Source organism: Kribbella sp. NPDC023855 (assembly GCF_040639475.1).
In the GTDB taxonomy this organism is placed as follows: Bacteria; Actinomycetota; Actinomycetes; order Propionibacteriales; family Kribbellaceae; genus Kribbella.
On the sequence record NZ_JBFAAA010000022.1, the window covers coordinates 1 to 57,671 of the forward strand.

The window sequence follows — 57,671 nt, forward strand, 5'->3', positions numbered from 1 at the left end:
CTCGGTCAGCTCCACTCCGGGCATCGGGACGACGAACGCCTTCGGTACTTCGTTGCCCTCGATCTGGACCCCGATCACGGCGGCATCCGCGATCCTGGTCGGCCAGCAGCACAGGGTTACCATCGGCATCGGTACGAGCAGCGCGCCGCGAGTCCTGGAGTATGAGCAGTGCCAGCAGGCCGAGGGCGGTCGGTTCGTCCGGCATGAGCTCAACCAGCGTCCGCGCCAACCGGATCGCCTCGGCTGTTAGGGAGGACCGAATCAGGTCGGCACCAGCCCCAGCCATGTAGCCCTCGTTGAAGATGAGGTAGACGGTGGCCGCCACCCCGGCCAGCCGGTCGGGGAGCTCCTCAGCGGACGGCACCCGGTACGGAATGCCCGCCTGGCTGATCTTCTGCTTCGCCCGGCTGATCCGCTTCCCCGCCGTGGCCTCCGAAACCAGCAGCGCGCGAGCCACCTCGGCAGTCGAGAACCCCGCGAGTGTCTTCAGCGCCAACGCCACCTGGGCGTCAGCAGACAGGTACGGGTGGCAGCAGGTGAACACCAGCCGGAGCAGGTCATCCTGGACGGCCCAGGACGGCTCCGGGTCCGTCGGCTCGAAGTACGTCACCGCCTCTGCCTCCTTTCCGCTCCGGCGAGCTTCGCGCCGGATCACGTCGATCGCCTTGCGTTTGGCAGTGACCAGCAGCCAGCCGCGCGGGTTGTCCGGGACCCCGTCACGTGCCCAGGTCTCCAGCGCCCGCACGGCCGCTTCCTGTACCGCGTCCTCGGCCAGCTCGAGGTTTCCGGTCACCCGGACCAGGGTGGCCAGCACCCGCGACCGCTCCCGTCGTACGAGCAGCGCCAGCGCCTCCTCGGCGTCGGTCGCCCATGGATCAGAACGCAATGGCCGGGCGAACCTCAACCACACCGTGCCAAGCGGACGGAATCTGAGCGGCGACCGCGACCGCCTCATCCAGATCGGCACACTCCAGGATGTAGAACCCGGTCAACGCCTCCTTCGTCTCCGCATACGGCCCGTCCCCCGCGACGATGTCCCCACCCTTCCCGCCAGGCACCTTGACGGTGGTAGCCGTCGCCGTCGGATAGAGCGCATGCCCGCCACGAATCACCGCCGCGTGCTCACGATCAAACGCGTCGTACTCCCGAATCTCCTCGGCATACTCCGGCCGAGACCAGTCGACATCAGCGGTATAGGTCAAAGCCACATAGATAGGCATCGGTTCTCTCCTCAAAAGTTGCACGGGCTGTGCCGGCGAACCGGCCCTTCGCGACACTCAAATCGGGATGCCGGCACGGCCCGGTGCCAGCGACACCGGCTTTGGGCGGCGCACAGACCGCGTGCCGGCACGGCCAGTGCCGGTGACACCGGCTTAGGGGCGGCGCACAGACCGGGTGCCGGCACGGCCCGGTGCCGGTGACACCGGCTTTGGGTGGCGCTCAGACCGGCGTGCCAGCACGGGCCGGCGCCCGGTGGTACCGGCCCTGGACGGCTCAGACCTGAGCACCACGGATCGGATAGGTATCAAAGACCAACCGATTGCCGGTGATCTTGCCGTCAGCAACAACAAAATGATCAGCCGCCGCCAGCACCCCGTACGGCGTGGTGGTCATCTCATACATCACCAGCGCCCGCCGCTCGTCCCCCACCGCCCCGATGATCTCGACCCCGGTAACCCCTCGGGCGAACTGCCCAACCGCCTCGAGATAGCCCGCCGCGCCCCTGATCCGAGTCATCGGACTCTCAAACTCGATCTCATCAGCAACGTACTGAGCCGCCGCCACCATGTCCCCCCGCCCAAACGCCTCAATATAGGCAACAGCAACCTCAACAGGCGTGTGATCCTCGCTCACAATCTCCTCCTAATCTCCACCAGCGCCTCCCGCCAGCTCCCCAAATGGACGAACACCCCACCCCCATTCGGACAACTCACACCCCCCACCCCGAGCGAACCAAAGCCCGCAACCACCACCACAAACCCGCCGATGCGGACACAGCAGACAAGCCTGGCCCCAACCGTTCATCGCTACGTCGACGCCGATCCCCCAATCTCGACACCCACCCGAACCGGAACCACCCCGCACACCCGTCGCCGCCGGCCCGACGCACCGCTGTGCCGAGGGTGAGGAGACCAACCACCGGCATTGGGTGCTCCGATACGACCGGGCCGAGCAGCGCGCGGCAATCAGCCGGACCCAGTGACCAGACGGACGCAAGTGACCAGGCGGCGGCAAGTGACCAGGCGGCGGCAAGTGACCAGGCGGCGGCAAGTGATCAGGCAGTTGCAGTGACGAGGCGGGGGCCAGCGACCAGGCAGACCGAACACACCCCATCGGCCTCAGGCCAACCCAGGCACGAACCACGCCGTGCAGGATCGAACGCACGCCAGCCGGGCACAAGCCGACTCAGATGCGAGCCGCGCTGCAGGGTCAATTGCAGGTCGGTCGGCGACAAGGTGGTTCGGGAGCGAGCGATGCTGAGTGGGACGGGTGATCAGGTCGTCTATCTGCGGGTGCACTCATCCCGCGGGTGATCTCAGGGCGCCCGTGGGATGAGCAACCTGTGCGATCCAGGCCGGGTGGCGGCCGCGCTGCCGGGGGGACCCTAGGGGCAGCGAGACGGCCAGTACGCGGCGGGCGCAGGCGGCAGGCGGCGGGCAGCACGCGGCGGGCGGCAGGTGGCAGGTGGGGCTTATCTGGTGAGGGTGGTTACGTGGTCGGTTAGGAGGGCTCGAAAGGTTGAATTTGCGGGGAGGTCGGGGCCGAAGACGGAATCGACGTTCAGCAGTGCGTTGACGATGGCGGCTGGTTCGGTGCCTGCGCCGTCGAGTGCCGCGCGGAGCTTGCCGGCCTGTGGGTCGTCTAGTGAGAGAGGCTTGCCGTTGGCGTCTGCTCCCCTGGCGACATAGACCATCCACGCGGCGACCGCGAGTGCTGCGAGCCGGGGCTCGGCGTTCGCGGCCAATCGATCGCGGACAGTCCCGAGCAGGCGAACGGGCAGCTTCACCGAGCCGTCCATCGCGACCTGCGCCGTACGGTGCTTCAGGGCAGGGTTCGCAAAGCGTTCCAACACACTCTCCCCGTACGCCGTCAGGTCCAGCCCGATCGGCGGCGTGAGAGTGGGGATCACGTCGGAGGTCATCAGCTCAGTCGCGAGGTCGGCCAGTTTCTCGTCGCGGACCGCTTCGGCGATCGTCTCGTAGCCTCGCAAGGCACCGAGGTACGCGAGCATGGAGTGCGTCGCGTTGAGCATCCGCAGCTTCGCCTGTTCCCAGGGCGCGACGTCGTCGGTGACGATCGCGCCCGCCTTCTCCCAGTCCGGACGCGGACCGGCAAAGTCGTCCTCGATCACCCACTGCAGGAACGGCTCAGCGACAACCACGGCCTCATCCCGTACGCCGAGCAGCGCCGCGGTCTCGTCGCGATCGGCATCGGTGGTCGCCGGCACGATCCGATCAACCATGCTGGCTGGGAAGCGGGCGACCTCCAACTGCTCATTCAGCGCCTTGGCATCGGACGAAGCCGCGGCGTAATCCTCAACCAGACGACGGAGATAGTGGCCGTTGGCCACCAAGTTGTCACACGAGAGCACGGTGAGAGGCCCAGCGCCGGTAGCGGCGCGCTTCTCGAGCCCTGCCGCCAACTGGCCCACCACAGTCCTGGGTGGGCGTCCGGCGAGGTCCGCCTGGATCTCCGGATCGGTGAGGTCGAGACCACCTTCCGCCGCGGCGCGATAGCCCTTCTCAGTCACGGTTAGGGTCACGACCGAGACTACTGGGTCGCCGATCCGGTCGACCACGGCCTGCGGGTCCTCGGGTGCCGTCAGGACGTCACGAATGCTGCCGATCACCCGCACACTCGGGTCCCCTTGGCCACGCGTCAGTACGGAGTACAGGCCGTCCTGGGGAGCGAGCTGGTCACGGACGGTTGACGAGCGCTGGCTGATACCGCAGATCCCCCAGCGCGTGTCGCTGGTGAGGATCGCAGCCTGCTCGGTGAAAACCGCTTGGTGCGCACGGTGGAAGGCGCCCAGGCCGAGATGGACGATCCCGACGGTCAGCTCTCGCGGATCGACCCCGGGCCGATGGCTGGCGGCAATGTTCGCCAGGCTCAGTCGTTCGGTCATGCCGACACCTCCGCTGCTCCATTGGCCACGCGGGCCCTGATCTCTTCAAGTGGTGCGACCGGACGTGGTCGGTGTGCTCGACCCAGCTGGACAGCGCGATGCAGGCCACAACCGGGCACCCTGACGTCGCCGAGTTCCAGGACGTCTGGGATCACCATGCGTTCACCGCTCCAGCCTTTAGACGCTTTGCCGGCCGATGCCCTAGGCAGTACGGAACGGCGGCTGCGGTGGTCATCTGGTCCGGGGCGCATCGGTTCTCCTCTGGATCAGGGCTGGGCCGGGTCGGAGGCCACGCCGGTGGAGTCCCGGACCATCAGCTCGCCCTGCAGCGTGCCGCGGGTGCCGATGATGGTTTCCGGATCGGGGTCGTCGATCATGGCGAGCAGCAACTCGACCGCGATCTCACCCGACTTCTGTTTGGGGAGCCGCACCGTGGTCAACGCGGGGCGGGACATCGCGGCCATGGCGATGTCGTCGATTCCGACCACGCTCACGTCGTCGGGCACCGAGATTCCCCTTGCGTGCAAGCGGGCCAGCAGCCCGATCGCGACAAGGTCGTTGTAGGCCACCACGGCGGTCGCGCCAGTGGCGATCGCTTGATCGGCGGCCGCCATCCCGCCCTCGTAGGTGGGAGCGAAGTGGCCGACCTCGACCAGTTCGACGTCGTGGTCGCGGGCGGCGGCGTACAGGCCGATGATGCGATGGGCACCGGACCAGGAGGTCATCGGTCCGCCGACCCAGGCGATCTTGCGGTGGCCGAGCGCGACGAGGTGAGCGATCGCCTGCCGCATCCCACCCTCATTGTCGAAGGTGACTGCAGGGACGCCCTCGACCAGACGGTTCACCAGGACGACGTTCGACTCCGCCGCGATCTCGGCCAGCTCCTCATCGCTGGCTCGCGGTGAGCAGAGGATCAGGCCGTCGACTTGCTTGGCCAATGCGTTCACCAGGCTGACCTCGGAGGCGACGTCCTCGTCGGTGTCGGCGAGGAAGACGGCCACGTCATGCATCCTCGCCCGGGCCTGGACGCCCTTCACGACGCTGGGAAAGAACGGGTTGGCCAGATCTGGCACGACTAGGCCGATGTTGCCCGTCCGGCCCGTGATCAGACCGCGGGCGGCCCTGTTGGGGGCGTACCCCAGCTGGTCCGCCGCCGCCTGGACTCGGGCCCTGGTCGCGGCGTTCACGACATCGGGCAACGAGAGTGCGCGAGACACGGTCGACGGTGACACGCCGGCCAAGCGGGCGACATCGCGGATCGTCGCTGGCATCTCCCACCTCCGTGTCGTCGAATCGGGTCGATGATCGATTCTGCAATCGGTTGCGGTGCTGTGTCAAATCGACATGGCAGACGATTGACAGAGCCGCAGATGCCCTTTGTTTGCTGGACTTGCACGACACTGAGATGACTGCAATCCTTTTCAGTAGCCGTTGCAGCCGCATCTCATGGAGGAATCATGCCGAAGGCCCTGCAGCCCCATCCGGACCGCGCTCTGCCTGCCGGCGAGGCTCGTGACGTGGCGCGCCGGATCCACGCGTCCACCCGGGATCTGCCGTTGCTCTGTTTCCACGGGCACGTCGACGCAGGGCTGTTCGCGACCGATGAGGCCTTCGGTAACCCTGCTGACCTACTGGTGGTGCCAGACCACTACGTCACCCGCATGCTGGTCTCCCAGGGCGTCTCTCCTGACCGACTGGGACTCCCCCGTCGCGACGGCGTTCGGACTGCCGAGCCACGTGACATCTGGCGGGAGTTCTGCTCGCGCTGGCACCTGTTCCTGGGAACCCCGAGCCGGTACTGGCTGGAGCACGAGTTCGCGGAGGTGCTCGGCATCGAGGTCGCCCCCTCCGAGGAGACCGCCGACCAGCTGTACGACGAGATCTCGGCGCGGCTGGCCGAGCCGGAGTTCCGGCCGCGCGCGCTCCTCGACCGGTTCCGCATCGAGGTCATCTCCACCACCGACGCGGCCACCGACGACCTGGCGCAGCACGCGAAACTGGCGACCGACCTGCCTGGGCGGGTCATCCCTACCTTCCGCCCGGACGCCGTCGTCCATCTCGACCGACCGGACTGGCGCGAGCTGGTCCGGGAGCTTGGCGCACGGGCTGACGTAGACACCTCGTCGTACGCGGGTTATCTGGAGGCGTTGCGGCAACGACGGCAGGCTTTCATCGCGGCCGGCGCACTGGCGACGGATCACGGGCACTTGACCGCTGCGGCGATTCCGCTCGACGATGCCGCCGCTACGCAGATCTTTGAGGCGGCGTTGCGGGGTGAGGTGACGGCTGACGACGCGGCTGCGTTCGCGGGGCACATGCTGTTCCAGATGGCGGCGATGTCGGCCGAGGACGGACTGGTGATGCAGCTGCACCCCGGCGTACTGCGGGATCACCACCCGGAGATCCACGCGACCTATGGGCCCGACCAGGGGCATGACATTCCGGTGGCGACAGAGTTCACTCGGTCGCTCCGGCCGGTGCTGGAGAGATTCGGCCACGTCGACGGTTTCCGGATGGTGCTCTTCACCGTCGACGAGACCACGTACTCGCGCGAGCTCGCGCCGATCGCCGGTGTCTACCCAGGAGTGCGGCTGGGCGCGCCCTGGTGGTTCCTGGACAGCCCGGACGGGATGTGGAGGTTCCGCGAACTGGTGACCGAGACAGCCGGGTTCTACAACACCTCCGGTTTCGTCGACGACACCCGCGCGTTCCTGTCGATCCCAGCCCGCCACGACCTCGCCCGCCGAATCGACGCCGGCTACCTCGCCAAGCTCGTCGTCGAACACCGCCTGGAGGAAGACGACGCATTCCAGGTAGCAACGGACCTCGCCTACAACCTCGCCCACGACACCTACATCCGCTGAACCTGCGCCGGCGGGGGCGACAGGGACGCGCGACGCGGGCGCGGCGGGATGCGGGGACGGTGGGGAACGGTGAACGCGAGGATGGGGACGGCGAGACGGCGGCGGCGGACCTCCACGCCGTCAAAGACGCGGGTCCGGCGATAAGCCTCGATCCGCGATGAGCAGGTTGCGATTCCTGGGTTTCGTTGACGGCCCGTTGCGGACGGGGCTGGGTGGGTGTGGCCGGCGGATGGGGTTCCGCGCCCGCCCGCGGGCCAGCCGCCGCCCGTCCCCGTCGGCACGAAACCCCCACAGTCCGCCCGCCCGTTCATGACCGATTGGGCGCCGAGACCCATGCCGCCCACAGCCAGGTGCCGCCGACGACCAGCACGCAAAGAGCAGCGACTCGCCATTGGCGCCGAACTGCCCGGGTCCTCGCTTCGTCGGAGGGCCAACTCGCGCAATCCCGGGGCCAAGGCAATCTCGGGCCCGGGCGGCTGATTGATGGACACAGTCACCTGGGGATGGCGGTGGGACGACTCGCCTCGGGGCGGCGGGCGAGCTCGGGCACGTCGCCAGCACTACGTCCTGTTGACCGACTGTGCGCTGGTTCGGGTCGGCGGTGACGTTAATTCGTGCGGGGCTGGGCGTTCAGCTGGTGGCGGGCGCGGGCTTCTACTGCGTTCAGGATGGCTATGTAGGTCGCGCTCTGGGGTACGCCGATGCGTAGTACGAGGGTGTTGTGGGTGGCGGGGTGGAAGTTGAAGGTGAAGAAGTTGCAGCAGCTCGCCTCGCGGGTCGTCAGGTCTCGAGCGGTGGCTTCGGCGGTGGAGGTGAGGGTTAGGTCGAGGGTGGTTGGGGTTGGTCGCTCGATGATGGTTACGGCTTCGGCGAAGAGGGTGTCGAATTCGGCTTCGCGGAGCGGTTGCTCGACGGTCGGCAGCGTGCAGGATGTGGGCGCCCAGGTGGGCTCGGGTGGAGTGATAGGTCGGGGCGCGAGTGAGGTGACAGGTCGGGGTGCCAGTGGGATGGCAGGCGGGGTTGCAGGGTGGGGCGCAGGCTTGGTGGGCGGTGGGGTGTCTTCGGTGGCAGGTGGGGTGGGCATGGTTTGACGGTAAGGCTGTACTTGGGTACCGGATGCAAGGGTTTAGAGACTCGAGGCTGATGCGTTTCGGAGGGTGGCACCGCGGTCTGGGGTATCTCAGCGTGGGGTGTTCGGAGCCCAGACACCGTCGAGAGGATGCCGAGGTCCGCAGTGGTGTCGGGTCCGGGGGTTCGGGGGTTGCATGAGTTTCGGCGGGTGTGCCCAGACCCGGGATGCATGAGTTTCGGCGGGTGGTGCCGGGACCGGCATGCGTGGGTTCGGAGGGTGGTGCGGGCGGGCGCGTGGGAGCCTGCGTCGAGGAGCGCGGGGGCGGCGTGCGGGGGTGGGTTGGGGGGCGGGGTGCTGACCTATAGTTGGGCAACTTTTGCGGTCGGCTTGTGTGGGGGAATTGATGGGACGCGGGTTTACGTCGGCTAGTGGTGTTGTGCTGGCTGTCTTTTTGTTGGCTGGTTGTACCGATGACGAGGGTGGGTCGCCGCAAACGTTGCCGTCATCGTCTTCTGGGCAGGCGACGGTTGGTGTGCCTACGGGTGTTCCGGCGGCGGCGAAGGTGAAGCTTGGGGCTACCGGGCCGGCTACGGCTGCCAAGTGCGTGGGGGTGGCGATAGCGGTTGGGGTTGATCCGCAGGGGGTGATTGATGCTAATCCGGGGGCCAAGACGTTCTGTTTTGGCGAGGGGGTGCATCGGATTGGGCGGGCGATTCGGCCGGTGGATGGGGCGACATTGGCTAGTAGTGAAGGGGCGGTGCTGAGTGGGTCGGTGCGGCTCACTGGGTGGCGGGCTGTGGGTGGGCATTGGGTGGTGCGCGGGGTGTTGCCCGCGGCGTACAAGTTGAAGGGGAAGTGCGAGGACGAGAAGACGAACCCGTGTCAGCCCAGCGAGCAGTTGTTTGTCGATGGCAAGCACCTCATGCGGGTGATGAGTCTTGAGCAGTTGAAGCCCGGGACCTTCTTCGGGGACTACCAGGCCAACGCCGTTTACGTTGCTGACGATCCGATGGGCAAGGCGGTCGAGATGTCGCGGACGCGGACGGCGATCGAGGTTTCCGCTCGGGACGTCACGATCAGCGGGCTGACGATCGAGCACTTCGCGAGCATTCCGCAAGGAGGCGCGCTCGAGGTCGGTACCGGGTGGAAGGTGGTCGCCAACGAGGTGCGGTGGAACCACGCGGTTGGTGTGATGGTGATCGAGGGCGATGGGGCGACGGTGAGCGGCAATACGGTCGTCGACAACGGGCAGCTCGGGATCGGGCAGTATCACTCGGCTGACGTGAGGATCACCGGGAATCTGGTGACCCGCAACAACACCGATGGCTTCTGGATCGCTGACTGGGAGTCGGGCGGGATCAAGTCGACGCGCTCGTCCGGGGAGGTGTCAGGCAACGACATCGTGGCGAACCGCGGGATCGGGATGTGGAGCGACATCGCGGAGTACGACCGGAGGATCGTCGGTAATCGGATCCGGGACAACGCGGCTGATGGGATCCGGTACGAGATCAGTTACCAGGCGGTGATCGAAGGGAATGTTGTCGAGGGCAACGGGTTTGGTACTGGGCGGGGGTCGGGGCCGAGTTTGTGGGACGGGGGCGGGATCAATGTGAACACGTCGTCGGGGGTGCGGGTGGTGGGGAATCTGATCCGGGGGAACCGGAACGGGATCGCGCTGCAGTCGCGGACTCGGGGGGACGGGCCGCGTGGGGTGTATGTGTTGAGCGATGTGGTGATTGAGGGGAACCAGGTCGTGATGGATGGGCAGACGGCTAGTACTGGGGTGGTGGAGAACAAGGAGTCGCCGGCGCGGGATGGGGCGGTTCGGTTCAGCCGGAACAGTTATCGGATTGGTGATCGGGGGGCGGAGCGGTTTGCGTATCGGGGGAAGACGATGACGTGGAGCCAGTGGCAGGCTGCTGGGTTTGACCAGGATGGGGTTAGTAGCTGAGGGTCCGGCTGTTTGCTGATCGTTGGATGGGGGCTGGGGTAGCTTCCATCCGCTTAGATAGTTCGTCGCTGGGCGTCTGCTGGTAGGCGGATGGAAGCGGGTTGTGGGTGAAGGTCCGCGGGCGGGCGCGGCGAGTGGGCGCGGGCGGCGAGGCGGGTGGGCATAGTTCACCACGGCGGATGTCCAGCGCGAGGCGGGTGGGCATGGTTCACCACGGCGGATATCGAGCGCGAGCCGGTGAGCCGGTTGCGGTGGATGGCGGCGCGGCTTTCGCGTGGCTGGGTTGGCGCGGGCGAGCGGTTGGTAGCAGGTGGTCGTGCGGACGAGGCTGCCGTCTGCGCATGACTGGAGCCCGCGTAGGAGTTGCTGCTCGCGTGTGCCTTGGAGTCCGCGCAGGTGCTGGAACCCACGCTGGTGCTGGAGACCGCCCATGGCCGGAGCCCGCATAGGTGCTGGAACCCACGCTGGTGTTGGAGCCCACGTTGGTGCTGCCGCCCCGCGGATGTGCTGCTGCGCAGGTGCTGCCGGCTCTGCGCGAGTGATGCCGCCTCTGGCGCAGGTGCTGAAACTCCGCGCTGGTGCCGGAGCCCGCAGGTGCTGGAGTTCGCGCGGGTGCTGCCGCCCGCTCGGGTGCTGACGTGCGCGTATGTACAGGGGCCGAGGGGTTAGATGTATTGGGTGGGGCGGGGTTTGGGTGGGGGTGGGTTGGCTTGGGCTCTTACTCGGTCGGCGTCGCAGACTGCGGCGGCTACTAGGAGGTGGAGGGTCATGGAGCTTAGGTCGGAGAGGCCGCTTTCGTTGAGGGAGGCTACTGAGACGTAGCCGAGGAGGAGGGCGCCGCCGGCTTTGATGTACGGGGTGGGGGCTCGGAGGACTGAGATCCAGGCGACTATGAAGGCGATGCCTACGATGGCGACCGCCAGTAGGCCGGTTTCCCAGTACAGGCTGAGCCAGCTGTTGTCGATGGCCATCACGTCGATGTCGCCCTCGCCGCGTCGCAGCAGGACGCGTTTGTTGCCGAGGCCGTGGCCGATGATTGCGGTCTGCAGTGAGACCTCTTCGTCCAGGACGTACTGCCAGCTGGTCGTCCGGCCGCTCAACGAGCTGATCTGCTTTGTGCCCTGGCCGCGCAGCAGCCAGGTGTGCAGGGACGGTACGACGAGGAAGGCCAGCCCCATCAGCGCCGGTGCCGAGATCGACGCGATCCGGCCGAGCCAGGTCTTGCGGGTCAGGAACAGTGCCAGCACGAGCCCCACGGCGACCGCGGCGGCCGCGGTGCGGGTGCGACTCAACGCCACCAGCACGAGCCCGATGCCGATCATCGCGCTCGCGGGCACGAAGGCGACCTTGCGGTAGACGAACCCAATGAGCGCCAGCCCCAGCAGGATCGCGCCGACCTCGCCGACGCGGGGCGGCAGCATCGGGATGAGGACGCCCTGCAAGCGATAACCGGTACCGAACGTGCTGAGCGGCCGCCACGCCACCTCGGGACGCCAGATGACGCTCAGGACGACCGTCAGCGCGAGCGCGAGGTGCGCAAACATATGGGCCCGAAGCAACCGTTCGGGCACCCGGATCAACGGCCGCCAGAGCATCAGCAGGAGCAGCAGCCCGATCAGCAACCGGGCCAGCCGCAGCAGCGGGCCGCCCGGTTCCGAGAGCAGGAATGCCGTGGCGGTCGCGGCCATCGCGTAGACGACGTACAGGGTGGTGGAAGGGCTTGCGCGGGTCCGGAAGCCCGGCTTTGTCGCTGCCAGTGTGACCAGGAAGATCGCCCCGAGCAGGACACCCTTCATCAGGCTGTTGTTCGAGCCCGTCTCCCCCTGCGGCGCGGCGGCTCGCGCGGACCACGGCTGCACGCCGAGCACCAGCAGGCACCACATCGCCGTCCAGAGCCAGGTGGCCTTGCCCCTGTCCGGTTCGCTGGTGGTTCCCGGCACCGGCGGCGCCGTCAGCGTCATCCCGCCCCCATCAACAGCACCGTCAACACAGCCCCGTCACCACAAGTCAGCGCAACGGCGGTGCGACGGTCTCGGCGGGAACAAAGTTCAGCGGAATACCCAGCGTCTCGTCGTGCTTCGAAGCGCCGATCAGTACGACGCCCAGCACCGGCGCACCCGCGAACCTCAGCGCGGCCGTGAGCCGGGTGACGTCCGTCTCCTTGTCCTGACCGACCTGGACCACCAGCACCGAAGCGTCGACGGCCGAAGCCAGCGGCGTGATTCCATGCCCGCCGACCGCGGCCGGACCGTGGATGACCACCGAGTACCCCGGAGGCAGGTCAGCCACAACGCCAGGCACCAGCGAAGGCGCGACGGCCTGTGCACCTTCATCGTTGCTCAACCCAGGCGGCAGGACATAAAGGTCAGCCACCGTGCCAGGACGGAACAACTTGCGAGCCCGTACTGCGCGGGTCGCGGCCGGCTCGTTGACGAGATCGGTGAGGCCCTCGTGGTCGGTCACGTGCGACAGCACCGGAGTACCGCGAAGATCTGCGAGCACCAGCAACGTTTCGCGACCGTCGCGGGCACTCGCCTCGGCCATCGCCAGTGCGATGCCCGCAGAGTTTCGAGTGGGTGAGGCAGAAACAACAAGCAGGGCGCCGGCGCCACTGGCACCGATCCCCTTCGGGTTCAGCTCGCGACGGGCAAGCGCGCCGCTCGCCTCGGTCCCCAGCCCGGTGATCTCGGACGGCGGCAACTGGGGCGAGGCGCGAAGCCAGAAGCGCCAGCGGAAGCCGAGCCGGAAACGCCGGTTCCCGATCGAGGCCGCGATCACCGGCGAAGCAGCGGCACGGGCGGCCTGGTCGCGAGTCAGGACGAACGGGCTCAGATGCGTGCTGATCAGTGCCAGGCCGAACCCGAGCACCAAGCCGAGGATCCCGCCGACCGTGATGTCGCGCGACACCAGCGGCGACGACGATGCCGTGTCCTTCGTGGCCGGGGTGACGAGCGTGCTGCTCGCGCCGACGCCCGAAAGGGCCTTGTTCATAGCGGCTGCCTGGTCGGTGGCCTGCCGGGCCTCCGTGGCCAGGCCGACCCGCTGATCGCGCAGCGAGCTCGCGCCCTGGGTGTCTCCACCCTTCTGGACCTCGTTGATCTGGGTGGCCAGCGCCTTCGACTGCTGGTTCGCGGTCTTGGCCCGGTCGCTGGCCTGGCTGGCGAGCGTGGTCAGCAGAGCCTTGGCCTCACGGCTGCGCTGGGCCAGGTAGATCTGGGCGATCGCGTTGGCCCGGCGTACCGCTTCGTCGGCGGTGGGGCCGTCGATGGTGATCAGGTAGGCGTTGTCGGTGACCGCCTTGACCCGGGTCACCCCGGCCAGCGCCTGGACCGAGTCGTCCGTGGTCGGCATCTGCAGGAACTTGGCGACCTCACGCAGGATCGCCGGGCTCGCCATCACGCGGGCCTGCGTCTCGGCCGGGAGGTCGAGTCCCAGTGGGCCGGTCTTGTCGGTACCGGTGGGCAGATCGCCGACCAGAGCCGGCGGCACGGCCGGGCCGATCACCACCTGGCTGGACGCGGTCCAGCGCTCGGTCTGCGACAGCGAGAACACCGCGGCGCCGCCGATTCCCAGCAGGATGCAGCCGATGATCAGCCACTTGTGCCGCAGCAGTGACTGGGCGGTGTCCCGCCAGACGACAGTGCCCGGTTCCATCCATCCCCCAAAAGGTTCTCATCCGGCGCGTTCCGTGGACCCCGATTGCGCCGCCCTCCGGGTGACCGGATCCTTGCCGGGCCCAGGATATAGGCATCGGGAGGGCTCCGAAACCGAACTCAGGTCACGGTCCGTACTGCGCCCCGCGCCGCCCCGCGCGCCCGGGGAGCCGGAAGTTGAAGCTGCAATCGGCTGTAACGTTCACGTACCGTCACCACAGCCGACCGGTCGGCGAATCCAGCCGTTTGCCGACTGGTCAAAGCTCACTTTCTGTGGCCTACTCTCTTCTCGGGGGACGACGGGGTCAGCACGATCAACGGGAATCACTTGTACGGCGCCGGGACCGGCGCCTGTCCGAGGGGGGACACCGCAGGATGAAGAAGAGATGGCTTTTCGCGCGCCTGGGAATGGCCGGCGCACTGGTGGCGGCGGCCGGAGTGATGGTGCTGGCACCGCCGGCCCAGAGCATCCAGGCCTCGCTGTCGGCGCAGGACAGCCCGGTCTGGCAGACCAATGCGAGCGTGCAAGGCCTCGCAGTGGCCGCCGGGAAAGCCTACGCCGGTGGGCGGTTCACCAGCGTCCGGCCGCCGGGCTCGGCGCTCGGCACCAACGAGGTCGGCCAGGCCTACCTGGCTGCCTTCGACGCGACCACCGGAGAGCTGGTCGCCTCCTTCAACCCCGTCCTCGACGGCCAGGTGTACGCCGTGGCCGCGTCGCCCGACGGCTCGCGGATCTTCGTCGGCGGTGACTTCACCACCGTCAACGGCGTGACCCGCAATCGGATCGCCGCCTTCGACACCGCCACCGGCGCGCTGGTGGCGAACTGGAAGCCGTCGGTCTCCTACCGGGTCAAGTCGATCGCCGTCTCCGGCGACGGCAACACCGTGTACTTCGGCGGCTCGTTCGGCCTGGTCAACGGCATCGACCGGCTCCGGCTCGCCGCGGTCACCGCGGACCTCGGAACCTTGTTGCCCTGGGCACCTGCCACCAACGGCGACGTGTACGCCGTGGACATCGCCGACGACGGCTCCAAGGCCTACGCCGGCGGCCAGTTCAGCACCGTCAACGGCACCAACCAGAACACCGTCACCAGCCTCGACCCGGTGACCGGCGCGGTCCTGCCCTTCCCGGGCGCCACCGCGGTCCCGCCGCCGAACGGCTCGTGCACCACGCGGGTCAAGTCCATCGACGCCAGCGGCGACACCGTGTACTTCGGCAACGGCGGTGACGGCGGCGGTTGCTTCGACGGCACCTGGGCGGTCGACGTCGCGACCAACACGCTGAAGTGGAAGAACCAGTGCCTGGGCGCGACCGAGGCGGTCAAGCTGGTGAACGGCTGGCTGTACAAGGGTTCGCACGCGCACGACTGCGCCAACCAGGGCGCCGGCGCCTTCCCGCAGGGCTTCGGCTACCGCTTCCTGCTCACCGAGAACCCGGCCGACGGCAAGATCGGCCCCTGGTTCCCGAACACCAACGCCGGTCCGCCCACCGAGGTCGGCCCGCTGGCGTTCGCGACCGGCGGCTCGGACCTGTGGGTCGGTGGAGACTTCACCACCACCAACGGCATCGGCCAGCAGGGCCTGACTCGCTTCACCAACTCAGGCCCGGGTGCTGCTCCGGCCAAGCCGGCCAAGCTGCTCCCGTACTCCGTCCAGCCGGGTACCGTCCAGATCCACTTCCCCACGGTCGTGGACAACGACGACAGCACGCTGACCTACCGGCTACTGAAGGGCTTCAGCAACACCACCATCGCGACCTGGACCGCCACCTCCACTCCGTGGGACCGGCCCTGGCTGCACTACACCGACACCAACGTGACGCCGGGCGAGGTGACCAACTACCGCGTCGAGGTGACCGACGGCACCACGACGATCCGGGGCAACTACTCCGACCCGATCACGGTCGCGAGCACCGCGAGTACGGCGTACGACCAGATCGTGAACTCGGACGGGCCGCAGGCGTACTGGCGGCTCGGTGAGCCGGCCGGTACGACCACCTCGGTGGATGCCTCCGGTCAGAGCAACAACGGCACCTACACCGGCATGACGCTGGGCAGCACCGGCAAGGTGAGCGGCAACACGGCGGCGACGATCAGCTCGAGCAACGGCCGGATGGCCGGCGAAAAGGGCTACAGCATGCCGCAGCAGTTCACTGTGGAGGCCTGGTTCAAGCAGAGCTTCCTGCGCGGCGGCCGGATCATCGGCTTCGGCAACTCGAAGACCGGCAACAGCAGCATGAACGACCGGATGCTCTACCTGCGGTCCAACGGCACGGTCACCTTCGGCGTCAACGACGGCAGCCAGCGGACCCTGAACAGCACGTCGAACAAGAACAACAGCGCCTGGCACCACGCGGTCGGCACCTTCGACAACGGAGTCATGAAGCTGTACGTCGACGGCGTGCTGGCCGGCAGCCAGACAGTAGGACAGGCCTCCCTGTACTACGGCTGGTGGCGGGTCGGGTACGACAACAACAACAGCTGGTCCGGTGGCGGAGCGACGCAGACGGGCATGGTCGTGGACGAGGCGGCGGTCTACCCCTACGCGCTCACCGCGGACCAGGTGCTTGCGCACTACAACGCCGGCTGACAGGTAGCCGCGAACGCCGCACGCTGAGCGGACGGTCGTGCTGCGATAGCACAAAGTCATAACGCAGGTGGGAGACCGGGTTCCGGTGGTCTCCCACCGAGCGTTAGATTTCGGGCTGCTACTGGCACCATCTCCCCCGCCCAGTCCTAAGGACGTTGATGAAGAAGCTAGTTCTGGCAGTTGTGACCGCTGTCGCCGTGCTCGGCGCGGCGCTGATCCCCTCCGGAGCACCGGTGGAGGCCGCCACGGCCGGGTTCGGCTCGGCCGTGTCCGCGATCAAGCAGCCGTCTTGGCAGACCAACTCCAGCGTGAACGCACTCGCGGTGGCCGGCAACGTCGTGTTCGCCGGCGGCCTGTTCACCCGCATCCGGCAGCCCGGCAAGCCGGCCGGCCAGGGCGAGATCGCCCGCACCTACATCGCCGCCTTCGACCGCACCACCGGCGCGCCGACCGGGTTCGCGCCGAAGCTGAACGGCGCGGTCTGGGCGATCGCGACCAGCCCGGACGGCAAGTGGGTCGTGATCGGCGGCGACTTCACCACCGTCAACGGCATCAAGCGCAACCACATCGCGATGTTCAGTGTCTCCACCGGCCGGATGGTCGCGGCCTGGGACCCCTCCGTCGCGACCCGGGTCAAGGCGATCGCGATCTCCAACGCCGCGGTCTTCTTCGGCGGCTCGTTCGGCACCGTCGACGGCGTGGTCCGCAACCGACTCGCAGCGGTCCGGCTGCTGTACGGCGACCTGCTGCCGTGGAACCCGAACGCCGACGACGACGTGTACGCGATCGACATGGCCGACAACCTCAGCCGGGTGTTCGTCGGCGGCCCGTTCACCAGGATCAACAACAAGGACCACTACTCGCTGGCGATGATCAACATCTCCAGCGGCGCCGCCTACTCGATGCCCGCCGCGGCGGCCATCCCGAAGCCGACCCTGAACTGCACCACCCGGGTCAAGGACATCGACACACTCGGCAACAAGGTCTTCGTCGCCAACGGCGGTGACGGCCGCGGCTGCTACGACGGCGTACTGGCGGCTGATGCCACCACTGGTCAGCTGCTCTGGCAGAACAAGTGCCTGGGCGCGACCGAGGCGATCAAGGCGATCGGCAACTGGGTCTACAAGGGCTCGCACGCGCACGACTGCAGCTCCAGCGGAGCTTTCCCGGAGGGGACCGGCACGCACTACCTGCTGGTGGAGAGCGGGATCGACGGCAAGATCGGGCCGTGGTTCCCGAACACCGACGCCAACCCGAACAGCACCACCAAGGTCGGCCCGCTGGCTTTCGCGTCCGGTGGCAACGACCTGTGGGTCGGCGGCGACTTCCTGAACGTCAACGGCAAGGTCCAGCAGGGTCTGACCCGGTTCACCAACGCCGCGGGGGGCGCGGCGCCGTCGACACCGAAGGCACCCGCGCTGTCCAGCACGGTGGCCAACCAGGTCTCCGTGAGCTTCAAGGACGGCTACGACCTGGACAACCTGACGCTCACCTACAACGTGTTCCGGGGTGCGACCAACATCAGTTCGCAGAAGCGGACGACGTACTTCTGGGAGCCGCGCAAGACGATCACCGTGGTCGACAAGGGCGTGAAGAGCGGCCAGACGGTGAGCTATCACATCGAGATCCACGACGGGCGCAACATCAGGAAGGGCCCGGCGTTCTCGGTGAAGGTCCGGTGAGCCGGGCCATGTGACTTCCCGCCGCACCAGGCGGCGCGGAAGTACATCCTTGAGGGGGGATGTTGTGAAGAAGGTGGGGATATTCGCACTGGGCGGTCTGCTGGTGGCAGCGTTGCTGTCACCAGCACCCGCACAGAGCATCGGTGCTTCGCTGTCGGCTCTGACGAGCCCGGTGTGGCAGACCAACGCCAGCGTGCAAGGACTCGCGGTGGCGAACGGCAAGGCGTACGTCGGGGGCCGTTTCACCACAGTCCGGCCACCGGGCGCCGCGGCCGGCACCAGTGAGACCGCGCGGACCTATCTGGCCGCGTTCAACCAGAGCACCGGCGCCCTGGACACCGGGTTCAACCACACCCTGAACGGCATGGTCTGGTCGGTCGCCGCCTCGGCCGACGGATCCCGGGTCTTCGTCGGCGGCGACTTCACCAATGTCGACGGCCAGACCCGCAACCGGGTGGCCGCGTTCGACACCGCCACCGGCGCGCTCGTCTCCACCTGGAAGCCCTCGGTCTCGTACCGGGTCAAGGCGCTCGCCGTGTCGGGCAGCACGGTGTACCTGGGCGGCTCCTTCGGCCTGGTCAACGGCATTGCCCGGCCACGCCTCGCAGCGGTCACGACGAGCACGGCCGCACTGCTCCCCTGGGCTCCGCAGGCCGACAACGACGTCTACACGATCGACGCCTCCGACGACGGCACCAAGGTGTACGTCGGCGGCAACTTCGCCACGATGAACGGTACGGCGCGGTGGTCCGTGGCCAGCCTGGACCCGACGGACGGATCGCTGCAGCCGTTCCCCGCGGCCGCGGCGGTGCCGAACCCGGCTCCCGGCTGCACCTCCCGGGTCAAGGACATCGACACCAGCGGCGATCGGGTGTACTTCGCCAACGCCGGTGACGGTGGCGGCTGCTTCGACGGCACCTGGGCCGCAGACGTTGCCTCGGGCAACTTGCTGTGGAAGAACAACTGCCTGGGCGCGACCGAGACGGTCACCGTCGTGAGCGGCTGGCTCTACAAGGGCTCACACGCCCACGACTGCAGCTACCTCGGCGGCAACGGCTTCCCGCAGGGACCCGGCCGGTTCCTGCTGACCCAGAACCTCGACACCGGTGAGCTCGGCCCGTGGTTCCCGAACACCAACACCGGCTCCCCCACCGCCGTCGGCCCGCTGGCCTCCGCGACGGGCGGCTCGGACCTCTGGGTGGGCGGCGACTTCACCACCGTGAACGGCGCCGGTCAGCAAGGCCTGACCCGCTTCACCAACACCGGTCCGGGCGCTGCGCCGGGCAAACCGGCGAAGGTGCTCCCGGTCAGCTACAAGGCCGGCCAGGTCAAGGTGAACTTCCAGACCGTCATCGACAACGACGACATCACGCTCACCTACCGCGTACTGCGCAGCTTCAGCAACACCGTCGTTGCGACGTACACGGCCGACTCGCGGTTCTGGAACCGGCCCTGGCTGTCCTTCACCGACACCGGGCTGACGCCGGGTTCCTCGCAGGTCTACCGGATCGAGGTGACCGACGGGAACAGCACGCTGCGCGGCGACTACTCCGCTGCGGTCACTGTGGCCAGCGTGGACGCGCCGTACGACCAGCAGGTGCTGGCAGACGGCCCCACGGCGTACTGGCGGCTCGGGGAGCCCAGCGGGACGGCCAACGCGACCGACTCGTCCGGTCAGAACAACACGGGGGCGTACTCTGATGTCACGCTCGGTATACCGGGTGTTCTCACCAGTGGCGGCAACACGGCCGCTGACTTCGGCAGTGCGAGCAAGATGATCGGACAGACCGTGACCAGCCAGCCGCAGAACTTCAGCGTTGAGGCCTGGTACAAGACCACGTCGGGCAGCGGCGGCAAGATCGCCGGCTTCGGCAACAGTTCGAACGGCACGAGCAGTCAGTACGACCGGCACATCTACCTGCAGAACGACGGCACGGTGACCTTCGGGCTGTGGGACGGCTCGGCCCGGACCATCAGCTCGGCACCGGGGACCAACGACGGCCAGTGGCATCACGTGGTCGGCACGTTCGCGCCGGGATCGCAGAAGTTCTACCTGGACGGCGTCCTGCTGGGCAGCCAGAACGTGACCGCCGCCGAGGCGTACACGGGCTACTGGCGGATCGGCGCCGACAACCTGGGGGGCTGGCCGAACGGCCCGTCCAACGCCGGGATCGACGGCACTCTCGACGAGGTGGCCGTCTACCCGGTGGCGCTGGACGCAGGTCAGGTCCAGACGCACTTCGAAGCACGCTGAACGAGGGGGAAAGACATGCGACTACGAAGGATGACAGCGGCGCTCGGCGCAGCCGGTCTCGTGCTGGCCGGCATACCGGCACTACCTGCGCCTGGTACGGGCGCCTCACTGACCGCGGTGGCGAACGCAGCCTGGCAGACCGACGCGAGTGTGCTCGGTCTCGCGGTGGCGAAGGGCAAGGCGTTCGTCGGCGGCCGGTTCACCCGGGTCCGCCCGCCGGGCGCCGCACCTGGTACCAGCGTGACCGTCCGGACCTACCTGGCGGCTTTCAACCAGACCACCGGCGCACTCGACACCAGCTTCAACCACACGCTGAACAACGTGGTCTGGTCGATCGTCGCCTCGCCGGACGGTACGAAGATCTACGTCGGCGGTGACTTCACCCGCGTCGACGGCCAGGTCCGCAACCGGATCGCCGCCTTCGACGCCACCACCGGCGCCTTGCTGCCGAACATCAAGCCGAACGTCTCCTACCGGGTCAAGACAGTCGCCGTCGGCGGCAACAGCCTGTACTTCGGTGGCTCGTTCGGCCTGGTCAACGGGGTCGCCCGCAACCGCGCGGCGGCGATCAGCACGGTCGACGGCAGCCTGCTGCCGTGGAACCCGAACGCCGACGCCGACGTGTACGCGATCGACGCGGCCGACGACAACTCCAAGGTCTACCTGGGCGGCACCTTCGCCAGGATCGGCGGCACCAGCCGCTGGGCCGTTGCCAGCGTCAACAACTCGACCGGCGCGCTGCTGCCGTTCGCGGCGGCGTCCGCGGTCCCGCTGCCGAACAGTTCGTGTACGTCACGGGTGAAGGACATCGAGACCAGCGGCGGCGTCGTGTACTTCGCCAACGCCGGCGACGGTGGCGGCTGCTTCGACGGCACCTGGGCGGCCAACATCGCCACCGGAAGCCTGGTGTGGAAGAACACCTGTCTGGGCGCCACCGAGGCGATCACCATGGTCAACGGCTGGCTCTTCAAGGGCTCGCACGCACACAGCTGCCCGGGTGCCTTCTCCGACGGCACCGGCGCTCACTTCCTGCTCCTGCAGAACCCGGCCAACGGCAGCCTCGGTCCCTGGTTCCCGAACACCAACGCAGGTCCGCCGACCGAGGTGGGCCCGCTCGTCTCGGCAACCGGCGGTACCGACCTGTGGGTGGGTGGCGACTTCACCCGGGTCAACGGCGTCAACCAGCAGGGCCTGACCCGCTTCACCAACCTGGGTGCGGGCGCCAAGCCGCTGGGGCCGACACTGCCGACCCTGTCCAGTCCTACGACCGGGCAGGTGCGGGCGACCGTACAGACGTCGCTGGACAACGACGACATCACCCTGACCTACCGGTTGCTCCGCGGCGCAGCCAACACAGTCGTGGCCACTACGACGGCGAACTCCACCTTCTGGAGCCGCCCGACGGTGACACTGACCGACACCACTGCCCCGTCCGGGACATCGCAGCAGTACCGGATCGAGGTCTACGACGGGAACAACGCAGTACGCGGCGGGTACGCCACTGTCACTGTGCGGTAGCCCTATGGACTGCGATGGCGCGATGGGCTTCGTGCCACCACAGCAGCAGAGTGCAGAACGACGCGGCGGCCAGCCCCCAAGCAGCACCCTTGGGGCCGCCCAGGAAGGCGCCACCGACGCCTGCGGTGATCAGGATGATCGAGGAGATCAGCCTGACCCGCAGGCCTCGCGTGGCGGCCGCCAGCGCACGCATGATGGCGAACGCGCCCGCGTTGGAGGCTCCCAGGGCCTGCAGCAGGATGACGGGTACCAGCACGGTCCTGGCTTCAGCCCAGACGCCAGGACCGAGCAGTTCTCTTCCCACGACCTCAGGAAGCAGCAGGAACACAGCACCCCAGGCCAGCGCACCTGCGCCGACACCTAGCGAGATCGCCAGGCCGACAAGCCACAGACGCCGGTAGGAGTGCTTGAGAGCCCGTGCAGCCTCCGGTACGGCGATCATCCGGATCCCCTGGTTCAGCACGTTCACCGGGCCCAGCAAGACCTGCGCACCGCGGATACCCGCCGTTGCAGCCAGCCCGGCGGCGACGGTGATCCCCAGCATGTACACCTGGATCGTGCCGCTCACGGCCAGCATCTCCCCGACGTACTTCGGAGTGAGGTCCCGGTGACTCAGCAACCACTCCCGGATCAGCTGGCGACGTGGCATGACGCCGGCCTGGAACCGCCCGGCTATTGCCGCTATCACGGCTCCTAGACCCCAGCCGAGGGTCAGCGAGAACGCAGTGGCCGACCCGGTGAGGTAGAGGCCGGCGAAGATCGCTCCCATCGCAAGCAGCCAGATCAGGTCGTTCAAGAAGGCCTTCTGGCCCTCCCCCACGACGAAGAAGGCCCACCGCCAGGCGTCCTGCAGCAGCAGCCCGGGCAGGGTCACCGCGAAGGCGATCAGCACGCCCTTGGACGGCACCCCGGGGAACAGCGCGATCGCGAGTCCCACCAGCATGCCGACCAGGCCCGCGAAGAGGGCAGTCGCAGTACTGGCTCGGACGGCTCGTTCCCAGGCTGGGCTGCGGTCGCCGGAGTGGCGGACCGACAGGGGCTCGGTGGCGACGGCCCGGGAGACGTTGAGGGCGATCGTGTAGCCGCCGAACGCGAGCGCGTAGATACCGAAGTCCGCCACGCTGCTGCTGCGCGCGACGAACACGCCGACCGCCAGATTGCTCAGGCTGGACAGCGCTTGGTCGGCGAGCCCCCAGCTCGCCCGGCCGGCCGGCCCGGCCAGCCGCGAAAGCTTCAAGAAACGGGCCTCGGTGGCTGACGCAGAATCCCCACTCCGAACCGCGGGATCCCCAGGACGTAGCGACGCCAGAGCCGGCGCGGCTCCTTGTAGATCCGGTAGCTCCACTCGAGCCCCGACCGCTGCATCCACTGCGGTGCGCGATCCACCCGCCCGGTGTGGAAGTCGAAGGCAGCGCCGACACCGATCAGGATCGCCGCATCCAGCCGGTCGCGGTGCTCAGCCATCCAGCGCTCCTGCTTCGGCGCGCCCAGCCCGACCCAGATGATGTCCGGCTTCGCTTCGTTCAGCCGGTCCACGATCTCGGCGTCCTCGGCCTCGGTCAGGGCCCGGTACGGCGGTGAGTAGGCCCCCACCACCTTCAGTCCGGGGTGCTTGGCGACGAAGTTGTCCCGCAGCTTCTCGGGGACACCGTCCGCGCCGCCGTAGAAGTACTGCGTCCAGCCGCGCTGCTCGGCCTCTGCCATCACCCGCTCGATCAGGTCCGGCCCGCACACTCGCGCCATCCGCTCGAACCCGGCCTTGCGGCCCGCCCAGACCAGCGGCATCCCGTCGGGAAGTGTCATCCCGGAGGTGTTGTAGACCTTCGTGAGCTGACTGTCCGCGCGGGCGTGCAGCAACGCGTTCATGTCCGAGACGCAGACCAGGTGCCGTTCGCCGGCGTCGATCCAACGCGCGAACGTGTCGACGGTGTGGTCCATGTCGGTCACGCTGACATGGATCCCCAGCACGTCGACACGTTCTTCGGTCGTCATCGGTCAGTCCTCGCGGGTCAGGGCGGCCAGATCGGCGTCCACCATGATCCGGACCAGCTCCGGCACGTGCACCTGCGCCTTCCAGCCCAGCTCGGCGTGCGCCTTGGACGCGTCGCCGATCAGCGAGTCGACCTCGGTCGGCCGCTCGTAGCGCGCGTCGTAGTCGACGAAGTCCTTCCAGTCCATCCCGGCGTGCTCGAAGGCCATCGAGACGAAGTCGCGGACCGAGTACGACGTCCCGGTGGCGACCACGTAGTCGCCCGGCCGGTCGTGCTGCAGCATCCGCCACATGCCTTCGACGTACTCCGGTGCGTAGCCCCAGTCGCGGCAGGCCTCCAGGTTGCCCAGGTACAGCCGCTTCTCCTGGCCGAGCTTGATCCGCGCCACCGCCCGGGTGATCTTCCGCGTCACGAACGTCTCGCCCCGGCGCGGGCTCTCGTGGTTGAACAGGATCCCGTTCACCGCGAACATGTCGTACGCCTCGCGGTAGTTCCGGGTCATCCAGTACCCGTAGAGCTTGGCCGCGCCGTACGGCGAGCGCGGGTAGAACGGGGTCTCCTCGTTCTGCGGGGGCGGGGTCGCGCCGAACATCTCCGAGCTGCTCGCCTGGTAGAAGCGGCAGTTCAGCCCGATCATCCGGATCGCCTCGAGCAGCCGGGTGGTGCCCATCCCGGTGGTGTCACCGGTGTACTCCGGTTCGTCGAAACTGACCCGGACATGGCTCTGCGCGGCCAGGTGGTAGACCTCGTCGGGCTGGATCGAGGCGAGCAGCGTCACGAGGCGCGAGCCGTCGGTCAGGTCGCCGTAGTGCAGGAACAGCCGCTTGTCCTGCTCGTGCGGATCCGTGTAGAGGTGGTCGATCCGGTGCGTGTTGAACGTACTGGCGCGGCGGATCAGGCCGTGCACCTCATAACCCTTGGAGAGCAGCAGTTCGGCCAGGTACGAACCGTCCTGGCCGGTGATTCCGGTGATCAGAGCCTTTTTCGCGGTGCCCCCTACCGCGGCGTGCTCCGGCGTGTGGCCGCCTGGCGTAGCGGTCATCGGTCTTCCCTCCAGTTGTCGAGGAACCAGGCGTAGACACTGGCCACGCCCTCCTCGAGGTCGATACCGGGCTTCCAGCCCAGGGCGCCCAGCTTGCTGACGTCCAGCAGCTTGCGCGGTGTCCCGTCCGGCTTCGACGGGTCGGTGCCGATGGCACCGGTGTAGCCGACGACCTTGGCGATGATGCCGGCCAGCTCCCGGATCGTCACGTCGGTCCCGACGCCGACGTTGATCGGCCCGGGCTCGTCGTAGTGCTCCAGCAAGTGCAGGCTCGCGTCGGCCAGGTCGTCCACATGCAGGAACTCCCTGCGCGGAGTCGCCGTGCCCCACAGGACGACCTCGTCAGCGTTGCTCAGCTTCGCGTCGTGGAACCGGCGGATCAGGGCCGGCATCACGTGCGAGCTGGTCAGGTCGAAGTTGTCGTTCGGCCCGTACAGGTTGGTGGGCATCGCCGAGATCCAGCGCAGCCCGTGCTGGCGGCGGACCGCCTGGACCTGCATGATGCCGGCGATCTTGGCGATCGCGTACGCGTCGTTGGTCGGCTCGAGCTCACCGGTGAGCAGGCTCGACTCCTTGATCGGCTGCTCGGCGAACTTCGGGTAGATGCAGGACGACCCGAGGAACAGCAACCGTGGCACCCGGACGTCGAGGGCGGCGTCCATCAGGTTGACCTGGATCCGCAGGTTGTCGCTGAGGAACTCGGTCGGGTGGTCCCGGTTGGCCAGGATCCCGCCGACCTTCGCGGCGGCGTCGATCACTACCTGCGGCCGGTGCTCGGCGAAGAAGGCGAAGGTCCGGTCGCGGTCGCGGAGATCGAGCTCCTGCGAGGTCGCACCGATCAGGTCGGTGAAGCCCTCGGCCTCGAGCTTGCGCCAGATCGCCGATCCGACCAGGCCGCGGTGTCCCGCGACGTAGACCCGCGCGTTCCGGTCGAGCCGGCTGTCCACTCTCTCCCCCATCAGTAGGCACCAGACCCGCGGATCACCGCGCGGGCCGTCTTCCACAGGATCAGCAGGTCCAGGGTCATCGACCAGTTGTCCACGTAGCGCAGGTCGAGCACGACCGACTCCTCCCAGGACAGGTCGCTGCGGCCGCTGACCTGCCACAGACCGGTGAGCCCGGGCTTCACGAGCATCCGGCGGGTGTCGTCCGCGGCGTACAGGGCGACCTCCTGCGGCAGTGGCGGCCGCGGGCCGACCAGCGACATCTCGCCGCGCAGTACGTTGAACAGCTGCGGCAGCTCGTCCAGCGAGAACCGGCGCAGGATCCGGCCGAGGCCGGTGACGCGCGGGTCGTCGCGCATCTTGAACAGCACGCTGTTGCCGTCGCTGAGCGAGTGCAGCTCACCGAGGCGCTGTTCGGCGTCGACGTACATGCTGCGGAACTTGAGCATCGAGAACTCTTCACCAGCGCGACCGACCCGGCGCTGCTTGAACAGCACCGGACCCTGGCTGCTCAACCGGACCGCGACGGCGAGGCCGAGCAGCAGCGGCGACAGCATGATCACCAGGACGAGCGCGAGGACCCGGTCGAACACGCCCTTCAGCAGGTGCGGTCCGCCGCTGACGGACGGTCGCTCCAGGTGCAGCAGCGACAGGCCGGCGACTGGGCGGACCGAGATGCGCGGACCCGCGACCTCGATGATGCCCGGGGACACGATCAGCTCGACGCCCTTCTGCTCCAGCGCCCATGACAGCCGCCGCAGCGACTGACCGGCGAGGTCAGGGTCCGAGGCGACGGCCACGACATCGACAGCGTGCCGGTCGACGGCGGCCATGATGTCCGCCTCGTCCAGCTCGTCCGGGCCGAGCAGCAAGGCGTCATGCTCGCGGTGCGGCCGGCCGTCACCACGCGGGCGGCAGGTGGCGACCACGCGGAAACCGTCCGAGGGACGCTTCTCCAGGTGTTCGCTCAAGGTCGCCGCCTGGCCGTTCCGGCCGACGACGAGCACGCGCCGCATACAGCGGCCGCGGTACCGGTGCCGGCTCAGGTCGCGGCGCAGGCCGTACCTCAGCAGCAACGCGAGCAGCACGGTCGCCGGGATCGCCAGTACGACGAAACCGCGGGCGATCTCGCTCTTGGTCGCGTACGACACGATCGCCACGACCGCGGTCAGTCCGGCACCCGAACGCAGGATCGAGCGGAACTCGTCCGGCCCGGCGCCGAAGAAGCGCGGTTCGTACCCCTTCGACATCGCGACCGCGGCAACCCAGGCCAGCGGCAGCAGACTGCCGAAAACCAGGTACGCGCCGCCGACCTGGTACCCGAACCTGGTCAGCAACGCGATCGAGACGCCGATCACCGCGGCGAGCAGGTCACCGCCCAGCGCGGCCCAGCGATAGACCGCGACCCACTGCGGCTCGGTCAGTCGCGCCGACCGCGGGACGATCGCGGGCACGGCGTCGGGCACCACCCAGACCGGCCGGCGGCGATCGAAGTACTCCGATGCCGCCGGCGCCGGAGCGGTCGCCGATGGCACGCCTGTCGACGACAGGCCAGTAGAAATGGTTGTGTCCGGTGTGGACACAGCTTCCCCCATGACGGCATGATCCGTCACCCTTAGTCACCCCCCGGTGAACCGGCAGCGTCTTGAGTCACACTCAGTCACAATCTCCAGTGGACCCGGTCGCTATACGCCGTGAAGTACACCGTCCCGTCGACGGCAGTTCACCGAGGGTACTACGCGTAAAGGCGGTCCGACAGTAGTAACTACGGAGTGTTGGAATGCGTTACGCACAGGGTGAACATGCGTCCGCGGGACCGTCCTGAGACGGTCCCGCGGTCACGGGGTACGGCGGCGGATCAGCCCGCGATCAGGCCGTCTCCACTGATCAGTTCACGCATCTCGGCCAGCGTGCTGTCGCTCGGCGGCAGGATCGCGTCGGAGTCGTGCAGGACCTCGTCCGGGACGCGGTCGCCGCTGCGGACGAAGTCCAGCAGCGCGCCGAACGCAGTACGGAAGGCTTCCTCGTCACCGGCCGAGACGGCCTTCTCCAGTTCGGTGTCGACCACGTTCAACTGGTCGAGCTTGTCGTCGGCCAGCTGGTACTGACCTTCGCCCATGATCCGGACGATCATCACGCGTCTCCATCCTGCGGTCGGGCCGGCTGCTGCACGGGCTGCTGAGCCGGTTGCTGCGGCTGAGCCGCACCGGGGGTGTCCTGGGCGATCTGCTTGGGCGCCTCGGCCGGAGCCAGCTGCGCCTTCATCGCGGCCAGCTCGGACTCCACGTCCGAGCCGGTCGACATCCGCTCGAGCTCGAGCGTGATGCTGTCCTTCGAGGTCCCGGTAGCGTCGTCGAGCGCGCCGGAGGCGAGCAGCTCGTCGATCGCGCCGGCCCGGGCCTGCATCTGCTGGGTCTTGTCCTCCGCGCGCTGGACCGCGAGGCCGACGTCGCTCATCTCCTCGGAGATGCCGGAGAAGGCCTCGTTGATCCGGGTCTGCGCCTCGGCGGCCGTGTAGGTCGCCTTGATCGTCTCCTTCTTCGTGCGGAAGGACTCGACCTTGGCCTGCAGCCGCTGCGACGCGAGGGTGAGCTTCTCCTCCTCACCCTGCAGCTGGGCGTGCTGGGCGGTCAGGTCGTCGATCTGGCCCTGCAGCCCCGACTTGCGGGTCAGAGCCTCGCGGGCGAGATCCTCACGGCCCATCGAGAGCGCCTTCTGGGCCTGGTCCTGCAGCTTCTGCGACTGCGACTGCAGCTGCGAGGCCTGCAGCTCGACCCGCTTCCGGCTGGTGGCCACATCAGCCACGCCACGGCGTACCTTCTGCAGCAGTTCGAGCTGCTTCTGATACGAGTAGTCAAGGGTTTCGCGAGGATCTTCGGCCTTGTCCAAAGCCGTGTTGGCCTTGGCCTTGAAGATCGTCGACATCCGCCTGAAGATGCTCATCGATATCCGTACCCCTTCTGTGCCGGAGAGTGGACCCGGCGTGCGTGTCAACCACCCTATGTCCCTGCGGGTCACCACACCATCAGGACCGGCCCGGATAAAGTGGTGCAAAGGTCCGGGGACCACCCCGAGACCGGCGTCGCCAGTTCCCGAATGAGGTTCAGTCTCCGTGTTCCGTCGTACCAAGTCTGAGACATCGTCCCAAACCGAGTCCACGGCCCCCCAGCCGAAGGCCGGTGGCAAGGGACGTCCGACCCCGACCCGTCGGGAGGCCGAGGCGGCCCGGAAGGCCGCGCTGAAGAAGCCGCGCAACCGCAAGGAGGCGGCGGCGTACCGGCGGGAGAAGGTCCGGATCGAGCGCGCCAAGATGCAGGACGCCCTGAAGACCGGCGACGACCGGTACCTGCCGGCCGCCGACAAGGGACCGGTACGGCGGTTCGCCCGCGACTACGTCGACGCCCGCTGGTCGGTGATGGAGTTCGCGCTGCCGGTGCTGCTGGTGATCTCGCTGCTCGGCGTCGTCTTCTCGCAGGCCTTCCTGTGGCTGCCGGGTCTGGTGAACATCCTCTTCTTGATCATGATCGTCGCGATCGCCGGCGACTGGTTCATCCTCACCGGCGGCCTCAAGCGGGCCGTCGCCAAGAAGTTCCCGAACGAGTCCGCCAAGGGCATCGGCTTCTACGCGGTCCGCCGCACCATGCAGATGCGCCGCTGGCGCCTCCCCAAGCCCATGGTCGCCCGAGGCGAGAAGCCCGCGTAGTACGCCGGAAACTGCCCGCGGCGTGATCAGGCGTCGAAGGGGGTGACCTCGATGGGGCGGTCGCAGGCCTTGCTGGCTCGGGCCGCCCAGGACTGGGCCGTCTCGACGTCGGGGGCCTCGATCACCCAGAAGCCGGCCATGTACTCCTTGCTCTCCGCGAACGGCCCGTCGGTGATCAGTACGTCGTTGCCCTGGTGGGCGCGCACCACCGACGCGGCCGAGCGCGCCTCCAGGCCACCGCCGAACACCCACACACCCTGGGCGACCATGTCCCGGTTCACCGCTTCGACGGCACCCGGCGCACTTTCGGCCGACTCGCCCTCGACCATCTGAACTCCCAGCAAGTACTGCGTCATGTCGATTCTCCTTGAATTGTTTTCCTGCGCTTACTGCCTACACGAACCGCACGGGCACGGATCGACACCACGTCGAAAACTTTCTCGCAGTAGGGTCGGGGTATGGACTTTCGATATCTCGGAAACAGTGGGCTGAAGGTCAGCGAGATCTCGTACGGGAACTGGCTCACGCACGGTTCGCAGGTGGAGAACGACCAGGCCAAGGCCTGCGTGAAGGCGGCCCTGGAGGCCGGCATCACGACGTTCGACACCGCCGACGTGTACGCCAACACCGCCGCGGAGGTCGTTCTGGGTGAGGCGCTGGAAGGCCAGCGGCGGGAGTCGCTGGAGATCCTCACCAAGGTCTACTGGCCGACCGGGCCGGGCGGACCGAACGACGCCGGGCTGTCCCGCAAGCACATCCACGAGTCGATCAACGCCTCGCTCAAGCGGCTGAAGACCGACTACGTGGACGTCTACCAGGCGCACCGGTACGACACCGAGACGCCGCTGGAGGAGACGATGGAGGCTTTCGCCGACGTCGTCCGGGCCGGCAAGGCGCTCTACATCGGGACGTCGGAGTGGACCGCGGAGCAGCTTCAGGAGGGCCACCGGCTGGCTCGTGAGCTGCACATCCCGCTGGTCTCCAACCAGCCGCAGTACAGCATGCTCTGGCGGGTGATCGAGGCCGAGGTGGTGCCGGCGTCGGAGGAGCTCGGGATCGGCCAGGTGGTCTTCTCCCCGATCGCGCAGGGCGTGCTGACCGGCAAGTACAAGCCGGGCGAGCAGCCGCCGGCCGGGTCGCGGGCGACCGACGAGAAGGGCGGCGCGAACTTCATCGGCCGGTTCCTGAACGACGATGTGCTCACCCGGGTGCAGGAGCTCAAGCCGATCGCCGACGAGGTCGGGCTGTCGCTGTCGCAGCTGGCCATCGCCTGGGTGCTGCAGAACCCGAACGTCTCCTCGGCGATCACCGGCGCCTCCCGGCCCGAGCAGGTCACCGAGAACGTGAAGGCCTCCGGCGTGAAGCTGGAAGACTCGCTGATGAAGCGGATCGACGAGACGCTCGGCAGCATCGTCGAGCGCGACCCGGCCAAGACCGAGCAGAACGCCCCGCAGACCCGGCCGGGCTCATGAGCTGGACGTGGCGGTTCGAGACCGCAACCGGCAAGACGGCCGACCCGGGTGAGCTGACCGGTGCGGAGTTCTCCGCCCAGGGCGACGCGGAGAGCTGGCTGGGTGAGATCTGGCGTGAGCTCGCCGAGAAGGGTGTCGGTCAGGTCTACCTGCTCGAGGACGGCCGAGAGGTCTACGGCCCGATGAGCCTGTCGGCCGCCTCGGAGTAGTCCCGCCCCTGATCTGTACGGCCAGGAGCCCGTACGCCGGTGTGTGGCTTGCCGCACGTCCCGCGTACGGGCTCCCGCTGTGTCCGCATGCTGAGCGATAGGCTGCGGCGATATGACTGCAAAGTGGACCAAACGCCTGGTCCTCACCCTCCTGGCCGGCCTTCTGTTCGCGGGAACCGCCGCCACGACGGCACAGGCCGAGGACGGCTATCGCTTCTGGGGCTACTACCAGTACTCCGGCGGCCAGTGGGCCTTCGCGCAGAAGGGCTCCGAGGTCGTAGTACCGGCGGACGGGTCGGTGGAGGGGTGGCGGTACGCCGTCGGCGGCACCAAGCCACGAGTACCCCGGGCGGCCGGCGACTTCGCCACCATCTGTGGAGCCACCCCCGCCGAGGCCGGCAAGAAGCGCGTCGCCCTGGTGATCGACCCCGGTACTCCGGCCGACTCCGCCTCGGGCGAGGCTCCTCCCCCGGCCACCGGCACCTGTGTGGTCACGGACCCGAAGGCGACCGGCGCGAAGATCCTGGCGGCCGTGAAGCCGGTCCGGATCGAGAAGGGCCTCACCTGCGCGATCGGCGGCTACCCGGCGAAGGGCTGCGGCGACCCGGTCAAGGACATCAAGGTGCCGGCCACTGACGAGCCGGTGAAGCTGGAGATCGGCCCGGCCGTCGGCTCGACCGCTACGCCGAGCCCGGCCGCAGTACCGACGAACTCCAACCAGCCGCCGGCTGCCGACGACGACGGCGGCACACCGTGGACCGGCATCGTCATCGCCGCACTAGTGGTCGCTCTGCTGGCCGGCGGTGGGCTGGTTCTCAGCCGTCGACGTAGTGGCAGCTAGGTGCGCGCTGCACATCAACTGACACTCCCCCGGGTTCTGCACCCGGGGGCTTGGTGGCTTTGGGCGCTGGGACTGGCAGTGGCGGCCAGCAGGACCCGGAACCCGGTGCTGCTGATCCTCATCCTGGTCATCGCCGGTTTCGTGGTTGCCGCGCGCCGCAGCGACGCTCCTTGGGCCAACAGCTACGTGGCCTTCCTGAAGCTCGGTCTGGTGGTCATCTCCATCCGGGTAGTGCTGCAGGCGCTGCTGTCGACCCGCTCGCAGGGCAACGTCGTCCTGTTCACGCTGCCGCAGCTCCCGTTGCCCGACTGGGCCAGCGGGGTGAAGCTCGGCGGTGAGGTCACCGCCGAGGCAGTCCTGACCGCCCTGTACGACGGCGGCCAGCTCGCGGTGATGCTGTGCTGCATCGGCGCGGCCAATGCGTTGGCCAGCCCGCGCAGACTGCTCAAGTCTCTACCGGGCGCCCTGTACGAGATGGGCGTCGCGTGTGTCGTCGCACTGACCTTCGCGCCCCAACTGGTCACCGATGCTCGCCGGATCCGAGCAGCCCGACGCCTGCGCGGCCGGACCCGCGGTTCCTTCCGTACTACGGCCATGCCGGTCCTGGAAGGCGCTCTGGACAGGTCGGTCGAGTTGGCTGCAGCCATGGACTCCCGTGGCTACGGCCGGACCGCTCAGGTCCCGCGTCGGCAGCGGCGAATCACAGGTGGCGCAGTGCTTCTCGGGCTGCTGGGAATCGCTCTGGGCGTCTATGCCCTGCTGACGGACGCAACGGCGTTCCCAGTCGCCGCCGGTGCGCTCGCTGTCGGCCTGCTGCTCGCTGTCGCCGCCATGGCTGTTGGACGCCAGCGGGTGACCCGCACTCGCTACCGGCCGGATCCCTGGGCACTGCCGGAGTGGCTGGTGACAGCGTCCGGCGCCTTGGCTGCTGCGGTCATGATCATCGCCGCAGCTCGCGGAGTGGAGGGCTTGGTGCTTGCGGGCCCATTGGTCGTTCCGCCGGTTCCTGTGCTGCCCACTATTGGCTTGCTGCTTGGCCTAGCGCCTGCGGTCGCCGCACCGCCGCTGACCCGACGGCAGGAGCTGGTGGCGGCATGATCGAGTTCGACCGGGTGACGGTCACCTACGACGGCGCCAGTGCGCCCGCGATCCGCGACGTGAGCTTCACCATCCCCGAAGGCGAACTCGCCCTGGTGATCGGCCGGACCGGCTCGGGCAAGTCGACTCTGCTGCGGACCATCAACGGGCTCGTCCCGCACTTCACCGGCGGGACGCTGGCCGGCCGGGTGCTGGTGAACGGCCGGGACACCCGCGAGTACCGGCCGCGCGATCTGGCCGATGTGGTCGGCATCGTCGGGCAGGATCCGATGTCCGGGTTCGTCACGGACACGGTCGAGGACGAGCTCGCCTACAGCATGGAGTCGCTCGGCATCGCGCCTGACGTCATGCGCCGCCGGGTCGAGGAGACACTCGACCTGCTGGGGCTGGCCGACGTACGGGATCGGGCGTTGACCTCGCTGTCCGGTGGCCAGCGGCAGCGGACGGCTATCGGGGCTGCGCTGACGTCGCACCCCGCAGTACTGGTTCTGGACGAGCCGACGTCGGCCTTGGACCCACAGGCTGCGGAGGAAGTCTTGGCCGCGCTGCAGCGACTGGTGCATGACCTGGGCGTCACTGTCGTGATGGCCGAGCACCGCCTCGAACGGGTTATCCAGTACGCCGACCGCGTGATTGAGGTACCCGGGAGCTCTGCAGCGGTCTCCACTGGCCTACCGGTCGACCAGATGGTCACTGCTCCAGTGGCGCCACCAGTAGTCGAGTTGGGCCGGCTTGTGGGCTGGGCACCTCTGCCGCTCTCCGTACGGGACGCCCGTCGAGCTGCTGTGGCCCTGCGCACCCGGCTGACCAACCTGGCGCCGCCACGGCCGCCTGCTGTCGAGGGGCGCGAGCTGGCACAGTGCAAGGACCTAGTAGTGGCCTATGGCAACACTCCTGCGCTCCGGGGAGTCTCGCTGAGCATCAGGTCCGGCGAGGTGGTCGCACTGATGGGCCGGAACGGCGCAGGCAAGTCCACTCTGCTCAACGCGCTCGTAGGGCTCGTGCAACCCCGCTCTGGCAGCGCAACCGCAGCAGGCACCGACCCGCGGCGTACCAAGCCCGCCAAGTTGGTCAAGGCAGTAGGACTCGTACCGCAGGAGCCGGCCGACCTCCTGTACGCCGCAACTGTGGCGGAGGAATGCGCCGGAGCCGACAGCGACTTCCAGGTGCCGTCAGGTAGTTGCCGGGCGCTACTGGAACGCCTTGCCCCCGGCATCGATGACCAGATGCATCCGCGGGACCTGTCCGAGGGGCAACGGCTCTGCCTGGCCTTGGCCGTCGTACTGTGTGGCGCTCCTCCCCTGTTGCTGCTGGACGAGCCCACTCGTGGGTTGGACTACGGCGCGAAGCATCGGCTGGTCGAAATCCTGCGGGAGCTGGCTCTGGCGGGGCATGCGGTCGTGCTCTCGACCCATGACGTGGAGATGGTGGCAGAGGTCGCCACGCGCGTACTGGTCCTGGCAGAAGGCGAACTGGTGAGCGACGGCGAGACTGCCACTGTCATCGCGGGCTCCCCTGCTTTTGCTCCCCAGGTTGCGAAGATCCTGGCGCCGCTGCCGTTCCTGACCGTCGGCGAAGTCGCCACCGCGCTGGAACGGGCCTCGTGAGACTCGTCCGGCTCAAGCCTCGCAGTACGGCGACACTGGTACTGGCCTCTGTCGTAGGCATCCTCGCCTTCGGCTGGCCCCTATTGTGGTCGACGTCGCAAGCCGGCGAGTCGGCCATCGGGCACACCACCGATGCGCCCTGGCTCTTCGTGCTGCTCCTGCCGCTGCTGGTGGGCGTAGTACTGGCTGAGCTGTCTGAGGCGGGGATCGACGCCAAGGTGATCTCCCTGCTCGGCATGCTCGCCGCAGTGAGCGCAGCACTGCGCGCACTAGGGCCTGGTACGGCGGGACTCGAGCCTGGGTTCTTCCTGTTGATCTTGGCGGGACGGGCCTTCGGTGCCGGCTTCGGGTTCGTGCTGGGTGCTGTGTCGTTGCTGGCCGGTGCGATGGTCAGTGGCGGCGTCGGGCCGTGGATGCCGTTCCAGATGTTCGCTTGCGGGTGGGTGGGCTGCTTTGCCGGACTGCTGCCTCGGGTGGGTGGACGGCTGGAGGTGCTGTTGCTGGCGGCGTACTCGCTAATCGCCGGCGTGCTCTACGGCCTGGTGATGAACCTGTGGTTCTGGCCCTACGCAACCTTCGGCAGCGACTTCTCGTTCATCCCGGGTGACTCGCTGCTGGACAACCTGCACCGGTACGGGTTGTTCGTGGTGGCCACCTCACTTGGGTGGGACATCCCGCGTGGGGTGCTGTGCGCAGTACTGGTGCTGTTCCTCGGCCGGCCCATCCTGAACGCGTTCCGCCGGACTGCCCGCAAGGCGGCGTTCGACGTACCGGTGGTGTTCGATAGGTGACATGGCTGAACTGATCACCGGTCCCGACGGCGCTGTGGTGGACGGCGTACTGCGGCTCGGAGCCGACGGCACGGTCGGCGCCGCCGGATACGAGGTGACGACCACCAGGACCGCTCGCGGCCTCCGGTACGACGTACTGACGCCCGCCGGCGAGCAGGTGTCGTGGACAGCCCCAGCAGCTCCCCAGGCGCAACGGACCCTCGTTCTCGGTGGTGCCCGCTCGGGCAAGTCCACGGAGGCAGAGCGCCTGATGGCCGACCACCCCGACACCGTGTACGTGGCAACGGGCGGCGACGGGACAGCCGACCCCGAATGGGCCGAACGGATCGCCCTGCATCGCGGCCGCCGCCCCGCGAGCTGGGGACTCGCCGAGACGATCGACCTCGTCCCGCTGCTCGAGACGGCCGGCCCGCCCCTGCTGATCGACTGCTTCACACTGTGGCTCTCGCGCACGATGGACGCCTGCGAAGTATGGGAGGACCACAGCCGCGCCGCCGAGGTGGAGAAGCGGATCGGGCAACTGGCCGAGGCCTGGTCCCAGACCCCTCGAATGGTAGTTGCCGTGAGCAACGAGGTCGGAAGCGGCGTGGTGCCCGCCGATGCGGGCACCCGGCTGTTCCGCGATCTGATGGGTCGCGTGAACGCTACCCTCGCCAGACGGTCGGAGGCGGTGCTGTGGTGCGTCGCCGGGCGAACCGTTGCACTCTGAGGGGACTTCGATGACGGATGGGCTGAAGCTCGCGTTCGGCACGCTCTCGATCCTGCCCGCGGGCGTGCCCGGGACGGTCGATCGAAAGGTCGCCGGCCGCGCGATGACGTGGGCGCCACTGGTCGGGCTGGTGCTCGGCGGGATCGCCGCGCTGGTGGTCAACGTCACCAACCAGCTGAAGCCCGAGGCTCCGTGGCTTTCGGCAGTGCTGGGCATCGTGGTCCTGATGGCCCTGTCCGGAGCCCTGCACCTCGATGGGCTGGCCGACACCGCTGATGGCTTCGGCAGCCGACGGGACCGCGAGACGAAGCTGCGGATCATGAAGCAGAGCGACATCGGTCCGTTCGGCGTGGTCTCCATCGTCGCGGTCCTGCTGATCGACGTCGCCGCCCTGCAGGCCTGCATCCAGAACGAGTTCGGCTGGCAGGCGCTGCTGATCGCCGGCGTCGCCAGCCGCCTCACCCTCCCCTGGTCCTGCCGTACGTCGGTCCCGTCCGCCCGCCCCGACGGCCTCGGCGCCATGGTCGCCGGCACAGTCCGCCCGTACGCCGCCGCCTTGGTCACGCTCGCGGGTGCCGGCCTCGCCGCAGTACTGGGCTGGCTCACCTCCTGGGCGGCCCTGCACCCCTCGACGGCAGTCAGGGGCGACCTTCCCTGGTACAGCAACGGCAACGGCTATCCCGTGATCCGGCCGACAGAGGTCTCCAGCGACCACTTCATCGGCGTGGACGTCGCTTCGGTCAGCAGCTCCTCCAGCACTTCCACGCTGGGGCTCGCCGTGCTCGGCACGACTGCCGCAGTCCTGGTCGCCGTCCTGCTCGCCATTGCCGTCACCCGTCGTACCCGGAGGTCCCTCGGCGGCATCACCGGCGACACCCTGGGCGCGACCGTCGAACTCGCCCTGCCGCTGACACTCCTCACGCTGGCCTTCACCACCTGACGATGCCGGTGCATTAGTGTCCTTCCGGGCATGGGGACGGGCAGCACTACGCGTGACAGTGAGGACACATGACGGGCGTCTGCAGAATCGATACCGCCGGTTCGGGAGCGAAAGCCCCGCGATCCGTTATCTTTATGTAATGAACGCAACCCGTCCAGCGCCTGGCTCGCAGGCTTCGCTCCGCGAAGCCAACCGCGAGCGCGTTCTGGGGGTTGTCCGGCAACACGGTCCGCTCACGCAGGTCGAGATCGCCGCCGCCTCCGGCTTGTCCGCCGCCACCGTCTCGAACATGGTCAAGGAGCTCGACCAGGCCGGGATGGTTGGACTCTCGCGCAGCATCCGCAACGGGCGCCGCGCAGTACTGGTGTCGTTGGCTTCAGGCGGTGGCCTGCTGGCCGGAGTCGCCTTCGGCGAACGGGACGTCCGCGTCGCCATCGCCTCCGAGAGCCGCGAGATCCTGGCTCAGCAACTGATGCCACTGCAGGCCGACCACGTCGCCGACGACGGGATGGAACGCGCGGCCCGGTTGCTCGCCGACCTGTGCGAGACGGTCGGCGCGAGCGTCGAGGACATCGGCGCGATCGGTTTCGGCCTGCCTGCGCCGGTCGACTCGGTCAGCGGCGAGGCGGGGTCGGACGCCGTCCTGCCCGGCTGGCGCGGCGTCAACGTCGCAGAGGCGATGGCCGGCCATCTGCGCGCTCCGGTCGCGCTCGACAACACCGCCAACCTGGCCGCGCTCGGCGAACTCCGCGAAGGCGCGCTGCGCGGCGTCCAGCACGGGTGCTACATCAAGTTCTCCTACGGCGTGGGCGCCGGCATCGTGCTCGGCGGCGAGATCTTCCGCGGCTCCGCCGGTACTGCGGGCGAGATCGGCCACCTGACCATCGACGAGAACGGGCCCATCTGCCGGTGCGGCAACCGTGGCTGCCTGGACACCTTCGTCGGGTCCCGCGCGCTGCTCAGCTCGTTGCAGGCCTCCCATGGCGCGCTCCGGCTCAGGGACATCGTCACCCGGGCCGTGGCCGGTGATCTCGGCTGCCGCCGGGTGATCGAGGACGCGGGCCGGCGGGTCGGGGTCGCGGTCGCCGGACTGGTGAACCTGTTCAACCCCGAGGTGATCGTGGTCGGCGGCAAGATGGCCGAGGCCGGTGACCTGATCATGCATCCGCTGCGCGAAGCCCTCGACCGGTGCGCGATTCCGAGCGCCGCCGCGACGGTCGAGCTGCGGCCCGCCGAGCTCGGTGACGACGCCGATGTGCTCGGTGCGATCCAGCTCGCCTCGGTACTCAGCCACGCGACGGCCGCCAGGTCGCTGGAGACAACCGTGTAACAACGATATGTCTATTTCTTGAATTCAAGCCTTGACGTCAAGCCGGTTCTGCCTTTGACTCTGCTCAGGCCTACTCGGGCCCTCACGTCAAGGAGTCGCTCTATGTCCGTCTCACCAACCCGTCTTGTCGGTCTCGGCGTCGCCGTCTCGGCGCTTGCCCTCTCCCTGGTGGCCTGTGGGTCGGACGACAAGCCGTCCGACACGGCCGGAGGCAACGCCGGCGGCAAGGTCGCCCTGCTGCTTCCCGAGTCGAAGACGACCCGCTACGAGTCGCTCGACCGGCCGCTGTTCACCGAGGCTCTCAAGACCGCGTGTGCGAACTGCGAGCTGATCTACAGCAACGCCGACCAGGACGCCTCGAAGCAGCAGCAGCAGGCCGAGGCCGCGCTGACCCAGGGCGCCAAGGTGCTCGTGCTCGACCCGGTCGACGGCAAGGCCGCCGCCGCCGTGGTGGCCGCCGCCAAGGCCCAGAACGTCCCGGTCATCGCCTACGACCGGTTCATCGAGAATGCGAACTACTACGTCTCCTTCGAGAACGAGGCCGTCGGCAAGCTCCAGGCGCAGACCCTGGTCGACACCCTGAAGGCGGCCGGCAAGACGTCGGGCAACCTGGCGATGATCAACGGCTCGCCGACCGACCCGAACGCCGCCGACTTCAAGAAGGGCGCGCACAGCGTGCTCGACAGCTCCGGCTTCAAGGTCGCGGCCGAGTTCGACACCCCGGACTGGAGCCCGGACAAGGCCCAGGCCTGGATGGAAGGCCAGCTGAGCGCGATCAAGTCCGGCCTGGTCGGCGTGTACGCCGCCAACGACGGCACCGCCGGTGGCGCCATCGCCGCCCTCAAGGGTGGTGGCGTGAAGCCGCTCCCGCCGGTCACCGGTCAGGACTCCGAGCTCGCCGCGATCCAGCGGATCATCGCCGGTGACCAGGCGATGACGATCTACAAGGCCGTCAAGCCGCAGGCCGAGGCCGCCGCCAAGGCCGCCGTCGCGCTGGTCAACGGTGGCAAGCCCGAGTCGACCACCGAGAAGTCCGGCGTTCCGTCGACGATTCTCGACCCGGTCGCGGTCACCAAGGCCAACATCAACGACACTGTGGTCAAGGACGGTATCTACAAGGTCTCGGACATCTGCACCGCGTCGTTCGCGGCCGCCTGTACCGCCGCCGGCCTCAAGTAACTCCCGGCCTCACGGAAGCCGGCCCGCCCCCGGGCCGGTCAGCCAGCAGAGCCGAGGTCCGGGTGGGCACCTGGTGCCCACCCGGGACCGACGCCGGATAGCAAGCCCTCAGGAGGCTGATCGATGACTGTCACACCCACCCCCGTCACGACCGCCGGCACGGTGCTCGGGCTGCGGGGCGTGTCCAAGCGCTTCGGCGCCGTCCAGGCACTGAAGAACATCGAGCTGGACGTGCGCGCCGGTGAGGTGCTCGCCCTGGTCGGCGACAACGGCGCCGGCAAGTCGACGCTGGTCAAGACCATCGCCGGCGTCTACACCGCCGACGACGGCCAGATGGTGTTCGACGGACGGGACGTACGGGTGAACAGCCCGGCCGAGGCCCAGCAGCTCGGCATCGCCACGGTCTTCCAGGACCTGGCCCTGTGCGACAACCTCGACGTGGTCGCGAACCTGTACCTCGGCCGCGAGCTGCGCAAGGGCGGGGTGATGGACGAGGTCGAGATGGAACGCTCCGCCTGGGAGCTGCTCCGGCAGCTGTCCGCCAAGATCCCCAGCGTCCGGATCCCGGTCGCCAGCCTGTCCGGCGGTCAGCGCCAGACGGTCGCGATCGCCCGCAGCCTGCTCGGTCAGCCGAAGGTCGTGATGCTGGACGAGCCGACCGCCGCGCTGGGCGTGGCGCAGACGGCCGAAGTACTCAACCTGGTCGAGCGGCTCCGCGAGCGTGGCCTCGCGGTGATCCTGATCAGCCACAACATGGCCGACGTGATGGCGGTCGCGGACCGGGTCGCGGTTCTGCGGCTCGGCCGCAACAACGGGATCTTCACGGTCAGCGAGACCAAGACCCAGGACATCATCGCCGCGATCACCGGTGCCACGGACAACGCAGTCTCCGAGCGCGCGGCGCGCCGGACCCAGCAGGAAGGTTCCGCATCATGACCACCCCGGTCGACGGTTCGACGGCTGCCGTGCAGGACACCGTGCCGGAGGCGCAGGATCCGGCCGCGCTGCCCGCCGACCTGCAGGACGAGCGGCTGATCGCCAGCCACGGCGTCAGCGGCGCGATCTCGGCCTTCACCTCCCGGCTGCGGTCCGGCGACCTGGGCTCGGTCCCGGTGGTGGTCGGCCTGATCATCATCTGGGCGGTCTTCCAGATCGCCAACAGCTCCTTCCTGTCCAGCCGCAACCTGGTCAACCTGACCCTGCAGACCACCTCGGTCGGAGTGATTGCCCTGGGCATCGTTCTGGTCCTGCTGCTCGGCGAGATCGACCTCTCGGTCGGCTCGGTCAGCGGCCTGGCCGCCGCGGTCCTCGGCGTGACGTTCGTCAACGAGGGCTGGCCGCTGCTGCTGTCGCTGCTCGTCGGCGCCCTGCTCGGCCTGGTGATCGGCTTGTTCTACGGAGCGCTCTACACCCGCTTCGGGGTGCCCAGCTTCGTCATCACCCTGGCCGGTCTGCTCGGCTTCCTCGGTCTGCAACTGCTGGTGCTGGGCAAGGAAGGCACGCTGAACATCCCGTTCGACTCGCCGATCGTCAAGTTCGCCACCCAGAGCTTCCTGTCCCCCGCGGTGGCCTACGGGCTGGTCGTGGTGATCGTCGCGGCGTACGCCTTCAGCCGGCTGCGCAACCGGGGCGCCCGCGCGGCGGCCGGTCTGTCCGCGGTGCCCACCACGGTCGTCGCGATCAAGGCCGCGGCGCTCGCTCTCGTCCTGCTCATCCCGGTTGCCGTGCTGAACGGTGACCGTGGCGTCTCGTCGATGTTCCTGCTCTTCGTCGGCCTGGTCGTGGTCACCGACTTCATGATCCGCCGGACCCGCTGGGGCCGCTCGGTGGTCGCGGTCGGCGGCAACGTCGAGGCCGCCCGCCGCGCCGGTATCAACGTCCGGATGATCTACCTGTCGGTCTTCGCGGCCTGCTCCACGTTCGCCGCCGTCGGCGGCATCCTGGCCGCCGCCCGGCTGATCGCGGTGAACCAGAACAGCGGTGGCGCCGACACGAACCTGAACGCGATCGCCGCCGCCGTCATCGGGGGCACCAGCCTCTTCGGCGGCCGTGGTTCGGCGTACTCCGCACTGCTCGGCGCGTTGGTGATCATGTCGATCTCCAACGGCCTGGCCCTGCTCAGCCTCGACTCCAGCGTCCGCTACATGGTGACCGCCGGTGTCCTGCTGATCGCTGTCACGATCGACTCCCTCAGCCGCCGCAGCCGTCAGGCCCACGGCCGCGCATAGCTCCCGGTCCAGGGCACTCAGACCGGTGGGTTGCTACCTGACCCCTGCCTCGGTAGCAGCCCGCCGTACCAACGACGGATCGCCACTCCCCGCCCGGAGTGGCGATCCGTTCTCGTTCCCCGGTACCGCAGAATGTGCGGCATGACGCCACGCAAGAACCCGATCAACGCATCGGTCACCTCCGAGCACCAAGCGGTCACCACGCTGGAGCTGTTCTTCGACCTGGTCTTCGTCTTCGCGCTGACCCAGATCACCGCGCTGATGGCGCACGACCTGACCTGGACCGGCATGCTCCGCGGTGTGCTGCTGATCGGCCTGCTCTGGTGGAGCTGGATCGGCTTCTCCTGGCTGTGCAACCTGGTCAAGGCCGACGAGGGCGCGGTCCGCGGTGTCGTGCTGGCCGCGATGGGCGCGATGTTCGTGATCGCGCTGGCCATCCCGGAGGCGTTCCACGACCTCGACGGCGGCCTGCCCGGCCCGGTGGTGATCGCGCTGGCGTACTTCGCCTTCCGGGCGCTGCACCTGTGGTTGTTCTGGCTGATCGCGGACGGCGACAAGCAACTGCGCCGGACGCTGACCCGGTTCGCCCCGTCGATGCTGGCCGGTACTGCGCTGCTGCTGGTCGCGTCGCAGTTCCACGGCACCACCCAGACACTGCTCTGGGCCGCCGCCCTGGCCGCGGACTACGGCGGCACCTACCTGATCGATGCCCGCGGCTGGCGGCTGCGCTCGGCCGTTCACTTCGCCGAGCGGCACGGCCTGATCATCATCATCGCGCTGGGTGAGTCGATCGTGGCGATCGGCGTCGGCGTCACCGACCTGCCGATCTCCTGGCCGATCCTGGTCGCCTCGCTGCTCGGCCTGACCGTCGCCGCGGGGCTGTGGTGGATCTACTTCGACGCGACCGCGTACTACGGCGAGCGGGCGCTGGGCGCCGAACCGGCGGAGACCCGGCCTAAGCTCGCCCGCGACGCCTACACGTTCCTGCACTTCCCGATGGTGGCCGGCATCGTGCTGCTCGCACTCGGCCTGAAGAAGGTCCTCGAGTACGTCGGTGACACCGAGCACCACCACCTGGACGACCCGCTGAAGGGCATCGGCCTGTTCGCCTTGTTCTTCGGCGTCGTTCTCTACCTCCTCGGCCACGTGGGCTTCAAGTGGCGCACCACCCACCGCGTCGGCATCAGCCGCCTGATCACCGCCGCGCTCTGCGTTCTCGCGCTCCCGCTGTTGGCCAAAGTGCCGGCGCTCGGCCAGCTCGCAGTACTGGCCGCTCTGCTGATCGGTCTGGTCGCCTTCGAAACCGTCCGCTTCGCCCAGGAACGCGACGAGATCCGGCACGGCGACCACGCCTGACCCGCACCGACAAAGCGAGGGCCCCGCCGACCGGGAAGGTCGGCGGGGCCAGCGCAGCGATTGTGCTCAGGCCGTGGCGGCCGTCAGGTCCACCTTCGGTTCGGCGAAGTGGCAGGCTGCCGCGTGGCCGGGGCCGGACTTGGCCTTCGGCGTGAGCAGCGGCTCCTGGGTGGCGCAGATGTCCTCGGCCTTCCAGCAGCGGGTCCGGAACCGGCAGCCGCTCGGCGGGTCGATCGGCGACGGCACATCGCCGACCAGCCGGATCCGCTCCTTCGGCGGGACACCACGGATGGTGCCCAGGTCCGGGGCGGCCGACAGCAGTGCCTGGGTGTACGGGTGCTGCGGAGCGGTGTAGATCTGCTCCCGCGGGCCCTGCTCGACGATCTTGCCCAGGTACATCACCGCGACCTCGTCACAGAAGTGCCGGACCACGCCGAGGTCGTGCGCGATGAAGACGAACGCGATGCCCAGGTCGCGGCGCAGGTCCTCCAGCAGGTTCATCACCTGGGCCTGGATGGACACGTCCAGCGCCGACACCGGCTCGTCGGCGATGATCACCTCGGGCTCGACGGCCAGGGCCCGGGCGATCCCGATCCGCTGCCGCTGACCGCCGGAGAACTCGTTCGGGTAGCGGTTGTGGTGCTCGGGGTTCAGCCCGACCCGCTCCAGCAGTTCCTGGACGCGGGCCAGCTCCTTGCCCCTCGGGACCAGGTTGTGCACCCGCAACGGCGTGGTGATGATGTTGCTGACCGTCTGCCGCGGGTTCAGCGAGCTGTACGGGTCCTGGAACACGATCTGCAGCTGACGTCGGAACGGGCGAAGGTCCTTCTCCTTCATCTGCGCGATGTCGGTGCCCTTGAACAGGATCTGGCCCGCCGTCGGCGTCAGCAGCCGGGTGATCATCCGGCCCGTCGTCGACTTGCCGCAGCCCGACTCACCGACCAGGCCGAGGCTCCCGCCCGGCTTGAGGTCGAAGCTGACGCCGTCGACGGCCTGGACCACCTTGCGGGTCCGGCCGAGCCCGGCGGCCTCCTTGATCGGGAAGTGCATCTTGAGGTCGCGGACCTGCAGCAGCGGGCTGGCCGTAGTACTGGCGTCAACGGGACGCATGGTGTCGCTCATTTCTCTCCTCAGCCCAGTCTCGGCTCGACCTCGGCCTCGTAGATCGAGGCCTTGTCGTGCAGGTGGCAACGCGACGTGTGCGCTCCGGCACCGTCGACCGGAAGCAGCTCGGGCAGGTCGGTGGTGCAGCGTTCGCCCTTGACCCGGTCCTTGTAGGGACAGCGCGGGTTGAACGAACAGCCGTCCGGCAGGGCCAGCAGGCTCGGCGGCAGTCCCTTGATCGGGCGCAGCCGCTCGTTCGCGGCCGACACCGTCGGGATCGACTCCAGCAGACCCCAGGTGTACGGCATCCGCGGCCGGGCCAGCACGTCCTCGGCGGTGCCGTACTCGACGCAGCGGCCGGCGTACATGACCAGGACGTCGTCGGCCATCTCGGCCACCACGCCCAGGTCGTGCGTGATCAGCACGATCGCCGAGCCGAACTCCTTCTGCAGGTTGTTCAGCAGGTCCAGGATCTGCGCCTGCACGGTGACGTCGAGCGCGGTGGTCGGCTCGTCGGCGATCACCAGCTTCGGGTCGTTGACCAGCCCCATCGCGATCATCGCGCGCTGCCGCATACCGCCGGAGAACTCGTGCGGGTACTGCTTGAACCGCCGGATCGGGTTCGGGATGCCGACCAGGTCGAGCATCTCCAGCGCGCGCTTCTTCGCGACCTCCTTGGACACCTGGTGGTGCACCCGGTAGGCCTCGGAGATCTGAGCGCCGATCGTGTAGAGCGGGTGCAGCGACGACTGCGGGTCCTGGAAGACCATCGCCACCGCGTCGCCACGGACCTTCATCAGTTCGGCCTCGGACAGCCCGACCAGTTCGTCGCCGCCGAGCCGGATCGAGCCGGTGATCCTGGTCCGCTTGGGATCGTGCAGGCCCATCACGGCCATACTCGACACCGACTTGCCGGACCCGGACTCACCGACGATCGCCAGCGTCCGGCCGAGCGGAACCGAGTAGCTGAGCCCGTTCACCGCGCTGACCAGTCCGTCGGCGGTCGGGAACTGCACGGTCAGGCCCTCGACCACCAGGTACGGCGTCTCGCCGCTCGGCGACATCGCCGTGGTCCGGCGCTCGCGGGTCGCGATCGAGGGGATGCGCTGCTCGGGCACGACCTGGCCGGCCGCCGGGCCGTCGGTCGGGCCGTCGCTGCGTGCGGTACCGGCCATGGTGTCCTGGAGGTCCTTCCGTCCGTCGTTCCCGGTTGTGCTCACGAGAGCCTCACCCGCGGGTCGATCACGCTGTAGGCCACGTCGACGAGGAAGTTCATCGTGACCAGGATGACCGAGGAGACCAGTACGACGCCCATGATGACCGGCAGGTCGTAGGTGGTCAGGCTCTCCAGCACCAGGTTGCCCAGTCCGGGCAGGTCGAAGATGCGCTCGGTGAAGATCGCGCCGCCGAGGCTGCCGGCCACGTCCAGGCCGAAGATCGTGATCACCGGGATCAGGCCGGAGCGCAGCGCGTGCTTGTAGGTGACGACGCGATCCGACAGGCCCTTCGCGCGGGCGGTGCGGATGTAGTCCTCGCTGAGCGTCTCCACCATCGAGCCGCGCGCGTACCGGGCGTACTGGGTGCAGTTGTAGATGCCGATCACCAGCCACGGCGTCAGCAGGCCGAGGAACCACTTGCCGGGACTCTCCGACAGCGGCGTGTACCCGCCCCGCGGCAGGATCGGGTAGAGGATCGTCAGGTAGAGCGAGATCATCAGCGCGACGATGTAGTACGGGATCGAGCTGAGCACCAGCGTGCTGCTCATCAGCACCCGGTCACCGGTCGTCCCGCGTCGCTTCGCGGCCATCGAGCCCACGAAGACGCCGATCGTCAGCACCAGGACGGCGTAGCCCGCCACCAGTGACACCGTCACCGGGAGCCGGCTGCCCAGCATGTCGGTGACCGGCCGGTTGTTCTTGAAGGAGAAGCCCAGGCAGGGCGCATTGCACTCCTGCTTGAGGCCGGACGTCTCGAAGGTCCGCCCGGCGAAGATGCCTGCCGTGTACTCGGCGAACTGCTGCACCTTGGGCCGATCCAGGTGCAGGTTCTCCTTGATGTCGTTGTAGCGCTGCTGGGTGCAGTTGCGCTCACCGCAGATCGCCGCGGCCGGGTCGGTCGGGGCGATGAAGAACAGCGCGAAGGTCGCGATCAGCGTGACCAGCACGACACTGAGCGCGCTGACCAGCCGGCGCGCCACGAAGTAGAGCACGGGGTTTCTCCTCACCGATCGGGGTGGTGACCGGACGCGGTCCGGCCACCACCCCTCCGTTCAGATCAGACGACTGCCTACGGCAGGGTCGATCAGGGCTGCTTCAGGTAGATCGAGGTGAACTCGGGCATGCCCTGGGTCGGGTCGTTGACCACGTGGCCGAGGTTCTTCCCGACCGGGAAGGCGTTGGCCGAGTAGTACAGCGGGACCGACGGCAGGTAGTCCTGCATGATCATCTTGTCGATCTTGGTCCACTCCTTCAGCTGCTCCTCCGGGCTGAGCGCGGCGACCCGGTCGATCTCGGCGTCCAGCTTCGGGTCCTGCAGCTGACCCTGGCTGTTGCCGAGCTCGATCGCGTCGGACTTGTACAGCACCGGGAACCAGCTGGTACCGGACGGCCAGTCGGAGCACCAGTTGGCCGGGGCCTTGCCGATGTTGACCGGAGCGTTCTGGTTGCCGATCAAGGTCCGGATCTTGGCCTTCGGCACACCGATCGCCTTGACCTTGAAGCCGGCCTTCTCGAACGTCTGGGTGCGCAGCTGGTTGACCTTGGTGGTGATCGGGTCGTCGTTGGAGTAGTACCAGCTGAGCTCGAAGTTCGACTTGCCGAGTTCCTTCAGCTTGTTCTTGACCTCTTCGGCGATGGCCGGGTCCTGGGCGCCCTTACCCTTGCCGGTCAGGCCCGGGAGCTCGTACTTCTCGTAGCCCGGGACGGCCGGCGGCAGGTAGGTGGAGGCCGGGATCGCGGTGTCCGGGGTCAGACCGGCGACCTTGCGCCAGTCGTCGATCGGGTAGGCCTTGGCGATCAGCTTGCGGACCTCCAAGGGGATCTTGCGGGTGTCCATCGAGTAGGTGATGACACACGGCTGCGGGCCCTTGACGATCTGGCTCGGGTCCTTGACCTCGTTCAGCAGGCTGGCGTCCAGGTTGCTGTAGTTCAGCGCGTTGGCGTCGGGGCCGGCGCTGGCCAGCACCTGCCGCTGCACCTTGATGGTGTCCTGGGCGAACTTGAAGTTGAAGCCGTCGACGTACTGGTACCGCACCGGGTCGGTCTTCGGGTCCCACTGGTCGTTCTTGACCAGCTTCAGCTCCGAGCCGGGCGTCAGCGACGCGAGCTTGTACGGGCCGGTCGACTTCGGCTTGAGCTCGTACTCCTTCTTCGTGTCCGCGGCCTGCGGGATCGGCGTGAACAGCGGGAAGGCGGCGTAGAACGGCAGATCGTCGAACTTCGTCCGCAGGTGGATGATCAGCGTCTGCTCGTCCGGCGTCTCGACCCCGGAGTACGGCGCGTTCTTGTCCGCGTACGGGCCCTTGTACTTGTCGCCGTCCTTGAAGAACTGGATGTGGTACGCCGGACCCTGGTCGTACAGGTCGTGGGCGAAGGCCCGCTTGATGGCGTAGGCGTAGTCGGCGGCCTTGACCGGCGTGCCGTCGTCGTACTTGATGCCCTGCTTCAGCTTGAAGGTCCAGGTCAGGCCGTCGGCCGACTTGGTGCCCAGGTCCTCGGCGAGGTCCGGCACGAGGGTCGGCTTCTGGGTCTTCTCGTCCAGCTTGTACTGCGTCAGCGCGCGCATGTACAGCTTCGCGATCTGGTTACCGTCGGTGTAGTAGATGTTCGCCGGGTCGAAGGTGTCCGGCGTGACGTCGGACAGGATCGTGACCGTCCCGCCCTTCTTGGCGCCCTCGATCTCCGGGGCCGGGCCCTTGGCGGTGGCGTCGGTGGCCTTCACCTGAGCGCCGCCCAGGTTCTCTTCGCCACTGCCGCCGGACTTGTTGCTCGACGACGGGCTGCCACAGGCCGCGACGGCCAGCATGACCGTCGCCGCGACCGCGGTGATCCGTTTCCACTGCATTGTCGTGTTTCTCCTTTTCTGCCGCTGGGGCAACGCCGGGCTACCGACGAGTCTTGGGGTCGAAGGCGTCGCGCACCGCGTCACCCAGCAGGGCGAGGGCCAGCACCAGGACGGTGATGCCCAGTACGGGAAGCCACAGGTACAGGGGGTCGGCCTTGAACCAGTTCGTGGCGTCGGCGATCGTCTGTCCCCAGGACGGGATCGGCTCGATCAGCCCGACACCCAGGTACGAGAGACCGGCTTCGGCGGTCACGTAGGCCGGCAGGGACAGCGACGCCGAGATCACGATCGGGGCGACCAGGTTCGGCAGCAGTTCCTTGAACAGCACCTGGTGGGTCGGTACGCCGATCGCCTTGGCGGCGAGCACGAACTCGCGCTCGCGCAGGGACAGCACCTCGCCCCGGATGATCCGGGCCAGCCCGGCCCAGCCGAAGAACGAGAGCACGAAGATCAGCACCAGGAACCGGGTCGAGGCCTGTTCCTGCGGACTGAGGTTGAACGAACCGCCGCGCAGCGACTCGACGATCGGCACCATCGCGATCGCGAACAGCAGGTACGGCAGGCTCAGCACGAAGTCGATGACCCAGGAGATGATCCGGTCGACCCAGCCGCCGAGGAAGCCGGCCAGCAGGCCCATCACGACACCGGTGATGGTGCCGATCACGGTCGCGACGAAGGCGACTTGCAGCGACGGGCGTGCGCCGTACACCCAGCGGGCGAAGTTGTCCCGGCCGGTCTTCGGCTCGACGCCGAACCAGTGCTCGGCGTTCGCGACGAACGTCGGGTAACCGTACTCGTCGACCAGGCCTGTGTTGAAGGTGCCGATGTCGCCGCCCTCGAGCTTGGCCAGCAACGGCGCGAAGATCGCGATCAGGACGAAGCCGAGCACGATGACGGCGCAGGTGATCGCGACCTTGTCCTTGCGGAGCCGGTCCATCGCGATCCGGGTCGGGGACTTTCCGTGCCCGACCGCCGCCGGGCGGACCGGCTCGGCCGACGCCGGGTGGTCCTCGACGCCTACGGTCGAGTCGGGTGACCCAATACTCATTCGCGCTCCGTCAGCTTGGTCAGCCAGAATTCTGGGAAGTCAGAACCGGCCGGCGGTCGGTGGATCGGGCCTGGGGCCGACCCTTTGCACCTTGGTGCAAATCCCTTGACAAGGGTCGATCCCCCACAGCCGCGCGCTAGCCTGCCTGACGCCGTGACGGCAAACCAGCGGGTTCTGGCAGCAGTGCACAAATCGTTACCGGAACGCCATACCGGCCGGAACATTTGCACCCAATGGTTACTCTCCGCGTACAAATCAGCGCAAATAGCGTCGGCACAGCGCCGTCAGTGGCCATTTTGTGCCAAATTGTCACTGAACGTGCAACTACCAGGACACCCTGCGGTGTTTATGGCGCCGATCACTCTCCGCAGTCATCGGCGCCCGGGACGTCCGGGGCGAGCAGCGACCACTCAAGGGTTTCTCGCGGTGAGTGCTTCACGTGCTTCCGCCAGGAGAGCGACCAGCACGGTTTCTCTGGCCTGGTCACCGGCTCGTACTGCGGCGTCGAGCCCGATCTGAAGGCAACTGGCGGCCTCGTCGATGTCCCCGTGGGCGAGGAGCACCTCACCGAGCTCGCCGACCGTCTCCGCCATGTCGACCTCCTGGCTCAGCTTCCCGTAGATCGCGATGCTCTCGCGATAACGCCGGATCGAGGCGCTGAGCTGTCCGGTGCGGTAGTCGAGCTCGCCGAGCATGCCCAGAACGTAGGCTCTGCGCCAGTCGTTCGCCCCGGCCGTGGCCGCGGAGAGTGCTCCCTCGAGGTGCAGTCTCTCCGCGTCAGGATCGCCGAGCTCCTTGTAGAGCGAGCCGAGCGACAGGTGGGCGCCTCCTTGCAAGGAGAGGTCACCGATCTGGCCGGCCAGGGTCAGGGTCTCCAGAGCGACCCCGACGGCTTCGTCGTAGCTGCCGCCGTCGTAGAGAATCCGGGCGAAGTTGTTGGATGCCGCGAGCGCCGCCCGGGTCTCGCCGACGGATCTCAACCGGCTGACGGCCTGCCGGAAGACGGCGACCGAGGAGTTGAAGTTGCCGGCTCCCCCGTAGGCGATGCCGAGATCTCCGAGCAGGTGGCCCGCTGCCACTTGGTCGTCGACAGTCTCGGCAATCTCGACCGCGGCAGTCCCCCTTGCTGCCGCATCGAGCCACGCCATCCGGGACCTGTCGTAGGTCCCCAGCCCGACGGCCAGCTCGAGCGCTAACCGCCGGGTGTCGCCGGTTCCCCGGGAGCCCTGGAGTACTGCGGAGTTCAGCGGCGCACCATCCAGCCAGTCGAAGTTGGCCTCACCGTCGGGAACGCCCTGTTCCTCCAGGTCCTTCACCCGGTCTGCCGCCCACGTCAGCCTGGTGGCATCCGCGCTGCGCGACCTGACCGATCGCCAAGCTATGCAGGAGTAGAGCGTCAGCAGACGCTGGAACGCGGCCTCCCGGGCGGACACGTCCAGGGTGGACTCCGCCTCCTCACGGGCATAGGACCAGACCAGGTCATGGAGTCGATAGGTGCCCGGCCGCGCGGTTGCGACGAGCTGTGCGTCGACCAGGCGTTCCAGCCGCTCCTCTGCCGTATCCGGATCGAGCCCGGCCAGCTGGGCCGCTTCGAGTGCGCGGGTCTGCGGACTGTCGGGGATGCCCAGGGCAACAAAAACGTCGGCAGCACTGCGGTCACCCGGATCATCGGACCCGCGGAGCTGTTCCACGGAGCTCGCCAGTACTGCCCGGAGTCCTTTTCCCTCCGCGTCCAGGTGGTCCAGGCGCCGCTGCTGATCCGCGATTCGTTCGGCCAGATGGCTGACCGGCCAATTCGGCCTGGCCACCAACCGCGCACCTGCCACCCGTACTGCGAGGGGCAGGTTGCCGCAGACATCCAGGATCGCCCGGGCTGCCTCCGGCTCGGCCCGGATTCGCTCGGCACCGACCAAGTGCTCGAGCAACTCCATCGCCTCGCGGTCGTCGAGCGCCTCGAGCTGGAGCGTGCGCGACGTGTTGAGCTGGGGCAGCTGAGCCCGGCTCGTCACGATCACCGCCGAACCACCGGGACCAGGCAGCAACGGCTCGACCACCTCGGTCCGCGCGACGTTGTCCAGCACGATGAGAACCCGGCGTCCCGCGAGCATGGTGCGGTACTTCAGGGTCGCCTCGGCGACGTCGTTCGGCACCGCCTCGGGCGGCAGTCCGAGACTCCGGAGCAGGATGCCGAGCGCCTCCTGGGCCGACATCGGCTCCTCTTCGCCGTAGCCGTTGAGGTCGAGGAAGAGCTGACCGTCCGGATAACCGGTCGCGACCCGATTCGCGACCTCGACCGCGAGCGCCGTCTTCCCGACCCCGCCCATCCCGGCGATCGCCGAGACGACCACCACCGGGGCGGCCGGGCCGTCGCGCCGCTCGGTCAGCAGCCTGGTCAGCTCCTCGACGACCTCGATCCGGCCGACGAACCCGCTGACCGACGACGGCAGCTGCCTCGGTACGTCGTCGAGTGGCGACTGCGGCTTCAGCAGCTCGGGATCGTTGCGCAGGATCGCCGTCTCGATCTCGTCCAGCCGTGGCCCCGGATCCAAGCCCTGTTCATCGGCAAGATCTCGCTTGGCTGCGCGCAACGCCGCCAACGCGTCCGCCGCGCGACCTGCGCGGTACAGGGCGATCGCCTGAGCCGCCACCAGTCGTTCCCGGGCCGGGTGCTCGGCGACCAGCCCGGCCAGCTCCGGGACCAGCTGATGGTCGAGCCCGGACGCGAGCTCTGCCTCGATCCGCGATTCCAGGGCGTTCAGCCGGCCCTCTTCCAGGTCGCTGCACAACCTCCGGCGCAGCTCCTCCGAGGCGACGTCCACGAGAGCAGGACCTCGCCACAGCGCGAGGGCTTCCCGCAGCAACTCGGCCCGGGCATCGGGATCCGCAGTCGCGTCGGCCCGTCGTACGGCGTCCTCGAACTGGCGGACGTCGATGGTCGAGGGGTCCACGCTCAGCTGGTAGCCCTGGTTGCGGGCCTCCAGGTTCGAGCCGGCGGGAAGGGCCTTGCGCAGGCGGGAGACATAGACCTGGAGAGTGCGCACTGGGTTGTCCGGCGTCTTCTCCTGCCACAGCAGGCTGATCAGCCGCTCGGTCGGGACGACCCGGTTGGCGGACAACACCAGGAGAGCCAGCAACAGGCGCTCCTGCCGCCGCCCTAGTGGCAGCGTCTTGCCGGCGGCAACGACCTCTACAGGACCCAGTAAGCGGAACTCCACTTGCGCAGGGTAGCTCGGTGGTAGGCACTGGGTAACAGCTTTCCCACATGCTGCGCCTATGCGCTGGTGGAGCGGTACTGCGGTGGCCCTACTGGGAGTGATGTCCACGCTGTTGTCACCCGTGCCGGGCCCAGGGCGGGGTTGGTGCCTGAGCGCACACGGAGTACAGGCGCATTGCCGCGGTACTGCTGCTCCGCGCGTACGCGACGAACCCCGGGTCCGGTTGTCCGTGACCCGGGGGCTCCGTCGGCGTGGTTGCCGGGGTCAGCTCTCGCGGACGTGGACGGTGACGAACGGGGGCTTCACCACTTCGAAGGCCTCCTGCCGGCCGCGGATGTCCACGGCGACCTGGTCGCCTTCCTTGACGGCGGCGTCGAGCAGCGCCAGGGCGATGCCCTTCTTCAGGGTCGGGGAGAACGTCCCGGACGTGACCTCGCCCAGCGCCGTACCGGCCGGGTCGACCACGGTCATGTGAGGCCGCGGGATGCCGCGGCCGACCGCCCGCAGCCCGCGCAGGATCCGGGCCGGGCCGGCCTCCTTCTCCGCGCGCAGCGCCTGGTCGCCCCAGAAGTGCTCCTTTTTCCAGCCCACTGCCCAGCCCGAACGGGCCTGGACCGGCGTGATCTGCGGCGAGATGTCCTGACCGTGCAGCGGGTAGCCCATCTCGGTCCGCAACGTGTCACGGGCGCCTAGGCCGGCCGGGACCAGACCGTACTGCTCCCCTGCCTTCAGCAGCGCGTCGAAGACGGCTACAGCGGCTTCGTTCGGTACTACGAGCTCGTAGCCGCGCTCGCCGGTGTAGCCAGTGCGGCAGACGACTACCGGAGTACCTTCGAAGTCGGCGACATCGAAGGACATGTAGTCGTGGCCGATCGGCAGTCCGATCGCGGCGACCACGGCGTCGCTGTTGGTGCCCTGGACAGCCAGGATCGCGTAGTCGTCGTGCGTGTTCGTCACTACGACACCGCCCGGGGCCTGCTCGGCCAGCCGGCGCACGACCTCGGCGGTGTTCGCCGCATTCGGGATCAGGAACACGTCGTCGTCGGCGTGCAGGTAGGCGATCAGGTCGTCGACCACGCCACCGTCCTCGGCACAGCACAGCGTGTACTGCGCCTGGCCCGGCGCGATCTTGCCCAGGTCGTTGGTGAGACAGGAGTTCACGTACGCCGCGGCGCCCGGACCCTTGACGGTCGCCTTGCCCAGGTGACTCACGTCGAAGACGCCGACGGAGGTCCGGACCGCGGTGTGCTCGGCGACGACCCCGCTGTACTCCAGCGGCATCTCCCAGCCGCCGAACTCGGCGAACTTGGCGCCGAGGGCGACGTGCCGCTCGTGCAGAGGGGACTTCTTCAGAACGGGAGACTCGGTCATGCAGCGGAACTTACCGGACCCGGCGCCCCCGCGATGCGGCCGACATCACTGGCTGCGCGTCGCCGCTGGTGGATGCGACGCGTAGCATGCGGAGGCAGCATTCACGTACCGTCACGACCGGCACCTGCCACCCGGTCAAGGAGGACTGAGGATTTCGTGAGCACCATCACCCTGAGCAAGTCCGATCCGGCCGGCGTCAAGACCGACGTCCTGGTGATCGGCGTGGTCAAGCTCGACGGCGGAGTGGCTCTGCCCGCCGGCACCGAGTCGCTGAACGTCGCCTACGGCGGGAAGCTGGTGGAGGTGCTGGCCGGGCTCGGCGCCACGGGTAAGGCCGGTGAGGTCACCAAGGTCCCCGGGCCGAAGCCGGGCAAGTCCGCGATGCTGATCGCGGTCGGCCTGGGCAGTGCTCCGGACGGCGCGCTGAAGACCGAGGACCTGCGGGTCGCCGCCGGAGTCGGCGTCCGCGCCGCCAAGACCGGCCAGTCGATCGCGTTCGCGCTGCCGACCCCGGACGCCGAGTGCCTTCGCGCGGTCGCCGAGGGCGCGCTGATCGGCCGCTACACCTTCAACGCCTACAAGTCCGAGGCGAACAGCGAAGTACCGGGCAACGTGATCGTGCTGACCGACCTGGCTCGCGGCCGGGACGCCAAGGCCGCGCTGGAGCGGGCCGAGGTGACCGCCGACGCCGTCCACCAGGTGCGCGACTGGGTGAACACTCCCCCGTCCGACCTGCACCCCGCCGAGTTCGCCGCGCACGCCCAGAAGCTGGGCAAGGAGCACGGCGTCAAGGTCGAGGTGATGGACGAGAAGGCGCTCGCCAAGGGCGGGTACGGCGGCATCCTCGGCGTCGGCCAGGGCTCGGAGAAACCGCCGCGGCTGGTCCGGCTGTCCTACACGCCGAAGAAGCCGGTGACGCACCTGTCCTTCGTCGGCAAGGGCATCACCTTCGACTCGGGCGGCCTGTCGCTGAAGACGGCCAACGGGATGATCAGCATGAAGTCCGACATGGCCGGCGCCGCCGCCGTGATCGCCGCCACCGTGGCGATCGCGCGACTCGGCCTGCCGGTGCAGGTGACGACGTACGCCGCGATGGCCGAGAACATGCCGTCCGGTTCGGCGGCCCGGCCGTCCGACGTGCTGACCATGTACGGCGGCAAGACGGTCGAGGTGCTGAACACCGACGCCGAGGGCCGGCTGGTGCTGGGTGACGCGCTGGTCCGGGCCTGTGAGGACCAGCCCGACCTGATCGTCGACGTGGCCACCCTGACCGGCGCCTGTGTTGTTGCCCTGGGCACCAAGGTGGCCGGCGCGTTCGCCAACACCGACACCGCCCGCGACCGGGTGGTGGACGCCGCGGTGGCCGCCGGCGAGGCGATGTGGCCGCTGCCGATCCCGGCCGAGATGCTGGAAAAACTGCGCTCCCACTCGAAGATCGCGGACCTGGCCAACATCACCGGCGAGGCCTGGGGCGGCGCCCTGGCGGCGGCCGCGTTCCTCGGCGATTTTGTTGCCGACGGCATCGACTGGGTCCACCTGGACGTGGCCGGGCCCGCCTTCAACGAAGGCGGCCCGAACGGGTACACCACCAGCGGCGGCACCGGCTACTCGGTCCGCACCCTCATCGAGCTGGCCGCCGCAGCGAGCTAGCTGACCGCCCTCACGCAGTCCTCGCCGGGCCCAGAACCCTGGGTCAGGCGAGGAAGGTGAGTGCTCGGGCCGCTCGGGCCGCTCGGGTCAGAGCAGGCCTTCCCTTTTCTTGCGGGCGTTGTACTCGCGCATCCGGGGCGGGTAGCCCACCACGGCGGCGTCGTACGACGGGATGCCCAGCTTGTTGGCGAAGGTGTGGGCCCACTGGACCGACGGCACCCGGCGACGGGTCCACTCACCGTCGATGGCGACCAGCAGCAGTGTGTAGTCGGTCACCGCCGTGCGTGGCTCGACGAAGCCTTCGACACCCTGCCGGGTCTGGGCGAACTCTCGCAGGTGCGCCTGGTCGGGCGTGTCCGACTTGCGCATCGTGCCGGGCTTCTGCCGGCGACCGAACCACTTCATGGGAGCTAGTGTCCACCATTCCCGCAAATCCGGCCCGGGAGCGAGCCGGCCGGCCGGCGGTGACAAGATGACGCCCGGGCCGGAACTCCGCGATCCGGGGCCGCCCGCCGACCTTGACGCCCACGGAGGAACTCGTGACGAACACGGCAGACAGCAACACGACGTACGACCTGGTGATTCTCGGTGGAGGCAGTGGTGGCTACGCCGCCGCGCTGCGCGCCGCAGTACTGGGCATGTCAGTGGCTCTGGTGGAGAAGGACAAGCTCGGCGGAACCTGCCTGCATCGCGGCTGTATCCCGACCAAGGCGCTGCTGCATGCTGCCGAGGTGGCGGACTCGGCCCGCGAGGGCGAGCAGTTCGGGGTCCGGTCGACGCTCGAGGGCGTCGACATGGGTGGCGTGAACAAGTACAAGGACGGTGTCGTCGACCGGCTGTTCAAGGGGCTGCAGGGGCAGATCAAGTCCCGCGGCATCACCGTGATCGAAGGCGAGGGACGGTTGACCTCCCCGACGACGGTCGCCGTCGGCGGTACGACGTACACGGGTAAGAACGTCATCATCGCGTCCGGATCGTACTCCAAGTCGCTGCCCGGCCTCGAGCTCGACGGCAACCGGGTGATCGCGAGCGAGCACGCGTTGACGCTGGACCGGGTGCCGGAGTCCGCGGTGATCCTGGGCGGCGGCGTGATCGGCGTCGAGTTCGCCAGCGCCTGGACCTCGTTCGGCACCAAGGTGACGATCGTCGAGGCGCTCCCCCGGCTGGTACCGGCCGAGGACGCCGACTGCAGCAAGACCCTCGAGCGCGCCTTCCGCAAGCGCAAGATCGCCTTCAAGACCGGTACGCCGTTCGAGTCGGTCGAGGTCGTCGACAACGGCGTCCGGGTGACCGTCGCCGGTGGTGAGGTGATCGAGGCAGAGCTGCTGCTGGTCGCCGTCGGCCGCGGCCCGAACACCGCCGGACTCGGCTACGAGGAGGTCGGCGTCGCGCTCGACCGCGGCTTCGTCACCGTTGACGAGCACCTGCAGACCAGCGTGCCGGGCGTCTACGCCGTCGGCGACATCGTGCCCGGCCTGCAGCTCGCGCACCGCGGCTTCCAGCAGGGCATCTTCGTTGCCGAACACATCGCCGGCCTGAACCCGGCCCCGATCGACGAGGCCGGCATCCCGCGCGTCACGTACTCCGAACCCGAGGTCGCCTCGGTCGGGCTGACCGAGGAGCAGGCGAAGGCGAAGTACGGCGAGGTCGAGATCCTCAACTACAACCTCGGCGGCAACGGCAAGAGCCAGATCCTCAAGACCCAGGGCTTCGTGAAGCTGGTCCGGGCCAAGGACGGCGCCGTGGTCGGCCTGCACATGGTCGGCTCGCGGGTCGGCGAACTGATTGGCGAAGCGCAGCTGATCTACAACTGGGAGGCCTTCCCCGCCGACGTCGCGCCGCTCGTGCACGCCCACCCGACCCAGAACGAAGCCCTCGGCGAAGCGCATCTCGCGCTGGCCGGAAAGCCTTTGCACTTCCACGAGTAAAGTTTTGCCGCCCGGCCCGGCGGGTCTCGTGTGACCCAGATCCCGCCGGTTCGAGCGGCACCGTAGGCTGACACTCGTACCGATCAGACGAAGGAGCTAACGACCGTCATGCCGACCTCAGTATCTCTGCCGGCCCTCGGGGAG

The 57,671-nt window shown here is 68.3% G+C and carries 47 protein-coding genes (1 of these 47 running past the window's edge); 23 read left to right on the top strand and 24 right to left on the bottom strand.

What is annotated here, in order from left to right; translation table 11 throughout:
- The 5 genes from AB0F51_RS38625 to AB0F51_RS38645 form a co-directional block, all read right to left on the bottom strand.
- Positions 1–886 (bottom strand): sigma-70 family RNA polymerase sigma factor (locus tag AB0F51_RS38625; RefSeq protein ID WP_360288650.1); only part of this gene is annotated, 886 nt, incomplete at its 3' end.
- Positions 876–1,220: a YciI family protein gene (locus tag AB0F51_RS38630; RefSeq protein WP_360288652.1), complete on the bottom strand. Its 345-nt coding sequence runs from the start codon at positions 1,218–1,220 to the stop codon at positions 876–878. The genes AB0F51_RS38630 and AB0F51_RS38625, both read right to left, overlap by 11 nt.
- A 274-nt stretch (positions 1,221–1,494) precedes the next feature.
- Positions 1,495–1,854 carry a nuclear transport factor 2 family protein gene (locus AB0F51_RS38635; protein WP_360288654.1) on the bottom strand — a complete coding sequence of 120 codons (360 nt, stop codon included), beginning with the start codon at positions 1,852–1,854 and terminating at the stop codon, positions 1,495–1,497.
- A gap of 838 nt (positions 1,855–2,692) precedes the next feature.
- Positions 2,693–4,126, bottom strand: coding sequence for a mannitol dehydrogenase family protein (locus AB0F51_RS38640; RefSeq protein ID WP_360288656.1), 1,434 nt, complete (start codon positions 4,124–4,126; stop codon positions 2,693–2,695).
- A gap of 266 nt (positions 4,127–4,392) precedes the next feature.
- Positions 4,393–5,397 carry a LacI family DNA-binding transcriptional regulator gene (locus AB0F51_RS38645; RefSeq protein ID WP_360288658.1) on the bottom strand — a complete coding sequence of 335 codons (1,005 nt, stop codon included), beginning with the start codon at positions 5,395–5,397 and terminating at the stop codon, positions 4,393–4,395.
- 186 nt (positions 5,398–5,583) lie between these two features.
- Here AB0F51_RS38645 and uxaC point away from each other — a divergent pair, with 186 nt between their 5' ends.
- Positions 5,584–6,990 (top strand): glucuronate isomerase, encoded by a 1,407-nt coding sequence (gene uxaC / locus AB0F51_RS38650; RefSeq protein WP_360288660.1) that lies wholly within the window; start codon positions 5,584–5,586, stop codon positions 6,988–6,990.
- A gap of 607 nt (positions 6,991–7,597) precedes the next feature.
- On the opposite strand, the gene AB0F51_RS38655 is transcribed toward uxaC, so the two are convergent.
- Positions 7,598–8,074 (bottom strand): hypothetical protein, encoded by a 477-nt coding sequence (locus AB0F51_RS38655; protein ID WP_360288662.1) that lies wholly within the window; start codon positions 8,072–8,074, stop codon positions 7,598–7,600.
- A gap of 784 nt (positions 8,075–8,858) precedes the next feature.
- On the opposite strand from AB0F51_RS38655, the gene AB0F51_RS38660 reads away from it, so the two are divergent.
- A complete protein-coding gene (locus AB0F51_RS38660; protein WP_360288664.1) occupies positions 8,859–10,013 on the top strand; it encodes a right-handed parallel beta-helix repeat-containing protein in 1,155 nt (384 codons plus the stop codon).
- Positions 10,014–10,678: 665 nt separating this feature from the next.
- Here the strand turns inward: AB0F51_RS38660 and AB0F51_RS38665 are convergent.
- Together AB0F51_RS38665 and AB0F51_RS38670 are read right to left on the bottom strand one after the other, a co-directional pair.
- Positions 10,679–11,974, bottom strand: a complete 1,296-nt coding sequence (locus AB0F51_RS38665) for an O-antigen ligase family protein (protein ID WP_360288666.1) — start codon at positions 11,972–11,974, stop codon at positions 10,679–10,681.
- Positions 11,975–12,020: 46 nt separating this feature from the next.
- Positions 12,021–13,667: a Wzz/FepE/Etk N-terminal domain-containing protein gene (locus AB0F51_RS38670; RefSeq protein ID WP_360288668.1), complete on the bottom strand. Its 1,647-nt coding sequence runs from the start codon at positions 13,665–13,667 to the stop codon at positions 12,021–12,023.
- 374 nt (positions 13,668–14,041) lie between these two features.
- Here AB0F51_RS38670 and AB0F51_RS38675 point away from each other — a divergent pair, with 374 nt between their 5' ends.
- The 4 genes from AB0F51_RS38675 to AB0F51_RS38690 all read left to right on the top strand — a co-directional run bounded on the left by AB0F51_RS38675 (position 14,042) and on the right by AB0F51_RS38690 (position 21,709).
- On the top strand, positions 14,042–16,255 hold the full coding sequence (locus AB0F51_RS38675) for a LamG-like jellyroll fold domain-containing protein (RefSeq protein WP_360288670.1): 2,214 nt from the start codon (positions 14,042–14,044) through the stop codon (positions 16,253–16,255).
- 158 nt (positions 16,256–16,413) lie between these two features.
- Entirely contained in the window at positions 16,414–17,937 is a 1,524-nt protein-coding gene (locus tag AB0F51_RS38680; RefSeq protein WP_360288672.1) for a fibronectin type III domain-containing protein, read from the top strand.
- 64 nt (positions 17,938–18,001) lie between these two features.
- Positions 18,002–20,191 (top strand): LamG-like jellyroll fold domain-containing protein, encoded by a 2,190-nt coding sequence (locus AB0F51_RS38685; protein WP_360288674.1) that lies wholly within the window; start codon positions 18,002–18,004, stop codon positions 20,189–20,191.
- A 15-nt stretch (positions 20,192–20,206) separates the two neighbouring features.
- Positions 20,207–21,709, top strand: a complete 1,503-nt coding sequence (locus tag AB0F51_RS38690) for a fibronectin type III domain-containing protein (RefSeq protein ID WP_360288676.1) — start codon at positions 20,207–20,209, stop codon at positions 21,707–21,709.
- Here AB0F51_RS38690 and AB0F51_RS38695 read toward each other — a convergent pair.
- From AB0F51_RS38695 to AB0F51_RS38725, 7 genes are all read right to left on the bottom strand, one after another.
- Positions 21,696–22,946 (bottom strand): hypothetical protein, encoded by a 1,251-nt coding sequence (locus AB0F51_RS38695; protein ID WP_360288678.1) that lies wholly within the window; start codon positions 22,944–22,946, stop codon positions 21,696–21,698. The genes AB0F51_RS38690 and AB0F51_RS38695 overlap by 14 nt on opposite strands.
- Positions 22,943–23,701, bottom strand: a complete 759-nt coding sequence (locus tag AB0F51_RS38700) for a WecB/TagA/CpsF family glycosyltransferase (protein ID WP_360288680.1) — start codon at positions 23,699–23,701, stop codon at positions 22,943–22,945. The genes AB0F51_RS38695 and AB0F51_RS38700 overlap by 4 nt, the downstream gene beginning before the upstream one ends.
- 3 nt (positions 23,702–23,704) lie before the next feature.
- Positions 23,705–24,742 carry a GDP-mannose 4,6-dehydratase gene (gene gmd, locus AB0F51_RS38705; protein ID WP_360288682.1) on the bottom strand — a complete coding sequence of 346 codons (1,038 nt, stop codon included), beginning with the start codon at positions 24,740–24,742 and terminating at the stop codon, positions 23,705–23,707.
- The gene (locus AB0F51_RS38710) at positions 24,739–25,701 is read right to left on the bottom strand and encodes a GDP-L-fucose synthase (RefSeq protein ID WP_360288684.1); all 963 of its coding nucleotides are present in this window, start codon (positions 25,699–25,701) and stop codon (positions 24,739–24,741) included. Before AB0F51_RS38710 ends, gmd begins: the two co-directional genes overlap by 4 nt.
- The gene (locus tag AB0F51_RS38715) at positions 25,701–27,281 is read right to left on the bottom strand and encodes a sugar transferase (RefSeq protein WP_360288686.1); all 1,581 of its coding nucleotides are present in this window, start codon (positions 27,279–27,281) and stop codon (positions 25,701–25,703) included. The genes AB0F51_RS38710 and AB0F51_RS38715 overlap by 1 nt, the downstream gene beginning before the upstream one ends.
- Positions 27,282–27,544: 263 nt before the next feature.
- The gene (locus AB0F51_RS38720; protein ID WP_360288688.1) at positions 27,545–27,820 is read right to left on the bottom strand and encodes a hypothetical protein; all 276 of its coding nucleotides are present in this window, start codon (positions 27,818–27,820) and stop codon (positions 27,545–27,547) included.
- The gene (locus AB0F51_RS38725; RefSeq protein ID WP_360288690.1) at positions 27,820–28,629 is read right to left on the bottom strand and encodes a PspA/IM30 family protein; all 810 of its coding nucleotides are present in this window, start codon (positions 28,627–28,629) and stop codon (positions 27,820–27,822) included. The genes AB0F51_RS38720 and AB0F51_RS38725 overlap by 1 nt, the downstream gene beginning before the upstream one ends.
- 169 nt (positions 28,630–28,798) lie before the next feature.
- Between AB0F51_RS38725 and AB0F51_RS38730 the strand changes: the two genes are divergently transcribed.
- Entirely contained in the window at positions 28,799–29,389 is a 591-nt protein-coding gene (locus AB0F51_RS38730; protein WP_360288692.1) for a DUF3043 domain-containing protein, read from the top strand.
- A gap of 26 nt (positions 29,390–29,415) precedes the next feature.
- Here the strand turns inward: AB0F51_RS38730 and AB0F51_RS38735 are convergent, their stop codons facing one another.
- Positions 29,416–29,745 carry a YciI family protein gene (locus AB0F51_RS38735; protein WP_360288694.1) on the bottom strand — a complete coding sequence of 110 codons (330 nt, stop codon included), beginning with the start codon at positions 29,743–29,745 and terminating at the stop codon, positions 29,416–29,418.
- A gap of 102 nt (positions 29,746–29,847) precedes the next feature.
- Here AB0F51_RS38735 and AB0F51_RS38740 point away from each other — a divergent pair, with 102 nt between their 5' ends.
- The 13 genes from AB0F51_RS38740 (at position 29,848) to AB0F51_RS38800 (ending at position 43,149) form a co-directional block, all read left to right on the top strand.
- On the top strand, positions 29,848–30,861 hold the full coding sequence (locus tag AB0F51_RS38740) for an aldo/keto reductase family protein (RefSeq protein WP_360288696.1): 1,014 nt from the start codon (positions 29,848–29,850) through the stop codon (positions 30,859–30,861).
- Positions 30,858–31,070 (top strand): hypothetical protein, encoded by a 213-nt coding sequence (locus AB0F51_RS38745; RefSeq protein ID WP_360288698.1) that lies wholly within the window; start codon positions 30,858–30,860, stop codon positions 31,068–31,070. The genes AB0F51_RS38740 and AB0F51_RS38745 overlap by 4 nt, the downstream gene beginning before the upstream one ends.
- A gap of 112 nt (positions 31,071–31,182) precedes the next feature.
- Positions 31,183–31,911, top strand: coding sequence for an SCO2322 family protein (locus AB0F51_RS38750; protein ID WP_360288700.1), 729 nt, complete (start codon positions 31,183–31,185; stop codon positions 31,909–31,911).
- On the top strand, positions 31,912–33,009 hold the full coding sequence (locus AB0F51_RS38755) for a CbiQ family ECF transporter T component (RefSeq protein WP_360288702.1): 1,098 nt from the start codon (positions 31,912–31,914) through the stop codon (positions 33,007–33,009).
- Positions 33,006–34,616 (top strand): ATP-binding cassette domain-containing protein, encoded by a 1,611-nt coding sequence (locus AB0F51_RS38760; protein ID WP_360288704.1) that lies wholly within the window; start codon positions 33,006–33,008, stop codon positions 34,614–34,616. Before AB0F51_RS38755 ends, AB0F51_RS38760 begins: the two co-directional genes overlap by 4 nt.
- Positions 34,613–35,407 carry an ECF transporter S component gene (locus tag AB0F51_RS38765; RefSeq protein WP_360288706.1) on the top strand — a complete coding sequence of 265 codons (795 nt, stop codon included), beginning with the start codon at positions 34,613–34,615 and terminating at the stop codon, positions 35,405–35,407. The genes AB0F51_RS38760 and AB0F51_RS38765 overlap by 4 nt, the downstream gene beginning before the upstream one ends.
- A 1-nt stretch (position 35,408) precedes the next feature.
- Positions 35,409–36,116, top strand: a complete 708-nt coding sequence (locus AB0F51_RS38770) for a bifunctional adenosylcobinamide kinase/adenosylcobinamide-phosphate guanylyltransferase (RefSeq protein WP_360288708.1) — start codon at positions 35,409–35,411, stop codon at positions 36,114–36,116.
- Between the two features lie 10 nt (positions 36,117–36,126).
- Positions 36,127–37,056, top strand: coding sequence for an adenosylcobinamide-GDP ribazoletransferase (locus AB0F51_RS38775; protein WP_360288710.1), 930 nt, complete (start codon positions 36,127–36,129; stop codon positions 37,054–37,056).
- 139 nt (positions 37,057–37,195) lie between these two features.
- On the top strand, positions 37,196–38,386 hold the full coding sequence (locus AB0F51_RS38780) for an ROK family transcriptional regulator (protein WP_360288712.1): 1,191 nt from the start codon (positions 37,196–37,198) through the stop codon (positions 38,384–38,386).
- A 102-nt stretch (positions 38,387–38,488) separates the two neighbouring features.
- Positions 38,489–39,565, top strand: a complete 1,077-nt coding sequence (locus AB0F51_RS38785) for a sugar ABC transporter substrate-binding protein (protein ID WP_360288714.1) — start codon at positions 38,489–38,491, stop codon at positions 39,563–39,565.
- 123 nt (positions 39,566–39,688) lie between these two features.
- On the top strand, positions 39,689–40,501 hold the full coding sequence (locus AB0F51_RS38790) for an ATP-binding cassette domain-containing protein (RefSeq protein ID WP_360288716.1): 813 nt from the start codon (positions 39,689–39,691) through the stop codon (positions 40,499–40,501).
- Positions 40,498–41,793: a sugar ABC transporter permease gene (locus tag AB0F51_RS38795; protein ID WP_360288718.1), complete on the top strand. Its 1,296-nt coding sequence runs from the start codon at positions 40,498–40,500 to the stop codon at positions 41,791–41,793. Before AB0F51_RS38790 ends, AB0F51_RS38795 begins: the two co-directional genes overlap by 4 nt.
- 141 nt (positions 41,794–41,934) lie before the next feature.
- Positions 41,935–43,149 carry a low temperature requirement protein A gene (locus AB0F51_RS38800; protein ID WP_360288720.1) on the top strand — a complete coding sequence of 405 codons (1,215 nt, stop codon included), beginning with the start codon at positions 41,935–41,937 and terminating at the stop codon, positions 43,147–43,149.
- Between the two features lie 66 nt (positions 43,150–43,215).
- Here AB0F51_RS38800 and AB0F51_RS38805 read toward each other — a convergent pair whose 3' ends face one another.
- The 7 genes from AB0F51_RS38805 to gcvT form a co-directional block, all read right to left on the bottom strand.
- Positions 43,216–44,271 (bottom strand): dipeptide ABC transporter ATP-binding protein, encoded by a 1,056-nt coding sequence (locus AB0F51_RS38805; protein WP_360288722.1) that lies wholly within the window; start codon positions 44,269–44,271, stop codon positions 43,216–43,218.
- Positions 44,272–44,279: 8 nt separating this feature from the next.
- Entirely contained in the window at positions 44,280–45,317 is a 1,038-nt protein-coding gene (locus AB0F51_RS38810; RefSeq protein WP_360288745.1) for an ABC transporter ATP-binding protein, read from the bottom strand.
- Between the two features lie 152 nt (positions 45,318–45,469).
- The gene (locus AB0F51_RS38815) at positions 45,470–46,462 is read right to left on the bottom strand and encodes an ABC transporter permease (protein ID WP_360288724.1); all 993 of its coding nucleotides are present in this window, start codon (positions 46,460–46,462) and stop codon (positions 45,470–45,472) included.
- 92 nt (positions 46,463–46,554) lie between these two features.
- Complete coding sequence (locus AB0F51_RS38820) at positions 46,555–48,315, bottom strand: ABC transporter substrate-binding protein (RefSeq protein ID WP_360288726.1); 1,761 nt, start codon at positions 48,313–48,315, stop codon at positions 46,555–46,557.
- Between the two features lie 40 nt (positions 48,316–48,355).
- A complete protein-coding gene (locus AB0F51_RS38825; RefSeq protein WP_360288728.1) occupies positions 48,356–49,363 on the bottom strand; it encodes an ABC transporter permease in 1,008 nt (335 codons plus the stop codon).
- A gap of 410 nt (positions 49,364–49,773) precedes the next feature.
- The gene (locus AB0F51_RS38830) at positions 49,774–52,578 is read right to left on the bottom strand and encodes a BTAD domain-containing putative transcriptional regulator (protein ID WP_360288730.1); all 2,805 of its coding nucleotides are present in this window, start codon (positions 52,576–52,578) and stop codon (positions 49,774–49,776) included.
- A 264-nt stretch (positions 52,579–52,842) separates the two neighbouring features.
- Complete coding sequence (gcvT, locus tag AB0F51_RS38835) at positions 52,843–53,949, bottom strand: glycine cleavage system aminomethyltransferase GcvT (protein ID WP_360288732.1); 1,107 nt, start codon at positions 53,947–53,949, stop codon at positions 52,843–52,845.
- Positions 53,950–54,105: 156 nt separating this feature from the next.
- Here gcvT and AB0F51_RS38840 point away from each other — a divergent pair, with 156 nt between their 5' ends.
- Entirely contained in the window at positions 54,106–55,599 is a 1,494-nt protein-coding gene (locus AB0F51_RS38840) for a leucyl aminopeptidase (RefSeq protein WP_360288734.1), read from the top strand.
- Between the two features lie 87 nt (positions 55,600–55,686).
- Here the strand turns inward: AB0F51_RS38840 and AB0F51_RS38845 are convergent, their stop codons facing one another.
- Positions 55,687–56,004, bottom strand: a complete 318-nt coding sequence (locus AB0F51_RS38845; protein WP_360288736.1) for a hypothetical protein — start codon at positions 56,002–56,004, stop codon at positions 55,687–55,689.
- Between the two features lie 134 nt (positions 56,005–56,138).
- Here AB0F51_RS38845 and lpdA point away from each other — a divergent pair, with 134 nt between their 5' ends.
- Both lpdA and sucB read left to right on the top strand, forming a co-directional pair.
- A complete protein-coding gene (lpdA, locus tag AB0F51_RS38850) occupies positions 56,139–57,527 on the top strand; it encodes a dihydrolipoyl dehydrogenase (protein ID WP_360288738.1) in 1,389 nt (462 codons plus the stop codon).
- 108 nt (positions 57,528–57,635) lie between these two features.
- Positions 57,636–57,671, top strand: the start of a protein-coding gene (sucB, locus tag AB0F51_RS38855; protein WP_360288740.1) for a 2-oxoglutarate dehydrogenase, E2 component, dihydrolipoamide succinyltransferase. The gene runs 2,094 nt beyond the window's last position; the window shows 36 of its 2,130 coding nt (coding positions 1–36); the start codon lies at positions 57,636–57,638; the stop codon falls past the right edge of the window.

What these genes read in the sequence shown, in the direction of transcription:
- AB0F51_RS38810 (WP_360288745.1), bottom strand. Translation starts at nt 45,317, where the DNA reads ATGTCGCCGAGCGGCGAGACGCCGTACCTGGTGGTCGAGGGCCTGACC.
- AB0F51_RS38845 (WP_360288736.1), bottom strand. Translation starts at nt 56,004, where the DNA reads ATGAAGTGGTTCGGTCGCCGGCAGAAGCCCGGCACGATGCGCAAGTCG.
- AB0F51_RS38645 (WP_360288658.1), bottom strand. Translation starts at nt 5,397, where the DNA reads ATGCCAGCGACGATCCGCGATGTCGCCCGCTTGGCCGGCGTGTCACCG.
- AB0F51_RS38700 (WP_360288680.1), bottom strand. Translation starts at nt 23,701, where the DNA reads ATGACGACCGAAGAACGTGTCGACGTGCTGGGGATCCATGTCAGCGTG.
- AB0F51_RS38630 (WP_360288652.1), bottom strand. Translation starts at nt 1,220, where the DNA reads ATGCCTATCTATGTGGCTTTGACCTATACCGCTGATGTCGACTGGTCT.
- AB0F51_RS38760 (WP_360288704.1), top strand. Translation starts at nt 33,006, where the DNA reads ATGATCGAGTTCGACCGGGTGACGGTCACCTACGACGGCGCCAGTGCG.
- AB0F51_RS38825 (WP_360288728.1), bottom strand. Translation starts at nt 49,363, where the DNA reads ATGAGTATTGGGTCACCCGACTCGACCGTAGGCGTCGAGGACCACCCG.
- AB0F51_RS38805 (WP_360288722.1), bottom strand. Translation starts at nt 44,271, where the DNA reads ATGAGCGACACCATGCGTCCCGTTGACGCCAGTACTACGGCCAGCCCG.
- AB0F51_RS38665 (WP_360288666.1), bottom strand. Translation starts at nt 11,974, where the DNA reads ATGACGCTGACGGCGCCGCCGGTGCCGGGAACCACCAGCGAACCGGAC.
- AB0F51_RS38725 (WP_360288690.1), bottom strand. Translation starts at nt 28,629, where the DNA reads ATGAGCATCTTCAGGCGGATGTCGACGATCTTCAAGGCCAAGGCCAAC.
- AB0F51_RS38655 (WP_360288662.1), bottom strand. Translation starts at nt 8,074, where the DNA reads ATGCCCACCCCACCTGCCACCGAAGACACCCCACCGCCCACCAAGCCT.
- AB0F51_RS38770 (WP_360288708.1), top strand. Translation starts at nt 35,409, where the DNA reads ATGGCTGAACTGATCACCGGTCCCGACGGCGCTGTGGTGGACGGCGTA.
- gcvT (WP_360288732.1), bottom strand. Translation starts at nt 53,949, where the DNA reads ATGACCGAGTCTCCCGTTCTGAAGAAGTCCCCTCTGCACGAGCGGCAC.
- AB0F51_RS38690 (WP_360288676.1), top strand. Translation starts at nt 20,207, where the DNA reads ATGCGACTACGAAGGATGACAGCGGCGCTCGGCGCAGCCGGTCTCGTG.
- AB0F51_RS38715 (WP_360288686.1), bottom strand. Translation starts at nt 27,281, where the DNA reads ATGGGGGAAGCTGTGTCCACACCGGACACAACCATTTCTACTGGCCTG.
- AB0F51_RS38785 (WP_360288714.1), top strand. Translation starts at nt 38,489, where the DNA reads ATGTCCGTCTCACCAACCCGTCTTGTCGGTCTCGGCGTCGCCGTCTCG.
- AB0F51_RS38745 (WP_360288698.1), top strand. Translation starts at nt 30,858, where the DNA reads ATGAGCTGGACGTGGCGGTTCGAGACCGCAACCGGCAAGACGGCCGAC.
- AB0F51_RS38820 (WP_360288726.1), bottom strand. Translation starts at nt 48,315, where the DNA reads ATGCAGTGGAAACGGATCACCGCGGTCGCGGCGACGGTCATGCTGGCC.
- AB0F51_RS38790 (WP_360288716.1), top strand. Translation starts at nt 39,689, where the DNA reads ATGACTGTCACACCCACCCCCGTCACGACCGCCGGCACGGTGCTCGGG.
- AB0F51_RS38670 (WP_360288668.1), bottom strand. Translation starts at nt 13,667, where the DNA reads ATGGAACCGGGCACTGTCGTCTGGCGGGACACCGCCCAGTCACTGCTG.
- uxaC (WP_360288660.1), top strand. Translation starts at nt 5,584, where the DNA reads ATGCCGAAGGCCCTGCAGCCCCATCCGGACCGCGCTCTGCCTGCCGGC.
- gmd (WP_360288682.1), bottom strand. Translation starts at nt 24,742, where the DNA reads ATGACCGCTACGCCAGGCGGCCACACGCCGGAGCACGCCGCGGTAGGG.
- AB0F51_RS38675 (WP_360288670.1), top strand. Translation starts at nt 14,042, where the DNA reads ATGAAGAAGAGATGGCTTTTCGCGCGCCTGGGAATGGCCGGCGCACTG.
- AB0F51_RS38740 (WP_360288696.1), top strand. Translation starts at nt 29,848, where the DNA reads ATGGACTTTCGATATCTCGGAAACAGTGGGCTGAAGGTCAGCGAGATC.
- AB0F51_RS38640 (WP_360288656.1), bottom strand. Translation starts at nt 4,126, where the DNA reads ATGACCGAACGACTGAGCCTGGCGAACATTGCCGCCAGCCATCGGCCC.
- AB0F51_RS38720 (WP_360288688.1), bottom strand. Translation starts at nt 27,820, where the DNA reads ATGATCGTCCGGATCATGGGCGAAGGTCAGTACCAGCTGGCCGACGAC.
- AB0F51_RS38750 (WP_360288700.1), top strand. Translation starts at nt 31,183, where the DNA reads ATGACTGCAAAGTGGACCAAACGCCTGGTCCTCACCCTCCTGGCCGGC.
- AB0F51_RS38710 (WP_360288684.1), bottom strand. Translation starts at nt 25,701, where the DNA reads ATGGGGGAGAGAGTGGACAGCCGGCTCGACCGGAACGCGCGGGTCTAC.
- AB0F51_RS38775 (WP_360288710.1), top strand. Translation starts at nt 36,127, where the DNA reads ATGACGGATGGGCTGAAGCTCGCGTTCGGCACGCTCTCGATCCTGCCC.
- AB0F51_RS38800 (WP_360288720.1), top strand. Translation starts at nt 41,935, where the DNA reads ATGACGCCACGCAAGAACCCGATCAACGCATCGGTCACCTCCGAGCAC.
- AB0F51_RS38680 (WP_360288672.1), top strand. Translation starts at nt 16,414, where the DNA reads ATGAAGAAGCTAGTTCTGGCAGTTGTGACCGCTGTCGCCGTGCTCGGC.
- AB0F51_RS38735 (WP_360288694.1), bottom strand. Translation starts at nt 29,745, where the DNA reads ATGACGCAGTACTTGCTGGGAGTTCAGATGGTCGAGGGCGAGTCGGCC.
- AB0F51_RS38795 (WP_360288718.1), top strand. Translation starts at nt 40,498, where the DNA reads ATGACCACCCCGGTCGACGGTTCGACGGCTGCCGTGCAGGACACCGTG.
- AB0F51_RS38780 (WP_360288712.1), top strand. Translation starts at nt 37,196, where the DNA reads ATGAACGCAACCCGTCCAGCGCCTGGCTCGCAGGCTTCGCTCCGCGAA.